The organism is Bradyrhizobium sp. SZCCHNR1051 (assembly GCF_032489615.1).
In the GTDB taxonomy this organism is placed as follows: Bacteria; Pseudomonadota; Alphaproteobacteria; order Rhizobiales; family Xanthobacteraceae; genus Bradyrhizobium.
Genome location: NZ_JAUEYJ010000012.1, coordinates 168,240 through 222,835, shown reverse-complemented (window position 1 = coordinate 222,835; position 54,596 = coordinate 168,240). Strand labels below are relative to the sequence as shown.

Below are 54,596 nucleotides of genomic sequence, written 5' to 3'. Positions count from 1 at the left end.
AGCGCCTTGACTGTCCTCGGGACATTGATCGCTGCCTCTGCGCTCGCAGCAACCGACCGAACGCAAGCACAACAGTGGTTACAGTGACGCTGCACTAAATGCGCAAGGCCGGCCATCCTGAGATGGCGGCATCGGCAGCGCTGGCCGCCATGAGCCGATCCGCCCATGATCATGCCGGCCATTGCCCCTCGCCTACAGCTTCACAACGATCTTGCCGAAATGCGAGCCGGACCGGAGATGGGCAAACGCCTCGGGGGCCTCGTCGAAGCCAAACACCCGATCGACGATCGGGTGGATCGCATGGTCAATCAGGAAACGATTCATCGCCGTGAAATGGTCGACCGATCCGACGGTGACGCCGATGATGTCGGCATTTTCCCACTGCAGGCGCGCGAGGTCGGGCTTCGGGCCGAATCCCGTCAAGACGCCGATCTGAACGATCTTGCCACCCGAGGCGACCGATCGCATCGACCGGTCATAGGTGCCGGGGCCGCCGAGCTCGAGGATATGACTGGCGCCTTGGCCGTCGGTCGCCGTCATCAGTGCCGCATCCCAGTCAGGCGTGTCGCGGTAGTTGATCAGGATCGCAGCCCCGAGCGCCTTGGCCTGGGCGAGTTTCTCATCCGAGGACGAGATCACGATCGCACGCGCGCCCAGCGCGGTGGCGAACTGGAGGCCGAACAGCGCGACGCCGCCGGTGCCCTGCACCAGCAGCGTGTCACCTTGGCCCATTCCGCCGCGCGTGACGAGGCCATGCCAGGCCGTGACGGCAGCGCAGGGCAGGGTCGCGGCCTCGATCGACGTGAGGTGCTCCGGCACGGCGACCACCGCCGTGGCCGGCAGCACGACATGCTCCGCCAGCATGCCATCCATCGTGCTGCCGCCCAGCGCTGACGCGACGTAGTCGGTCTTGAACGGACCCGAGACCCAGTCGCGAAAGAACGACGCGGCGACCCGGTCACCGACCTGCCATTGGACGACATCGGGGCCCACGGCATCGACGACGCCTGCGCCGTCGGAAAGCGGAATGCGGCCATCCAGCCCGTCTTGGCCCGCGCGGTCGAGGATGATGAGGTCACGGTAGTTGAGGCTCGCCGCCTCGACGCGGATGCGGACCTCGCCATTGCTGGGTTCGGGCTTGCGGACGTCTACCCGCACGAGGCGACCGGCGCCGGCATGGCCATTCACATGATAGGCTTTCATGGTTGCTCCTTTCCAAGGGCATTCACCTGGATGAGCAGACTCTGTAAGGTCTGACAGCGCTGTCAGGGTCAAGAGGTTTTCAGGTGAAGATTGGCGAGCTCTCCCGGAGGACGCGGGTCAGCGTCCGGATGCTGCGTTACTACGAAGACCAGGGATTGCTGGCGCCGCGACGGACCGATGCCGGCTATCGCGACTATGGCCCGGCGGAAGAGGAAACCGTGCGGCGGATCAAATTGCTGGGCGCGGCCGGGATGACGCTGGAGACGATCCAGCAGTTGCTGCCATGCGTGAAGAGCGACCAGCCGGCCTTTACGCCATGCGACAATCTGCGACGCATCTTGGCCGAGCAGGTTGGCCTGATCGATCAACGGATCGAGACGCTGAGCCAGAGCCGGACAATCCTGGCCGGCTTCCTGTCGAGCGTGAACTGAGCTCTCTGTCGACGGCCGGACGGCATCGAAGCGTCATCACCAGGCCGCGGCGGTCGGCGTCCGGGTGTTGCCGCCATGGCCCGCAAGGCACCGCGGCGACGCGCTCCGCAAGCGGCGCATCGCATTGACCGCTCACCGACGCAGGGATGATCGAGCAACTTGGAAAAAAGAAATCAGATTGTTTCGATCAATCAAGAATTGCAGGGAGACCTGGAGGAGCTCTCGCGGTTTTGCTCAGGCTCGATCAACTCTGTCTCATCGCGCCTTGGCGCGGATCGGCAGGGTGATCCGCCGCTTCCATTCGCGGAGGTTGCAGGCGATTCCAGTTGGACCTGGAGGGGGCGCGGGCCGATGGTGCCCACCGCATCAGGCAATGTGGCCGGATCATGCGCGTCGCGCTGCGTGACGCTTCAAGTTTTTCTGATCGCTGCGATCAGCGATTGCGATTGGCGATGCGGGATGTTGCTCTTTAGAAGGCTTCTAAATTTCTTTCAGGAGAGCCGAAGATGCATCGACCGAAGCTCCGCCATGGTCTGCGGCTGATAGTGACGGCCGCTGGCCTTGCCGGGCTTGCATCGCTGATCGCGATCGCCGCGCCAAGGGCGGAGACGCCGACGCCCGCACCAGCACCGGCCTATCTGCCGACCGTCAGCGACCTGATGATCGCGACCATCCAGCCTCGCCATCTCAGGCTCTGGATCGCCGGCCATAGCGGCAATTGGGCGTTCAGCGCCTATGAGCTCGGCAATCTCAAGGGCGCGTTCAACCGTGTCAGCCGGGCGCAGCCGCTGGTCGAGGGCAATTCGTTCGCCGACATGACGACGGCCGTGACGCAGCAGCCGTTCGACGAGCTGGCGCAGGCCATCAAGCAGAAGGACATCGGCCGCTTCGAGCGCTCCTATGCCGACCTCACGGCCGCCTGCAATTCCTGCCACCAGGCGCTCAATCGCGCCGCCGTGGTCATCAAGGTGCCGCAGACCGCCGGTGTTGCCGACCAGGACTTCACGCCGGGCGCGGAGTGACGGGACGAGCCTCGGGCAAGACGATTCGGAAGCGGCGGGCGCCTTCATCGAAACGATATTGGTTGCTGAAATGCGATATTGAGGTGAAGGGGGACCCGCATGAAGCTCTATTCGTTCTGGCAGTCGCTTGCGAGCTTTCGCGTGCGCATCGCGCTCAACCTCAAGGGCATCGCCTATGAGCAGGTTGCGGTCGATGTCGACCGGCAGCAGCAGCGGGACGAGGCCTATGCCGCGCTCAATCCGCAGATGGCGCTGCCGGCGCTGGTGCTCGACGACGGCACCGTGCTGACGCAGTCGCTGGCGATCCTCGAATATCTCGACGAAGCCTGTCCGGGCGCGGCGCTGCTGCCTGCCGATGCCAAGGGGCGCGCGCGGGTGAGGGCACTGGCGGCGATGATCGCCTGCGATGCGCATCCGCTGACGACGCCGCGGGTGCAGCGCTATCTCACCGAGGTGCTGCACGTGGACGACGCGGCACGCGCGGCCTGGCTCAGGCACTGGACGGCGGAGATGCTGGTCGCGATCGAGGCCCAGCTTGCAGGCCATGTCGCGACCGGCCGGTTCTGCCATGGCGATGCGCCGACGATGGCCGACATCTGCCTCGCCGGCCACGCCGTCTACGCGCGCAATAAAGGCCTCGACCTCGCCGCGACGCCGACGGTGCAGCGCGTCGTCGAGGCCGCGATGGCGCTGCCGGCCTTCGCGTCCGCCCATCCGCTGGCGCAGCCGGACACGCCGCCGGCGCTGCGCGCCAAGCCGGCTGCGCCGTAGCCTCATCTCTTTGTTGAGCATGATCTCCGCGCAAACGCCTTCGGCGTTTGTCGCGAGGGAATACCGGTTTCCACTTTTCCGGATCATGCTCTACGCCAGAACCATCGGCGCTACCGCGCCGGCTGGCCGCCGTCGCGCTTCATCCAGTCGCGGAACTGCTCGAACAGCACCCTTGTTTCGTCCTCGCTCATTCGCCGGCCGCCGGTCGGCGCCCTTGCGCTCATCCACTCGTCGAACTGCTGCTTGATGGCGGCGCCGTCGGCCTGCGGCGCGCGCGTGCTGGCCAAAAGCTCCTCCGCGGCGCGGAAGCGGGTCCAGCCGGGCAGCGAGGAGGAGAGGCTGATCTCGTTCCATTTGGGGTGGAACGGCGGCCGCTTGAACTGGTCGAACCGCTTGAACAGATAGTCGACGAAGCGCGCGACGCGGCGGTAGCGCTCGGTCTCCGGCGGCCAGTTGTAGACCGCCAGCACCTGCGGCACGCCGATGGTCTCGACGCTCTCGCCGGGCTTGAGCAGATTGGGGTAGTCCTGCGAGGTCAGCTTGGTCGGCACGTAGTAGTCCTGCAGGCTGCGCGCGAACGGAATCGGCAGGAAGTGGAAGCCCGGCTCCGGCTTGAACTTGGCGAACAGATCGGTCGGCTTGCCGGTGACGTGGACGACGCCGGCGATCTCGCCGCTGCGCATCTTCTCCAGCGCCACCGAATTGTTGATGAACACCTTCTCCGCGCCGATCTTGAGCCGGTCGAACACGATGCCGCCGGTGAGGTTGGCGGCGCTGCCCACGGTGTTGAAGGAGACCTTCTTGCCGGCGAGATCCTCGAGCGTCCTGATCTCCGGGCGGACGTAGACGTGCATCTCGTTGATGTAGAACGAGCAGATGTAGCGGATCCGGTTCTTGATGTTGGCGAGCGTGCCGTTGCGGACGAACTCATCGAGCACGTCGGCCGAGGTGATGGTGACGTCGACGCCGCGCAGATACAGCAGGTCCTCGATGTTGCCGAGCGCGCCGTAGGTCACCATCGGCAGCACGCGCAGGTTCGGGCGGTCGTCGAGCACCTTGGCCATCTCGGCCGCAAAACGGATGTTGGTGCCTTCGAGCAGGCCGCCGGCGACGCCGACCGTCCATTCGTTGGACTCCTGCAGCTTGCCGCCTTCGCCGGCCGCGGCGGCCGTTGCCGCCGCCGGCCTTCCGGTCCGCGCCGTCTGTGCCATGGCCGGCAGCAACGGTGCCACCAGACTCAATCCCGCCGCAACGACGCAACTCAACAACGCGACCCGCATGCCCCAAATTCCTCCGTTGCCGGCCGCACGGCGATCGTGAGGCGCGGCCGATTTTCGCGCATTATCTCCTTGGTTGAGGAATGAGGTCTACTACTCGCCGGTTGGGCGCAGCCGGGGCTGCTGCGAGGCGCATCCTTGCCACCAAAAAGCCATAGGCTTGATTGCGCCTCGGTCTGGACGGAGAAACGCCGCGATATCAGTCCGAGAGTCGTCGCCTCATCGCACGCGGCCACAATGGCTCGCTGGAAACCGGTGCAGCTTGCGGTTGCAGGGAGCGGTCGAAGCCGGACCGTCGTGAGCGCGGCTCGTGCGCGCGCGGGACGTTCTTGCGATCGGGCCTCTAGGCCTGCTGCGAGATGCTGACCTCGGCGATGCCGGCGCGATCAGGCGCCGGCCTTGCTTGCCTTGGCGCAATGGTCGCGCCAGAACTGCCGATAGCCGGCCTCGACGCAGCGCGTGTAGTTGGCGACGTCGCCGGCCGGCGAGCGTGCGACCAGGCCGGGCAGCTCCGCCCGCAGCTTCGCCAGCAGCTCGGGCTGCGTGGCAAAGCTCTTGGCGATCCGGATGTAGCCGTCATCATCGTCGGCGACCCAGTCAGCGAGGCCGGCCGCGGTCAGGATGCCGCCGGCGGCGCGCGAGGCCGCGCCGGCGCCGAGCTTGGCGACGACCGGCACGCCCATGTAGAGCGATTCGAACGTCGAGATGCCGCCGTTCTGCGGGAACGGGTCGAGCGAGATGTCGATGCGCTCGTAGGACTTGAGATGCTCGACGCGCTCGCTGGCGCCGAGGCAGAGGATGCGCGCCTCGGGCACGCCGTGTGCGACGAAGCGGGCGAGCAGCCCGTCGCGCACCGCGGGATCGTTGAGCGCGAGATGCTTGACGACGAGCTTCGCGTCGGGGATCTCGGCGAGCAGCCGCGCCCACAGCGCGATCGCCGCGTCGGAGATCTTGTCGATGCGGTTGTAGACGCCGAAGGTGACGTGGCCGTTGGTGAGCATCGGCAGCGGTGCCGGCGGAACGTCGAGCACCGGATCGATCGTGATCACCGACGGCAGGTCGTGGACGTGCTCGGCGAACAGCGGCCGGACGCTCTTGGGCACCGTGACCGGATCGGCGAAGAAGTAGTCCATGGTGGCAAGGCCCGTGCCGGTGCCGCTGCCCCAGGCCGTGACCTGGATCGGCGCCGGCTTGCGCGCGAATACCGGCATGCGCGTGCCCGTGGTGTAGCCGGAGAGATCGACCAGGATGTCGACGCCGTCGGCCTGGATGCGGTCGGCGAGCTCGTCGTCGGACAGGCTCGAGGCCTCGACCCAGAGGTCGGCAATCGACTGGAACGTCGCGGTGTAGGAATCGTGCCGCGGCGAGGTCGAGTAGCAGTTGACCTGGACCTGCGTCTTGTCGTGGCCGCGCAGCACGGGCAGGAAGGCGAAGGCCGCCGAATGCATGCGGAAGTCGGCCGAGACGTAGCCGACGACGATGCGTCTGTCGGGATCGAGCGAGCGCGGCGCAAGCTTGCGGCGCGGGAATCTCGAGCCGACCGCCATCCACCAATACTGCCGCGCCGCCTGCTGGACCGCGAAGTCGGCGCCGGGCAGGAAGTCGAGATAGAAGATCTTCTTGGTGATCGCCTCGTCGTAGTCCGGCTGCACCGCGAGCGCCTGGTCGAACTGCGCGATGGCGCCTGCGACGTCGCCGAGCCGGCCGCGGCAGGCGCCGAGCAAGGTGAGCGCGACCTGCGCCTTCGGATTGGTGTCGAGCACGCGCTTGCAGGCGGCCATCGCCTGCGCAACGTTGCCGTTGAGGATGCAGATCTGCGCCTTGCCCTGCCATCCCAGTTGCAGATGGGGATCGAGCGTCACGGCGGCGTCGAAATCGGCTTCGGCTTCCGCCGTGCGTCCGGAGATCATGTAGAGCCGGCCGCGATGCGCCCGCAGCTCGGCATGGGACGGGCGTGCGGCCAGCGCCGCATTGAAGGTCGCTTCCGCCAGCTCGAAATGGTGCAGCTCGAGATGCGCGAGACCCTTGTTGACCGTGGCCTCGAAATGGTTCGGGTTGAAGGCCAGCGCGCGCTCGGCGCTGGCGGCAGCGGCGTCCCAGCGCCGCAGCATCAGCTCGGCGACGCTGCGATTGCACCAGGCATCGACGTCGTCGGGCTTGAGCTCGAGGGCCCGCGTCGCGGCCGCGAGCGAGGCCTCGCCCTGTCCGAGCCGCAGCAGCGCGATCGCGAGGTTGCGCAAGGTGATCGGCGCATTCGGGCGCAGCGCCAGCGATCGCTCCAGCGCGGCGCGCGCCTCCTCGTAGCGCTCGCAATTGACCAGCGCCCAGCCGAGATTGGACTGCGCGTCGGCGGAATTCGGCTCCATCGCCACGGCCTGCGCCAGGAAGGCGGTGGCCTCGGCGAAGCGTGCCGACGACACCAGGGACACGCCGAGCAGATGCATGGCATCGAAGCAGCCGGGGACCTCCTGCAGCAGCTTCGCGCACAGCGCCTGCGTCTCCGCCTGGCGTCCGGCCTGGAAGGCCTTGAACGCCACCGCCAACTGCCCCTCGACGAGCTTCTTCTGCTTCTTTTCCTGTCGTGCCTTCTGGAAGGCGCGCGAACCGACGGTGCTCAAGGACATGGGTCTCCGGACAGACAGGACGGCATGGCGTCGGACGCCGCAGCGATGCGCTGCGGCCGGCAACCGGGGCGCCGCCATGCCCGGCGGCAGCAAAGCCCAGGATGTCCTGTGGTCGTCCGGTCACCGGCCACGCGCAGCGCGACGCGGCAAAGCTTGCCCGCGCCGTGGTTAGTAAATGGTTAACGGGATGACGGAAGGAGCTTGTCGCGCCCCGCGAATGCCCCGGGGAATGACGGGGCAGCTCGCGCAGGGTGGATCAGCGCCGCGCGATCCACCAACTGCGGATGTCACACCGACGATAGGGATCTTCCTTAGAAGGGCACCGTCGTCCGGCACGACATTGCAACGCGCGCTCACGCCGTGCAGCCGTCGACCAGCACCAGCCGGCTCGTCGTGGTCCGGTGACGGATCGCGAAGAGGTGCTGGATCTCGGGATCACCGAGGAAGTCGGTGGCGGTCTGGCGCGACGGGAATTCCAGGATCACCATCCGCTCGGGCGTCCAGCTGCCTTCGACCGGCGTGGGCACCGCGCCTTGGACGATGTAGCGGCCGCCATGCCTCGCGATGAAGGCGGGGATCGCATCGATATAGGCCTTGAACGAGGCGTGGTCGTGAATGGCGAGATCGAGGACGAGATAGGCCTTCATGGCGGGCTCCGCGCGACGCGGTGGATCATACGATCGGAACATCGGCGCAGCCATAAGCTGCCGACAGATCGGTGCGCGTTCCGTCGACGTGCGCTTCCGATGCATTCGCGGGGGAGGGCGGATGATACTGCTGCTCATCCGCCCATGCCTGCCCGTTTGGCGACCGTTGCGCGAGCGGTCGCGGCCCGCGGCTCACGTCGTCGCGCGATAGGCTTGCGGGATCACGAACACCTCGTCGGCGCGGCCGTAGCCGCCGTCGGGCACCTCTTCGATCAGCACCATCGTGTGCGGTCGCGCGGCCTCGCTGAAATAGTCGACGAACATCGCGGTCACGCGATGCACGATCTCCTCCTTCTGCGCCTTGGTCAGCGCGGCCTGCGGCACTTTGATGTTGGCGAACGGCATGAGAACTCCTTTGGCGTTGGGCCGGCATCGGCCGGAGGGTGACAGCAGCGCGGCGTCAGATCACGCCGCCATTGACGCGCACAACCTGGCCGTTGACCCAGGCGGCCTCCGGGCTCGTCAGGAAGGCCACGACATCGGCAATCTCGCGCGGCTGTCCGAACCGGCCGAACGGGTTCGCTGCGGCCATCGCGCGCAGCTGCTCGTCGGTCTTGCCGTTGAGGAACATCTCGGTCTCGGTGGGGCCGGGCGCCACCGCGTTGACCGTGATGCTCCGCCGCGCCAGCTCCTTGGCGAGCACATGCGTCATGGCTTCCACCGCGGCCTTGGTGGCGGCGTAGGCGCCGTAGCGCGGCTGATACAGCCCGACCACGCTGGACGAGAAATTGACGATGCGGCCGCCGTCGCGGAGCCGCCGCGCCGCTTCGCGCAGGGTTCGGAACACGCCCGCGACATTCACCTCGAATTGGCGCGCGACATCTGCGTCGCTCAGCTCCGCGAAGGCGCCGAGCGCCATCGTGCCGGCATTATTGACCAGGATGTCGACGCCGCCGAAGGCCTGCTCGGCGGCATCAAACAGCGCCGCCGCGCTGGCGGGATCGGCAACGTCGGCCTGCACGGCGCGCGCGCGGCCGCCGGTCGCCTCGATCTGTTGCACCATGTGCGCCGCGGCCTGCTCGGCCCGGGCGTAGTTGATGACGACCGCGACGCCATCAGCGGCGAGGCGTTCGGCGATGGCCGCGCCGATCCCGCGCGAGCCGCCGGTGATGATCGCGACCTGGGATGAAGAATTGGGCATGGTCAGTCTCCCTCTTTTCAATGCGAGCGGACATAGCTGATCGCCTCGTCCGTATAATCGGCCTTGGCTTGACATCAGATGTCGGTCTGGGCGAACAATCGCTATGGATCGCCTGGATGCCATGCGTCTGTTCATTCGCGTCGTCGAGCGCCGCAGCTTCACCGCCGCGGCCGCCGATCTCGGCCTGCCGCGCTCGACGGCGAGCGAGGTGCTGAAGGAGCTCGAGGCGCGGCTCGGCATCCGGCTGATCGAGCGCACCACGCGCCACGTCACCCCGACATTGGATGGCGAGGAGTACTACCGGCGCTGCGTCGGCATCCTCGCCGACATCGAGGAGGCCGAGACTGCACTGCGCGACTCGCGCCCGCGTGGCCTGCTGCGCATCGACGCGCACCCGCTGCTGACGCGGACGTTCGTGCTGCCGCATCTGCCCGCGTTTCTTGCCGCGCATCCGCAGCTCGATCTGCGCATCGGCCAGGGCGACCGCCTGGTCGATCTCGTGCGTGAGGGTGTCGATTGCGTGATCCGCTCCGGCGAGCCGGAGGCGAGCGGCATGATCCAGAGCCGACTCGGCACGATCGAGGAGATCACCGTCGCCAGCCCGGCCTATCTGCGCGAGCACGGAACGCCGGCTGGACCTGATGATCTCGACGGCCACCGCATGGTCGGCTTCATCTCGTCGCGTACCGGCGAGGTGCTGCCGCTCGAATTCACCTGCGGCGGCACGCTGCGCCATCTGGTTCTGCCGAGCCGGGTCACGGTCAACAATTCCGACACGATGATGGACCTCGCCCGGCTCGGCCTCGGCCTGGTGCAGGCGCCGCGCTATCGCTTCGCGCCGGATCTGGCGGATGGCAGCCTGGTCGAGATCCTCGCCGACACGCCGCCATCACCGACGCCGCTGCACGCGCTGTATCCGCAGAACCGGCAGATGACGCTGCGGCTGCGCGTGTTCCTCGACTGGATCACGGGGATATTCGCCCGGGCGAGGCTGTAGCGGTTGGGCAAAGCAGCCGGATGCCTGTTGCTACTTGCCCTTCTCGATCTTCGTCACCGTGTAGCCGGAGGCGTCCTCGACCGCCTCGAACTTCACCTTGTCGCCGGCCTTGAGGCCTTTCAGCAGCGCGGCGTCCTTGACGCGGTAGACCATGGTCATGGCCTCGTCCATGCCGAGACTCTTGGCCGGGCCGTGGTGGAGGGTGATCTTGGCGTTGGCCTCATCGACCTTCTTGACGTCGCCGCTGATCGCCTCGGCGGCGAGGGCAGGGGTCGCGAGAGCGAGAACCAACGCGGCGGCGGTCGTGAGCTGAGAGAACGTCTTCATGATGTGTTTCCTTCTACTGGTGAACTCATGGCGAGGCGTAGGGCGGATGACGCGGCGCTGACCCGCCCTACGCGTTGTCAAGACGGCTTCATCCGTCACTTCACGGCGACGTGGCCGGTCATGCCGAACTCGCGATGATCTGGGATCAGGCAGGAATATTCGAACGTGCCGGGCTTGGTGAACCGCCACAGCAGCTCGGCGGTCTTGTTCGGCGCGAGCCGGGCGCCGTTCGGCTCGTCGTGCTCCATATGCGGGTGCTTCTTCATGACCGCGGCGTGCTTCAGGTTCTCGGCCTTGGTGGCGAGCAGGAACTCGTGATCCTCCTTGCCGGCGTTGCGCAGCACGAAGCGGATCTGCTCGCCGCGCTTGACCTCGATGCGCACCGGCGTGAACTCCATCTCGCTCAGGAGCACCTCGATGGTGCGTGACGGCTGTTTGGGATCGCCCGGCTCGCCGGCGGAATAGCCGCGCGATCCGTGCTGCTCATGGCCACGGGCCGGTGCGACGATCAGAGCGGCCGCCGCCAGTGCGCTGATCGCGAATGCAGTCTTCATGGAGATCTCCTGATGGTGGTCGTCGGTTGATGCGGTGCTTGGTGAATTCAGCGCTGGGTGCGGACCTGCGTCGGTGGGCCGTCGCTTCGCCGCACCGGCTCCGGTGCGCTTGCGACCTCATAGGCCACGCTGCCCTGCGGGAACTGATAAGGGCCGGGATCGCGGTAGTCGTCGCGGGCGAGGCCCTCGCGCACCTTCACGGTCGTGAACATGCCGCCCATCTCGATCGGGCCGAACTGGCCGCTGCCGGTCATCATCGGCAGCGTGTTGTCGGGCGCCGGCATCTCCATGCTGCCCATCGCCATGCCGGTGTTGCCCATCACCATGCCGTCGGGCGCGAGCTTGCCGACGGCGGCGGCCAGCTCCTTGCGCGGCACGCCGACCAGGTTGCGCATGTCGTGGCCCATCGCATTCATCGTGTGATGCGACTTGTGGCAGTGGAACGCCCAGTCGCCGGGATTGTCGGCGGTGAAGTCGAGCACGCGCACCGCGCCGACCGGCACGTCGGTCGTGGTCTCCGGCAATTGCGCCGTTTCGGGAAGCCAGCCGCCATCGGTGCCGATCACCTTGAACTTGTGGCCGTGGAGGTGGATCGGATGGTTGGTCATGGTGAGATTGCCGATGCGGATGCGGACGCGATCGCCGAGCCGCACCGGCAGGGGATCGATGCCGGGAAACACCCGCGCGTTCCAGGTCCACATGTTGAAGTCGGTCATCTCGGTGACCTTCGGCAGGTAGCTGCCGGGCTCGATGCGATAGGTCGACATCACGAACACGAAGTCGCGGTCGACCGGCGGCGGCGGCGGCTGCGGCCCGCGCGGATGCACGACGATCATGCCCATCATGCCCATCGCCATCTGCACCATCTCGTCGGCATGCGGGTGATACATGAAGGTGCCGGCGTGCCTCATCTCGAACTCGTAGACGAAGGTCTTGCCCGGCTTGATGTGCGGCTGCGTCAGGCCGCCGACGCCGTCCATGCCGCAGGGCAGGATGACGCCGTGCCAGTGCACGGTGGTGTATTCCGGCAGCCTGTTGGTGACGAAGATCCTGACCTTGTCGCCCTCGACCGCCTCGATGGTCGGGCCCGGCGACTGACCGTTATAGCCCCACAGATGCGTGGTCATGCCGGGCGCGAACTCGCGGGTGACCGGCTCGGCGACGAGATGGAATTCCTTCCAGTCGCCGTTCATGCGGAACGGCAGCGACCAGCCGTTGAGCGTGACCACGGGCTGATAGTCCGGGCCGGCGCTGGGATGCAGCGGGGGCTGCATCACCGCCTTGTCCATCACAGGCGCTTCGGGAATGGCGGCGGCCTGGACCCGGCCGGAGACGGCGGAGGCGCCGGCCAGCGCCGCGGAGCCGAGCAGTGTGCGGCGTGAAAACATGCGTGCTCTCCTGTCAGTCGTTGCCGGGCGCGACTGCGCTCGCGGTCTGCTGTGCGCTGTCCTCGCTGCTAGCGACTCCGCCATTGACCGCAGCCGACAGCTCGGCCTCGGCGAGGAAGAAGTCTCTGACGGCGTCGATCGCGGCGCGGCGTGACGCCAGGCGCTGCCGCGCCTCGAGCAGCAGCGCGAAGATGTCGACCTGCATGCTGGAATAGCGCAGCTGCATCTCCTCGCTGATGATCCGGCGCAGCGGCAGCACCTCGCGGGCGTAGTGGCCGGCGATGTCGAAGGCCGCGCGGTAGCTGCGATAGGCGTCGCGCGCCTCGGAGCGGACGGTGACGGCGCGCTCGGTGAGGCGGTTGAAGGCGATGTTGTAGGTCTCGGCGGCCTGCCGCACGCGGACCTCGCCGCCGTCGAAGATCGGGATCTGGAACTGCACGTCGTAACCGCGTTCGCGGATGACGCGGCCGTCGGGCTCGACGGTCTTGCGATCGAGGCCGGCGAGATCGAGCAGGGTGACGAAGCGCGTCGCCTCGCTGAGCTGCAGCGATGTGGCGAGCCCCGTGAGCTCGAGGCGGGCGATCTGCAGATCGATGCGATGGCCGACGGCATCGGCCTCGACGAAGGGCTGGCTCAGCGGCCGGCACGGCAGTGCCGGCAGCCGGTCGGGCAGGCGGAAATTCAGATCGTCGCCCCACAGGCCCATCAGCCGGATCAGCCGCTCGCGGGCGCTTCCTGCGGCACGGCGGGCGGTGGCGAGCTCGGCCGTGGTCTCGGCATAGAACACCTGCTCGCGGGCCTGGTCGAGCCGGTTGAGCGCGCCGGTCTCGCCGAGCTTCGAGGCGAGCTTCGCGGTCGCCTCCGCGGCCGATTGCGCCTCGACCAGCAGGGCCACCAGCTCGTTGGCGGCGACGACGCGCACATGCGCGCGGCGCACCTCCGCGGCGAGCCGCAACGTCGCCAGCGCGGCCTTCAACTGGGCCTGGCGAAACCGCTCGCGCGCGATCTCCGAGCGCAGCGGCAAGGTGGCGAGCGCCAGGATGTCGCCGGCGACCTGGCGCTCGGCCTCCAGCGCGCCGTCGCCGCTGATGCGCATCAGGGAGAAGGTCGGGTTCGGCGGCAGGCTGGCCTCGACCATGTCCGCCTCGCTGAGCGCGAGCGCGTTGTAGGCCGCCTGCAGGCCCTTGTTGTTGAACAGCGCGACCTGCACGGCGGCATCGGCCGACAAGGGCCGGGCGAGCAGGCGGCGCGTTGCAGCGCGGACGCGTTCGGCGTCGTCATTGCCTCTCACGGAGGCGACCTCCTTGCCGGTGGTGTGGCCGGTGATGTCCGCGACGGCGCTCATGCCGCCGTCTGACGAGAACGAGGCACAGCCTGCGAGCGCAAGTGCTGCGGCGAGCGCCGCGAGCCTGATGATCCCCTGCATGTGGCGCTCCTTAGCGGCTCGGCTCAGGGCGCGGTGCGCCGGGGTCGATGCGCTGGCTCCAGGCGGCCGGCGCGACCGGGCGCAGCGGCGTGTAGGGCCCGACGATCCCCGACATGCGCACGGGCGCAACGTTCGCCGCCGGATCGGCCGGATCAGCCCCGGCCAATGCGATCGTGCGCGGCTGGCAGGCGCCGAGGCTCGCCGCGGCAAGCAGCGTCAATGCGCAAGCGGCAACGGAGAATGGCAGGCTGCGCCGCGCCGGAGATGCGGCAGCGGGCGTCGCCATGTATTGCGACAACATGAGGTATCCTTGGTCTGTCGATGAATCGCGAGCAGCCGCGCGCGACACGCGCACGAAGCCGGCGTCGTTCGCTCAGACCAGGACGATGGGAGGCCGATACAGGCGCGGCGGCGTGCGACCGGGCAGGCCTTCGTCGCGCGGGGTCACGCTGGTGGCGGCGAACGAAGCGGGAAGGGTGACCGCCGGCAGCGCGGCAGCGAGGCCCACCGCGCACATCATGGCGCAACAGGGGCCCGGCATCTTGCTGTGATCGTGGTGCGACGGCGCGGGAGCTGGCGCGTGCATCCCCGCGTCTGCAACAGGGTGATCATGATGATGGGCGTGCGCGGTCTCTACCTGCGGCATCGCCGCCAAGATCATCTCGTGATGCGCCGCGTCATGATGAGTGGCCGCAACGGCAACGACGGTCTCGTCGAAGCAGGGCGCCGCCCCATCGCCCAGCGCGAGCGCCACGCCCGGGCTAAGCACGCAGACGAGGTAAGCGAGGACGAGCAGCCGTCCCGCCACCATCAGCATCTTCCGTGTCAGTCCCAACGACATGCGCGCCCAAATCACTCCGATCCGCCGCGCAACCTAATGATAAAGCGCGGCTCCGCCAAGAGGGCCGGACCGTGATCGTGCAGATCCCTCCTGTTGCGCTGCTTCTGCATGCCCAATGCCGCAGCAATGTGGCTTGACCTGATGCGGTGCGGCAACGAGGTTGCGCATATCGTGCACGCACCGAAGCCAAGATTCGAGGAAGCGCCTCACTTCATTCCGGACTCGCGCCAGGCCTGGGCGCGGCTGGCGCTTGCGCTCGTCATCGGTTCCATCGGCGGCGCCGGGATGTGGACCGTCGTCGTCGTTCTGCCGGTCGTGCAGGCCGAGTTCGCCGCCAGCCGCGGCGCGGTCTCGCTGGCCTATACGCTGACGATGTTCGGCTTCGGCCTCGGCGGCGTCGTCGTCGGCCGCATCACCGACCGCTTCGGCATCGTCACCGCGATGGCCCTCAGCATCACCTGCACCGCGGCCGCCTATCTGCTCGCCGGCGCGTCGGTGACGCTGTGGCAGTTTCAGGCGGTGTATTTCCTGATCGGGATCGGTTCGTCCGTCACCTTCGCGCCGCTGATGGCGGAGGCATCGCACTGGTTCGTGCGCTATCGCGGCCTCGCCGTCACCATCGTCGCCTCCGGCAACTACGTCGCCGGCACGGTGTGGCCGCCGCTGGTGAACTGGGGCGTGCAGCAGATCGGCTGGCGCGCCAGCCATGTCGCGCTCGGTGTCTTCTGCGCGGTGACGATGAGCGCGCTGCTCCTGGTGCTGCGCGCGCGCATGGACGGTGCCGGCGCGCAGGACCATGCCGGCGCGGCGCCGCCGCAACTGGAGCTGCCGATCTCCACCAACGCGCTGACCGTGCTGCTCAGCATCGCCGCGATCGCCTGCTGCGTGGCGATGGCGATGCCGCAGGTGCACATCGTCGCCTATTGCGGCGACCTCGGCTATGGCGTCGCTGTCGGCGCGCAGATGCTGTCCTTGATGATGGCGCTCGGCATCGTCAGCCGGATCGGCTCCGGCTTTCTCGCCGACCGTGTCGGCGGCGTCAGGACGTTGCTGATCGGCTCGCTGGCGCAGGGTTTTGCGCTTCTGTTCTATCTGTTCTTCGATGGCTTGACGTCGCTCTATTTGATCTCGGGCATGTTCGGCCTGTTCCAGGGCGGCATCGTGCCGAGCTATGCGATCATCGTGCGTGAGGCGATGCCGGCACGCGAGGCCGCCACCCGGGTCGGCATCATCATCTTCGCCTCGGTGTTCGGCATGTCGTTCGGCGGCTGGGTCTCGGGCGTCATCTTCGACGCCACGGGGTCCTATTCGGCGGCCTTCGCGAATGGCATCGCATGGAATGGCCTGAACCTCGGCATCGTCGTGACGCTGCTGATCCTGGCACGACGGCAACACCGGCTGGCGGCCTGAAACAAGAGGCGTTGCATCGGAGCCACAGCCGGAGTCCAATATCCGGTTTATATGCACGTCGTCATACAAAATCCCGGCGCCCGCCGCAAATTCATCGAATCACCTCACCCAACTGTGGAACTCGATCGGAGCCGATCGTGGCCATTTGGCCTCGTGCGTGCTCCGCATCGCGAGATTGGTTGTCGCGAGGTCTCAGCCGAGGCCGCGGTCGCCCGTCGCATGCCTGACGCAGGCAGGCCTCGAGGTGAATGCTCCGGACTGGTCGAGAACGCTGCGGCGGCATCGCGATGGTGCAGGAGGCCGTTGCGCTATGTCCATCGTCACGAAGGCAGCTTCGCAAGTCGTGCTTGCCGCGCTCGCAGCCGGACTCATGCTGAGTCAGGCATCGGCGCAGGCGTGGCCGCAGCTGCAACAACAACCGCCGCAGCCGCCGCGCCCGGCAGCGACCCGCTCCATCATCGTGCCTGTCGCCCCGGCCGCCCGGCCGAACGGCGCGCCCGTGATACCCGCGCCGCCACGTCCCGCCGGCCTGCCGGCGTCGCTGTCGCCCGCGCCCGGCAGCGGGCCGGACGTATGGCGGCTGCCCAACCCGACCGACGTCAACGACGGCACCGTCACCATCATCACCGCGCCGGCCGGCGGCGCCACCTCCGTGTTCGGCTCGGACATGGCGCGCGTGCTCGATGATCAGACCAACGTCCGCGTGCTGCCGGTGCTCGGCAAGGGACCGGTGCGCAACGTCTCCGACATTCTGTTTCTGAAGAGCATCGACATGGGCGCGGTCGCAGCCGACGTGCCCGAATTCTACCGCCTGCAATACGGCATCCCCGACATCACCTCGCAGCTCCGCTACATCGCGCGGCTCTATCACAACGAGATCCATGTCATCGCGCGCTCCTCGATCCGCTCGATCTTCGACCTCAACGGCAAGCGCATCATCGCGCCGACCGATGTCGGCTTCTATTCCGCGCGCGTGATCTTCAACCGGCTCGGGCTGACGGCGTCGTTCGACTATGCGACCGATGATGCCAGATCGATCCAGAAGCTGATCGATGGCGACGCCGACGCCTACATCGTCTCCACCGGAAAGGTGTTCCAGCTCGCCCGCAGCATCAGGAACGACAACCGCGCGCTGCACCTGGTGACGATCCCCTACGACCGCCGGCTGCAGGACCTCTATCTGCCCACGACGTTGTCCTCCGAGGAATATCCGAACCTGCTCAACCCCGGCGAGACGATCGAGACGGTGGCGATCGGCATGCTGCTCGTCAGCTACAATTGGCCGGAGAATACCGAGCGCTATCGCAAGGTGGCGCGCTTCGTCGAGGCGTTCTTCGCCAACTACGACGAGTTCATGAAGCCGCCCCGGCATCCCAAATGGCGGGAGTCGAGCATCGTCGCCGCCATTCCGAACTGGAAGCGCTTCAAGGCGGCGGACGAGTGGCTGCTGGCGCGCAACATGGTGCCGCGGCCGCAGGTCGCCGACGTGCGCCAGACCCAGTTCGAGAGCTTCGTGCGCCAGAGCGGGGGACAGCTGTCCAACGATCCGGCTGAGCGCAGCTCCCTGTTCCGCCAGTTCCTGCAATGGCGCCAGCAGCATGGCGGGCCGCCGACGCCGTCGCGCTGAGCTGTCAGCTCGCGGTTGTCTACTTCGCGAGCTCTTTCGAGCGCGCCGTGGCCGCGGCGACCGCCCTGGTCAGCAGCGGCTGGAAGCCGTCGGTTCCCATCAGCACCGACAGTGCGGCGGCGGTGGTGCCGCCCGGCGAGGTGACGTTCTGGCGCAGCGTGGCGGACGGCAGGTCCGATTGGCGCAGCAATTCGCCGGCGCCCGACACGGTGTGGCGCGCGAGCTTTGTCGCCAGGGACTCGGGCAGGCCGGCGGCGACGCCGGCGCGGGCGAGCTCCTCGGCGAGCAGGAACACATAGGCGGGACCCGAGCCGGACACCGCGGTCACCGCGTCCATCAGCGCCTCCTCGTCGACCCATTCCACCGCGCCGGTGGCGCGCAGCAGCGCGTCGGTCAGCGCCCGTTGCGCGGCGCTGACGTTGGCGGCGGGCACCGCCACGGTGATGCCGCGGCCGATCGCGGCGGGCGTGTTCGGCATCGCGCGCACGACCGCGCCGCCGATCGTTTGCTGCAGGCCGGCGATCGTCGTCCCCGCCATGATCGACAGCACCAGCGTCGCGTCGCCGACCCACGGCTTCAAGGCGGGGCCGGCGTCGGGGAACATCTGCGGCTTGACGGCAACGATGACGACCTCGGCCGGCGCAGGCGCCGTCGGATTGAGGCGGACGCCCCTGGCCACCAGCGCCGTGATCTCCGCCGATGGCATCGGCTCGATCACCACCAGGCGCGCAGGATCGAGCCCGCCGGCCAGCCACCCGGTCAGCATCGCGCCGCCCATCTTGCCGGCGCCGGCCAGCACGATGGTGCCGGTGAGCTGATGAAGCAGGTTGTTGTCCGCTGATGTCACGACGCACTCCGCTGTCGTCCCTGCGAAAGCAGGGACCCATAACCACCGGCGGTTCTAGTGGAGCAGGGGCAGAGCGACAAGCGTCGCGCGCCAGACGGACATCACGCGGTATGGGTCCCTGCGTGCGCAGGGACGACAGCGCGTGTGAGGAAGCGGCGGCGGCTTACGCCTCGCCGTCGGTATCGAACAGCGCGGCCGCCATGGCCTCCTGGGTCGACTTGCCGGCCCAGACCACGAACTGGAAGGCCGGGAAATAGCGCTCGCAGGCGTGGATGGCGCCGGCCAGCATGCTCTCGCATTGCAGTCCCGACGCGGTGATCCCGCCGGGCAGCACCAGGGCCTGGCGGTGCATCACCATGCCGGTGTGGGTCCAGATGTCGAAATGGCCGAGCCAGAGCTGCTCGTTGATCGCGGCGATCAGCCGCTGCACCTCGGCGCGGCGCGCCTCGGGGATCTTCATGTCGAAGGCGCAGGCCAGATGCAGCGCCTCGATCTCCGCCATCCAGGTGAAAGAGAGCTGATAGTCGGTCCACTGCCCCTTGGAGGCAATCGTGATCTCGTCCTCGCCGGAGCGCTCGAACATCCAATTGTTGTCGGCCGCAATGGTCTCGACCACGCTCAGCGGGTGGTCGGTGGAATCGATAGTGCTTTCGAGCAGGGACATGCCGTCTCGACCTCGTCTTCTTGATCTCGTTGGTACATACGCGGCGACCCGGCCCACGCCCTCTCGGCGCTTCGAGACCCGGCTTGCAGTCCCGGAGGTACCCCGGGCGTGCGAGGACAAACTGATGTGATTTGCGGAATCTGCGCAACGGGGGGGCGAGTCCGTCCACAGCCAAACACCGCTTCGTCCACAACTCCTGTCCGGCCTGTGGAATCATGGCCGAATGAGAACAAAACGGAATCGGATTCGCCGCAACCGCCCCGTCCGAGCCGATTTGGCCGCGGGAACGGCCGCGAGCGGTTGCATGGCCGCCCGTCGTGGACCGCGGGCGTGAGGCCTTGCCGCAGCCGCCGACCGCCTGCATAGTTCGTTCAGGCCGTCCATCCGGGCGGCCGATGTTCTCAGGGCGGGGCGAAATTCCCCACCGGCGGTAAGCGTTTCTCGGTCGAGCGCGCGAGCCCGCGAGCGCCTTCTCGGCAAGGCAGGGTCTGGAGAATTCTGTTCTCCGGAACGCGTCGCGCAGAGAAGGGTCAGCAGATTCGGTGCGACTCCGAAGCCGACGGTCACAGTCCGGATGAAAGAGAACGGGTCCCGGCACCCCGCGCAATCCAGCGTGGGGCGTCGTTGTTCCGTGTGCCCTGATTCTGGTCTCTGACGAGGACAACCATGAATCAGATGTTGCAAGACGCGCCTACTGATACGCCCACCGACACCATCACCGTAGGAACGTCGCCGCCGGCGGATACGCCGGTCGCGTCACCGCCCGACGAGTCGCCACCGGCGCCGTCGCATCCGCGCTTCAGCAAGCCGCAGCGCGTCGCCTTCGTGCAGTCAGCCTGGCATCGCGACGTCGTCGCCGAATGCCGTCTCGCCTTCCTCGACGAGATCGAGGCGCGCCACATCCCGCGCGATCGGGTCGACATCTTCGAGGTGCCAGGCTCGTTCGAGATCCCGCTGCATGCGCAGCTCCTGGCCAAGACGCGGCGCTACACCGCCATCGTCGCGGCCGGCCTCGTTGTCGACGGCGGCATCTACCGCCACGAGTTCGTCGCCGACACCGTCATCAAGGCGCTGATGGACGTGCAATTGCGCACCGAGGTGCCGGTGTTCTCCGCGGTGCTGACGCCGCAGCAATTCCACGAGACGCAGGCGCATTTCGAGTTCTTCCGCAAGCATTTTGCGACCAAGGGCATCGAGGTGGCGACCGCCTGCGCCGAGACGCTGCTGAGCCTGGAGCGGTTGCGGGGGCAGGTGGCCGCGGGGATCATCTGAGGCGGTGATGTCGTGTGGCTGGCTTCAGGCTAGCCACACGCCCGCTATCGAAACGCCGGGATCGAGATCTCACGGCAACGGCAGTGAACTCCCCTCCCCCTTGCGGGGAGGGGTTGGGGGTTGGGGGTCTCCGGGCGCCGAACTTCGTCATGTGCATCTTCGGTTTTGCCGAACAAGACGAATGCGATGGCGTGTGTCATCGCCGTCATCCTCTCGAATACGAGTGATCATCATCGAGAGCACGACTCGTGGACCACCCCCGACCCCTCCCCGCGAGGGGGAGGGGGCTCACCGTCTCGCGGCTCGAGCTCGAATTCAGCCTCTTGCTCCGCGCCGATCAGTCATCGTGTCGTCCGCCCCACCCTCAGCGACACCACGCCCCCTCACGCTCCCCGCCTTGTGTTGTCAATTTCCTCGCCACCCCTGTAAAATCTCTCCTGGGAGGAGGCTTGCCCGTGGCGACGGGCGGCCGACAAGGATGATCGAAGGATACGATCCTTATCTCGTCGCGCTCTCGGTCGTGATCGCGAGCCTGGGTGGCTATACCGGTTTCAGTCTCACCGCGCGCATCCGCAGCGGTCCGGGAGAGAATGCGCGCGTGCTGCTGTCCGGCGCCGCCGGCATCCTGGCGGTGGGCATCTGGACCATGCATTTCGTGGGCATGATGGCGGCGCCACTGCCGGCCGATGCCGTCTATCTGGTGCTGCCGACCATCATCTCGTTCCTGATCTGCGCGCTCGTGATCGGCATCTCGCTGTTCTTCGTCAGCATCGGCGATCCCTCGCCCCGGCGCGTCGTCCCTTCCGCGCTGCTGCTCGGCGCCGGCATCGCCAGCATGCATTATGTCGGCATGCACGGCCTGTCCGGCTCATTCGGGCTGACGCATGATCCGGCGCTGGTGGCGCTGTCGGTGGCGATTGCGATCGGCGCCGCCTATGGCGGCCTGCGCATCTTCCTGGCGCGGCAGGACGGGCTACGGCTCGCCATCAGCGCGGTTGCGTTCGGCATCGCCGTGTCCGGCATGCATTACACGGCGATGCTGGGAATGCATGTCGTGCCGATCGGTGAGGGACACCATCACGCCGCAACAGGACTTGCTGCGTCGCCGCAAGCGCTCGCGATCGTCGTCGCCGTGCTGTGCTTCGTCATCGTCGCCGGATTTTTGCTGTCGCTGGTGCCGGACCCGCGCCGTCAATCGCAGCCGATGCCGGCCGTTGCCGAGGCTGCGCCGCAATTGGCACCGGAGCCGGCCGCGACGGCGGCCGAGCCGGTGGTCGAGGTCGCCGTTCCGAGCCGGGCGACGGCGGCGCCGTTGGGGGGCATCGGCCAGCCGCCGCGCGCGACCGCGGCGCGGCTGCCGCTGGAGGGCGCCAACGGCACCCATTTCATCGATGCCGGGGACGTGCGCAGCGTGCGCGCCGATGCACACTACACACGGATTCACGACGGCACCCGGGAGCGGATGTGCCCATGGTCGATCTCCGAGGCTGAGGCGCAGCTCGATCCCGGCCGCTTCATCCGCGTGCACCGCAGCCACATCGTGGCGATCGAGCATGTGATCTACGTCGGTCGGGAAGGCGAGGGCGCGATCATCGAGCTCGATGGCCCCTCGAAGCCGCGCGTGCCGGTGAGCCGCGCCAAGGTCGCCGAGGTCAAGGCGCGGCTCGGGCTGCGGCGGCCGGCCTGAGTTCAGCGTTCGTTTCGCTGCTGCAACAGAGCGCCGCCATTCTCCGCAACGCATGCAACACCGCGCGCGCGTCTTGCGCGGCCGCTCACGCCGTCACTCGCGCGATTGGGTCGCCCTCGCTGACGCAATTCGTGCGCGACCAGCCGCATTTCGTGCGATTTCGCCGCTCTCCGTGCCGGCTTCGTTGCGCGGCCAGCGATCCCGATCGACGCTCCGCGCCAATCCGCGATGCGTCCGCGTTCGCACTTCGCTCTCGCAGCACGAACGCCCGCCGCAACAACGCGACGGCCTTTGCCGATAAGGCAGGCCAGCACAGGAGAGGAAACGTCATGATTCCTGGCCCGTTCGACTATCACCGGCCGGCGAGCGTCAGCGATGCGATCAAGCTGCTCGCCGACCTCGGCGATGACGCGCGACCGCTCGCCGGCGGCCACAGCCTGCTGCCGATGATGAAGCTGCGACTGGCGACCCCGGCGCATCTGATCGATCTGCACGGCATCGCCGGGCTCAAGGGCATCCGCCGCGATGGCGACCGCCTCGTCATCGGCGCGATGACCACGCAGGCCGAGCTGCTGGCGTCTGCCGACATCGGTGAGGCGCTGCCGATCCTGCACGAGACCGCGCTCTTGATCGCCGATCCGCAGGTGCGCTACCGCGGCACGCTCGGCGGCAATGTCGCCAATGGCGACCCCGGCAACGACATGCCGGCCTTGATGCTGGCGCTGGAGGCCTCCTATCGGCTCGAAGGGCCGAACGGCGTTCGCGAGATCGCGGCGCGCGAGTTCTACCAGGGCGCTTATTTCACAGCGCTCGAGCCCGGCGAGATCCTGACTGGCATCAGCATCCCGCTTCCGGCTGCGAGGCACGGCTACGCCTACGAGAAGCTGAAGCGCAAGGTCGGCGACTATGCGACGGCGGCAGCCGCCGTGGTGCTGACGATGGCGGGCGGCAAGGTGGCGACGTGCGTGATCGCACTGACCAATCTGCACGAGACGCCGTTGCTGGCGACCGACGCGGCGACTGCAGTGATCGGCACCACGCTCGACGATGCCGCGCTGAAGGCGGCGGCGAGCGCCGCGCGCGCGATCATGCAGCCGGCCTCCGACGCGCGGGGACCTGCCGAGTACCGCACGCATGTCGGCGGCATCATGGTGATGCGCGCGCTGCAGCGCGCTGCGAGGCGGGCAAAGTAACAGAGTTGGTCGACGCTATTGCCACGCAGGCGGTCATCGCCTCGCGGCACGATCTATCTTCTCCCTCCCCTCTTGTGGGGGAGGGGCGGGGAGGGGGGTAGCCCCAAGCGACACTGCCGATGTGGACCCCCACCCCCGACCCCTCCCCGCAAGGGGGAGGGGAGCGCACCCACAACGCGGCCCGAATCGGGCCCAGCCTCGCGATCTTTCAGGGAGCAACCAATGCCCAAAACCCATATCACGATGAAGGTGAACGGCAGCGAGGTCGAAGGCCTCGCCGAGCCGCGCACGCTGCTGGTTCATTTCCTGCGCGAGCAGGCGCAGCTCACCGGCACCCATATCGGCTGCGAGACCAGCCATTGCGGCGCCTGCACCATCGACATCGACGGCATGAGCGTGAAGAGCTGCACCATGCTCGCGGTGCAGGCCAACGGCTCCGAGATCACCACGATCGAAGGCATGGCCAACGCCGACGGATCGCTGTCGGCGCTGCAGGAAGGCTTTCGCATGATGCACGGCCTGCAATGCGGCTTCTGCACGTCCGGCATGATTCTTCGCGCGCACCGGCTGCTGCAGGAGAATCCGTCGCCGACGGAGGCGGAGATCCGCGCCGGCATCTCCGGCAACATCTGCCGCTGCACCGGCTATCAGAACATCGTCAAGGCGATCCAATACGCCGCCGCCAAGATCAACGGCGTTGAATTCCAGGAGGCCGCGGAATGAACGACATGACTCCCACGCGGGAACAACGCGAAGCCGCGCTCGAAGGCATGGGCTGCCGGCGCAAGCGCGTCGAGGACATCCGCTTTACCCAAGGCAAGGGCAACTACGTCGATGACGTCAAGCTGCCGGGCATGCTGCACGGCGACTTCGTCCGCTCGCCGCATGCGCATGCGCGGGTGAAGGCGATCCACACCGAGGAGGCGCTGAAAGTGCCCGGCGTGCTCGCGGTCATCACCGCCGAGACCTTGAAGACCGTCAACCTCGCCTGGATGCCGACCTTGGCCGGCGACGTGCAGATGGTGCTCGCCGACGGCAAGGTTCTGTTCCAGAACCAAGAGGTCGCCTTTGTCGTCGCCACCGACCGCTACGCCGCCGATGACGGCGTCAACAAGGTCGTGGTCGAGTACGAGGCGCTGCCGGTGCTGGTCGATCCGTTCAAGGCGATGGATTCGGATGCGCCCGTGCTGCGCGAGGACCTCGTCGGCAAGACCTCGGGCTCGCACGGCCCGCGCAAGCACCACAACCACATCTTCGAGTGGAGCGTCGGTGACAAGGAGCTCACCGACGCCGCGTTCAAGAAGGCCGACGTAACGATCAAGGAGATGATCTCCTATCACCGCACCCATCCATCGCCGCTGGAGACCTGCCAGTGCGTCTGCTCGTTCGACAAGATCAAGGGCGAGCTGACGATCTGGGGCACCTTCCAGGCGCCGCATGTCATCCGCACGGTGGTATCGCTGATCGCAAAACTGCCGGAACAGAAGATCCACGTCATCGCGCCGGATATCGGCGGCGGCTTCGGCAACAAGGTCGGCGCCTATCCTGGCTACATCTGCGCCGCGGTGGCCTCCATCGTCACCGGCAAGCCGGTCAAATGGGTCGAGGACCGCATCGAGAATCTGACCGCGACCGCGTTCGCGCGCGACTACCACATGACCACCGAGATCGCTGCGACCAAGGACGGCAAGGTCACCGGCCTGCGCGTGCACGTGCTGGCCGACCATGGCGGCTTCGATGCCTGCGCCGATCCGTCGAAATGGCCGGCCGGCTTCTTCAACATCGTCACCGGCTCCTATGATTTCCCGGTCGCGCATTGCGTCGTCGACGGCGTCTACACCAACAAGGCGCCGGGCGGCGTCGCCTATCGCTGCTCGTTCCGCGTCACCGAGGCGGCCTATTGCATCGAGCGCGGCATGGACATTCTGGCGCAGAAACTCGGCATGGATCCGGCCGAGCTACGCCTGAAGAACTTCATCAGGCCGGAGCAGTTTCCTTATCACTCGGCGCTCGGCTGGGAATATGACTCCGGCGACTACCACACCGCCATGCGCAAGATGATGGAGGCCGTGGACTACGCGGCCTTGCGCAAGGAGCAAGCCGAGAAGCGCGCGGCGTTCAAGCGCGGCGAGACCCGGGAGATCATGGGGCTCGGCGTCTCCTTCTTCACTGAGATCGTCGGCGCCGGGCCGTCGAAGAACTGCGACATCCTGGGCATCGCGATGTTCGATTCCTGCGAGATCCGGCTGCATCCGACCGGCGCCGGCATCGCGCGGATGGGCACCAAGAGCCAGGGCCAGGGGCACGAGACCACCTGGGCCCAGATCATCGCCAGCGAGATCGGCATTCCCGCCGACAACATCATGGTCGAGGAGGGCAACACCGACACGGCGCCCTATGGTCTCGGCACCTACGGCTCGCGCTCGACGCCCGTCGCAGGGGCAGCCATCGCCATGGCCGCGCGCAAGATCAAGGCCAAGGCGCAGATGATCGCGGCCTACAAGCTCGAGGTCCACGAGGACGATCTCGAATGGGACATCGACGGCTTCCGCGTCAAGGGCCTGCCGGAGAAGGTGATGTCGATGAAGGACATTTGCTGGGCGGCCTACAACTCCGTGCCGCCGGGCATGGAGCCGGGGTTGGAGGCCGTCAGCTATTATGATCCGCCCAACATGACCTATCCGTTCGGCGCCTATCTCTGCGTAATGGACATCGACGTCGACACCGGCGTGTACAAGGTCCGGCGCTTCTATGCGCTCGATGATTGCGGCACCCGCATCAATCCGATGATCATCGAGGGCCAGATTCATGGCGGCCTCACCGAAGCCTTCGCGATCGCGATGGGCCAGGAGATCCGCTACGATTCCGAGGGCAATGTCGTGACCGGCTCGTTCATGGACTTCTTCATGCCGACCGCGGTCGAGACGCCGCATTGGGAGACCGACTTCACGGTGACGCCCTCGCCGCATCACCCGATCGGCGCCAAGGGCGTCGGCGAAAGCCCCAATGTCGGCGGCGTGCCGGCGTTCTCCAACGCGGTCAATGACGCGTTCTCGTTCTTAGGCTCGACGCACATCCAGATGCCGCATGACTATTGGCGCAACTGGCAGGCGGCGAAGAACCTGGGCGTATTGGGGTCGTAATATTGAAGGCGTTGGCGTTCGCCGCGCGCGCGCGTTCCCTCCCCCTTGTGGGGGAGGGCTAGGGAGGGGGGTACCCCACGGGCAGTGTGCGTGGAGACCCCCACCCCCAACCCCTCCCCACAAGGGGGAGGGGAGTTCACCTCCGATGACGCAGCAGTCGAACTTGACATGAAGACCCGCGACCACATCGCCCAATCCCTCGCCGCCTGCGGCTACATCGCCGATGGCGAGTTGGCGACGGCGCTCTCACTGATGCATCTGCTCAAGCGGCCGCTGCTGCTGGAAGGCGAGGCCGGGGTCGGCAAGACCGAGGTCGCCAAGGCGCTCGCCTGCGTGCACGGCACCGAGCTGATCCGGCTGCAATGCTATGAGGGTCTTGACCAGAGCTCCGCGCTGTACGAGTGGAACTACCAGCGCCAGCTGCTCGCGATCGAGGCGCATCGCGGCCAGCCGGATACCATCGAGGACCAGATCTTCTCCGAGAAGTATCTGCTGGAGCGGCCACTGCTTGCGGCGATCCGCCGCGCCACGCCGCCGGTGCTGCTGATCGACGAGATCGACCGCGCCGACGACGAATTCGAGGCGTTCCTGCTGGAGCTCCTGTCGGACTTCCAGATATCGATTCCCGAGCTCGGCACCATCAAAGCCATCAGCATCCCGCACGTGGTGCTGACCTCGAACGGCACCCGCGAGCTGTCGGACGCGCTGCGCCGGCGCTGCCTCTATCACTATGTGGACTATCCCGATGTCGATCGCGAGGCCCGCATCATCCTGGCGCGGATCGATGGCGCGTCGGCGTCGCTTGCGCTGCAGATCGCGCGCCTGGTCGAGGGCCTGCGAAAAGAAGAGCTGCGCAAGGTGCCGGGTGTGGCCGAGACGCTGGACTGGGCAGCCGCGCTGGTCGGGCTCGATGTGCGCGACCTCGAGGACCAGCCGGAGGTGGTGCATGACACCTTGATGTGTCTGCTCAAGACGCATGAGGACCGCTGCCGCATCACCCGCGAGGTCGCCGCGCGATTGTTGGGGAAGGTCGCATGAGCTGCTGTGGCGCCACGCCTGATCATGAGGACATGGATGCGGTGGCGCGGCTGGTCGCGGGACGCCTCAGCGCATTTCTCAAGACGCTGCGCGACAACGGCTTTGCGGTCGGCCTGTCGGAGGGGCAGGATGCGGCAGCCGTGATGACCGCAGGCTATACCGACAGGCCCGGCCTGTTGCGCTCCGCCTTCAAGCACCTGTTTTCGGCGCGCAAGAGCGAGTGGGATCGCTTCGACGGCCTGTTCGACGCGTTCTGGCTCGGCAAGCGCGTGCGCTCGCGCGTTCTGACGGCAGGGTCGCCGCAATCGGCGAACAGCCCGTCCCTGAAGAGTCTGCAGGATGCGAATGCTGCTCGGCAGGGGCATCACGGCCCGACCGATCAGATTCCCTCTGACGAAACCCCACGCGAGGCGGCCGGCGAGGGCGTCCGCGAAGGTGCCTCGCGCGTGGAGTCCATCAGCGATACCGACTTCCGCAAGCTCGCAGATCCCGACCAGGTCGCGCTGGCGCATGAGGCGGCGGCGCGGCTCGCCAAGGCGATGCAGACGCGCCTGACCCGCCGCGATCAGCTCCGGCGCAAGGGCGAGCGGCTCGACCTGCGCCGCACCATCCACCGCAACATCAGCCATGGCGGCGTGCCGATCGCGCTGGTGCATCGCCGCCGCAAGCCCAAGCCGCTCCGGCTGGTGGTGCTGCTCGACGCCTCCGGCTCGATGAGCCCCTATACGTCGGTGTTTGTTCGCTTCATCCACGGCGTGCTCGACGCCTTCCGCGAGGCCGAAGCGTTCCTGTTTCACACCCGGCTGGCTCACGTCTCAGATGCGATGAAGGAGAGGGATGCCGCGCGGGCGCTGGATCGGCTGTCGATGATGGCGCAGGGCGCCGGCGGCGGCACCAGGATCGGCGAAAGCCTAGCGACCTTCAACCGCTGGCACGCGCCGCGCGTCATCCATTCGCGCACCTGCGTGATGATCGTCTCCGACGGCTACGACACCGGTGATCCAGCCTTGCTCGGCCGCGAGATGGCGCAACTGCGACGCCGTTGCCGCCGTATCGTCTGGCTCAATCCGATGCTCGGCTGGCACGGCTACGCGCCGGAAGCCCGCGGCATCAAGGCGGCGCTGCCGCATGTCGATCTCTACGCGCCCGCGCATACGCTGGGCTCGCTCGCGGCGCTCGAGCCGTATCTGGCGAGGTTGTGAGATGACGAGGGTGAGCCGCTCTGAAGTGTTGTTGACGCAGACTGTCTCGGCATCGGCGGTCGGCTCCCTTCCCCCTTGTGGGGGAGGGCTGGGGAGGGGGGTACCCCGAGTTCGGTGCAAGACGCCCCCCTCCCTAACCCTCCCCTACGAGGGGGGAGGGAACAGACCTTCAGTGCTGCTGCAGATTGCCTCGAACGTGCGTCAGAGGAGGCACCCATGACCACCTCCTCCGAACTGCTCGATCTCGCCGCCCAATTGAAAGCTGCCGACGAAAGCTTCGTGCTCGCCACCGTCGTGCGCACGGTGTCGGTGACCGCGGCAAAGGCCGGTGCCAAGGCGATCATCCGACCGGATGGCGCCATCGTCGCGGGCTGGATCGGCGGCGGCTGCGCCCGTGGCGCGGTGCTGAAAGCCGCGCGCGAGGCGCTCGCCGACGGTGTCCCGCGCATGGTCTCGGTGCAGCCGGACGACCTGCTCGCTGAGCTCGGCGTCAAGCCGGGCGAGATGAAAGAGGGCGTGCGCTTCGCCGCCAACATGTGTCCGAGCAAGGGCACGATGGACATCTTCGTCGAGCCGGTGCTGCCGTATCCCGCGCTGGTGATCTTAGGCGCGAGCCCAGTGGCGCTGTCGCTCGCCGCGCAGGCGCGGCCGCTCGGCTATCACGTGACACTGGCGGCGCCGGCGTCCGATCTCGTCACGACACCGGAGGCCGATGTGCTGATCGATGGCTTCGCGCTGGATCAACCGGCCGGGAGCAGCCGCTTCGTCGTGGTGTCGACGCAAGGCAAGGGCGACGAGGCGGCCTTGCGCGCCGCACTCGCCTGCGATGCGGCCTACCACGCCTTCGTCGGCAGCCGCCGCAAGATGGACAGCCTGCGCGACAAGCTGATCAAGGACGGCATCGACGCCGCGCTGCTCGACAAGGTCAAGGCACCGGCGGGCCTCGATCTCGGCGCCATCACGCCGGAGGAGATCGCGATGTCGATTCTGGCCGAGATCACGCTGGAGCGGCGTCGCGGCCAGCGCGGCTGAGATCGAATAGACGGGTCACCCGCCAGAACCCTGCATCCGTCGATGGAGATTGGATGCCGGCCAATCCTTTTCGGGTTTGCTTGCGAAGAAGAGCTTAATCACCTTCGCCTCGTCCGCGCTAATCTTTCCAGACGAAACGCTCTGCTCAAGATGCTCTTCGGCCCTGTCTTGTTTATCCCGATCGGTCATCTAGGGCCTCTCGCTCGTTTCTTGGAGAACAACAACCAGCTTGTCTTGTTCCTCACCAGCGGACAGGAACTCTTTGTCGATCACAAGGAACGTGCATCCGGTGGGAAGGAGAGCTTCCTCTTCGTGGAAGTTGGGCGAAAGCCACCAGATTGACCTCGCACTTAACGCCCGAATGATGAACAAAACGTTTCCACCGAAAGCGCCAGTCTCGGAAAAGGACGCGCTGGTGAATGCAGGAAAATGCACCGGCCGATCGAGCGGGTATTGTTCACTGAACGCATTCAGATCCGGGGCGCTATAACCACGGTACACGGTCCCAGGCTTGCCCCTGATTGGAATAATCTTGCTCAGGCCCCTGTTCAAAACAGCAGCAAACGCCAGTACGTCCGGGGCCGGATTGCCCGACCAAAGCTGCTCATTGATGTAGCTGTGCCAGCCGTTAGCTGTCGAATAGACATAAAATGCCAGGGCTTCGGTATTCGTGATTTTTTCGTGAAATAGGGAGTCAAGTTGCGCGGCTGTGCAGATTTTGCGCAAACATCTCGCCGCCTCGTCGTTCCCGATCAGCCGGCAAAGCAAATTGAAAAATTCATGTCCATCCATGTTGCTGGCGATTGGTTACGACAATGAACGCAAGTTAAGAAATCTCCTGTAGTAGAGTCGGATATGTAGCACATCCTTTGATGTATATGAAGCATTCAGGAGAAGTGTGTTCGCCGCCCGCTCAGTGTTTGAGCGGCAGATCAAACGTCACCTTCAATCCATCCGGCGCGAAGTCGCGCGTGACCTCGCCCTTCAGCGCGGCGCCGAGAATGCGCTCGAACAGCAGCGAACCGAAGCCGTTGCGTGCGGGCGGGGAGACATCCGGCCCGCCGTTCTCCTGCCAGAACAGCTTGAGCCGTCCGTCGGCATGGGTCCAGCCCAGCGTCACGCGACCCGCATCGTTCGACAGCGCGCCATACTTCACCGCATTGGTGACGAGCTCGTGCAGGCCCATCGACAGATACAGCGCGATGCCCGGCGCGAGCTGCAGGGCGGGGCCGTCGACGGCGATCCGGTCGGACTGCAACGGCGCCAGCTCGGCGCACACCAGCTCATTGAGCGCGATCGCTTCGCGGCCGCGATCCAGCGCCAGCGCGTGGCTGCGCGTCAGCGCCGCGATGCGGCCGCGCAGCACCTCGCCGAACTCGGCCAGCGCCGAATCGGCGCGGATGCTCAGCGCGATGACGCTGTCGACCAGCGCCAGCGTGTTCTTGACGCGGTGATTGAGCTCGTGGACCAGCACGCGATGGTGCTGCTCGACCGTGCGCCGCCGCGCATTCTCGGTGCGCAGTGCGATTTCGTCCATCACGATCTCGCTGAGCTCGGTGAGCTGGGCGATGTCGTCGTCGCTCCACGGCCGCGGCTCGTGATCGATGGCGCAGAGCGCGCCGATCACCTCGCCGCTCGGCAGCCGCAGGGGAACGCCGAGATAGGCGATCACGCCGAGAACCGGCACCGCGAGATTGTCCTTCACCAGCGGATGCTCGTTGGCGTCGCTGATCACCAGCGGCTGCGCCGAGGTCACGACGTGCTGGCAGAAGGAGTGGCTGAGCGGCGTCTCGCGCAGCGACGCCCATGGCTCGCACAGGCCGACCGAGCTCTTGAAGAACTGCCGGTCGCGATCGACCAACGCGATGATCGCCGCTGGGGCCTGCAACAGCCGCGTGGTCAGGCGCGTGACGCGGTCGAAGCCCGGCTCCGGCGGCGAGTCGAGCAGCTCGGTCTGCAACAGGGAAGTCAATCGGTCTGGCGCGGAGGCGTCGCGATCGGACGTCATGCAGCTTTCGTCGGTCGGGCGTTCAGCCGGTGACAGGTTGCAAGACGGACCGGACGGAGCGCAAATCCGGAGCCGGTCGATCGTGCGGCGCAGTGGTATTCGGCTGGAACGAAGCCGGCGCAGAGACGAGATGAAGCCATCAACGCGGCCATCGCCGCGCTTCAGGGGCGGGGCGAATCCCGGTTCCACGCAGGTAACCAAGTGGTAGACTATGGCCTGACCAAGGCAAGTTCGGCATTCCGCCGCAGGTTCTCTTTGGTATGCATTATACCCGTCAGCCCCCCTTGACCGCACCCGCCGTCAGGCCGGCCACGATCTGCCGCTGTGCGAACACTGTCAGCAGCAGCACCGGCAGGGTCACGATCAGCGCCGCCGCCGCGAGCGGCCCCCACGAGAGCTGATCGAACGAGATCATGTTGTAGACCGCGACCGGCAAGGTGCGGGTCTCGCGTCCGGCCAGCACGATGCCGAACACGAAATTGTTCCAGGAGAAGATCACCGCGAGGATGAAGGCCACCGCCAGGCCGGGCTTCGCCACCGGCAATGCCACGTGGCGGAAAACCTGCCAGCGCGTTGCGCCGTCGATGCGCGCGGCTTCCTCGAGCTCGATCGGCGTGGTCTCGAAATAGCCGATCATGATCCAGATCACGATCGGCACGGTGACGACGAGATGGATGATGATCTGCGGCCACAGCGTGCCGAGCAGGCCGAGCCACTGAAACAAGAGGAACAGCGGGATGAGGTACGACAGGCCGGGCGTGATGCGCGCGATCAGGATCACGATCGCCGATTTATGCGCGGCCATCCGTGCGATGCCGTAGCCGGCGGGCACGCCGACCAGCATGGCGAGAAAAGTCGCGCCGCCGGTCACCAGCAGGCTGTTCTTGAAATAGGTGAAGAAGCGGTTGGACGACAGCACGTCGGCATAGTTCTTCCAGGCGAAATGCTCCGGCCAGAACACCGGCGGATACGCGGCGTTGTCGACCTCGAACTTCACCGACAGCGAGATCATCCAGAGGAAGAACAGGATCGCCGGGGAGACGATGAGGAAGACGCCGAGCGCGAGGCCGAGCCGGCCGAGGATGGTCTGCGCGCTCATGCGTCGCTCCCCAGCGCATTCCACTGTGCTCGCCGGCGCAGCACCAGCAAGAGCGCAGTCAGCGCGATGATCAGCGCGAAGAACACCACCGCGATCGCCGAGGCATAGCCGAGGTCGTAATAGACGAAGGCGACGCTGTAGAGATAGAGGTTGATGGTCTCCGACGCCGAGCCCGGCCCGCCCTGGGTGATCGCGAAGATGATGTCGAAGCTCTTGATGGCGTCGATGGCGCGGATCATCGCGGCGATGAACAGGAACGGCATGATCAAGGGCAGCGTGATGTAGCGGAACATCTGCCAGGTGCTGGCGCCGTCGATCTGCGCGCTCTCATACGGTTCGGTCGGCAGCGAGGCGATGCCGCCGAGCACGATCAGCATGACCAGCGGCGTCCACTGCCAGGTCTCGACCAGCACCAGCGAGGGGATCACCGTGCCCGGATGAAACACCCAGAGCTGTGGCGGCAGGCCCACCAGCGACAGAAGATAGTTCAGGATGCCGAGCTGCGGGTGGAACATCATGGTCCACACCAGCGCGATCGCGACGGGCGTCGCCATCATCGGCATGATGAAGAGGGCGCGCAGCAGCCCGCGCCCGGGAAAGCGGGCGTGGAAGACGACCGCGGCGAAGGTGCCGAGCACCAGCGGCAGCAGCACCGACAGCGCGGTGTAGGACAGCGTGTGTCCGACCGACTCGACAAAGCGTGGATCTGCCGGCAGCCGCAGGTAGTTCGACAGCCCGACGAAGGTCGTGGGTGAGCCGACCTTCCACTCCTGGAAGCTCATCCAGATCGTGAACAGCCAGGGAAAGATGATCACCGCGAGCACGGTGACCAGCGCCGGCACCACGAACGGCCAGTACGACGGCGGCCGCAACGCGCGTTCCGGCGCAGCGGCGTCCGCTGCCGCGCCGGCCTGTTCGACGATCGTGCTCACGCTTTCTCGCTGCGCTCCAGGATCGGGCGGAACTGCTCGTGCGCCTTCTTCAGCTCGGTCGCGGGATCGGCGCCCGACAGCGTGGCGGTCAACGCAGCACCGACGAGATCGCGGAATTCGGCGACCGGGATGATCACGGGCAGGCCGAGCTTGCTGATCTTGCCGGAGTCGATCGCCGACTGCAGCCACTCCTTCGGCATCTTCACGCCGCCCTGGACTCCGGGATCGTTGAGCACCGAGTTGCGGAACGGCACGCCGCCGCCGGCTTGCACCAGGCGGGCGCCCTGCGGCTTCGACACCAGCCACTGGCAGAGCAGCCAGGCGGCTTCCTTGTTCTTGCTCGCAGCCGCAATGCCGATGCCGTCGCCATAGGTCGCCGAGTACTGTCCCTTCGGTCCGGCGGGCACCACGGTGTAGCCGACCTTGCCGACCACGCGCGAGGCATTGGCGTCCTCCAGCGGCGGCGCCCAGCCGACGCCGTCGATCCACATCGCCGAGCGCCCCTGCGTGAATGAGGCCATCGACTCCATCCAGTTGAAGCCGGCCACGCCGGGAGGCGCGCAGGTCGTCAGCAGCTTCTGATACAGCTTGGTCGCCTCGACGGCCTCCGGGCCGTCGGTCAGGATGTTGCCCTTGGCGTCCAGGAACTCGCCGCCATAGTTGAGGAAGAAGTTCGTCCACAGCGTCATGTTGGCGTTGCGCAGGCCGCGGCCGACGAAGCCGAACGTGCCGTCCTTGGCATCGGTCAGCTTCTGCGCCGCCGTGACCATCTCGTCGAGCGTCTTCGGCACTTCGACGCCCTTCTTCGCGAACAGCTCCTTGTTGTAGTAGAGGATGAAGTAGTCCACCGACCACGGCAGCGAGAACATCCGGCCCTTGTCGTTGCTGGCGTAAGTCAGGCCGGCGGCGGAGAAATCGCTCTGCACGAGGTCCGGCGCCGTGAGGTTCGGATCCTTCATGAAGTCGGTGATGTCGGCGAGCCAGCCGGCCTTCTCGAACTGCCGCTTCTGCACGTGATAGCTGAGATGGACGACGTCGAAGCTCGGCTTGCCCGACGACAGCTCGATCACGACCTTCTGCCGCTGCTGCTGCTCGGGGATCTGCTCGGATTCCACCTCGATGCCGGTCAGCGCGGTGAATTCCTTGATGTTCTTCTGCAGATTGTCGCCGCGCGGCCCCTTGGCCAGGATCACCTCGAGCTTGGTACCGGCATATTTCTTCCACTGCGGCTCCGACCAGGCGGGCTGGCCGGTGAGCGCAAGCGCGCCTGCTGCTGCCGTACCCGCAAGCATGTTGCGGCGCGTGATCGCGGTCATCATATCCTCCCAGAAGACTTCTTGTTTGGTCGTGAAGTGTAGCGCGATCCAGCGGCGCTGCAACAGCATGGTGCCCGTTCGACTGGGGATGCGACGACAGCGCGTGGTGCGATGCGGCAATCCGTTATGCGCCCGATGCGGCTGTGAAATCCGCCCGCTCCAGCAGCCACGACAGTGCAAAGCCAGCGACGAGCCCCCAGAACGCGGCGCCGATGTTGAGCAGGGGCATGTCGGCGACGGTGACGAGGAAGGCGATCAGGGCGCCGAGGGAGAAGTTCGTTCTGAACGCGGTCACGAACGCCGTTTGCAGCACGCGCAGCATGGCGAGGCCCGCCAGCGCGGTGATCAATGATTTCGGCGCGATCAGCAGCAGCGTGGTGAAGGTCGGCGCCAGCAGGCCGAAGCCGAGCGCAAGCACGCCCACGACCATCGCCGCGGTATAGTGGCGCTTGCGCTCGCCGCCGGAGACGACGATCGCGTTGGTCGGTCCGGTCAGGCAGGTCGACACGCCGCCCACGACAGCCGCGAGCGCCGAGCCGATGCCGCAGGCCACGGTCACCACATTGACCGGGGGCGTGTGGCCGGCGGCGGTCAGCACCGCAAAGCCCTGGCCGTTCTGCACCACCAGCACGGTGACCGCGAGCGGCACGATCAACTCGATCATCGCCGCCAGCGACCAGGACGGCGTCTGGATCACGGGCCGGATCAGCGCGATTTGCAGCGACGCGCTCTGGTCGTATTTGCCGAACAGGATGGCTGCGAGCGTGCCAATGACGAGCGCGCCGATGATCGGCGGGCAGCGCCGGCCGAGCGCTGGCAGCGCGGTCAGCAGCAGCCAGGCGACGACCATCGGCCCGGCGATGGCGAAGTCGGCGAACACGGCGCGGACGAGATCGAGGCCGAAGCGCAGGAATACGCCGGCGACCATGCCCATCACGATCGGCATCGGCACCAGTTGCATCGAGCGCTTGACCCAGCCGGTGAGCCCGAGCACCAGCATCAACAGCGCGGTGCCGTAGAATGCACCGACCACCTGCGGAAAGCTGAGATGCGTCAGCGACTGGCCGACCAGGACGGTGCCCGGAATGGTCCAGAACAGCACCAACGGCTCGCGATAGCGCCACGACAGCAACAGCGTGATCAGCCCGTTGATGAAGAACACGCCGAAGATCCACGACGCGATCTCCGCCTGCGACAGCCCGCCATTGGCGCCGACCGACAGGATGATGGCGACCGGTCCGGTGATCGCGAACAGCCAGCCGATGAAGCCGTGTGACACATAGAGTGGGCCCAAATCGCTGGTGATCTGGCCGAGGCTGGGCGGCGGTCCGGCGGGGCGTTCGATGGCGTTGAGCATGGAGGGCAGGGCTCGGGCGGGGCTCTTGTTGTTGTCCTTGGTGTCTTGGGGGATGTTGGCCGAAGCGGACGGGGCGTGCAAGGCGTAGGGCTGATTGGCGGATTACGCTGCGCTAGTCCGCTGTGCGGGTTTGAGCGTAGGGCGGAATAGGCGAAGCCGTAATCCGCCGCAGATCTTGAACTCATACATCCGCTGAGAGTAGGCTTACGTTGATCGTCTCGACTCGAGACTCAATCGATGCCCAACTATCGACGCGCATTCGTTCCGGGCGGGTGTTGGTTCTTCACGGTGAATTTGCTCGATCGGCGTCAGACTTTGCTGATCGATCACGTCGACCTACTGCGCTCCGCGGTCGCTGCCGCGAAACGACGATTTCCTTTCGAGATCGATGCCTTCGTCGTCATGCCGGATCATCTTCATGCGATCTGGACCTTGCCGCCCGATGACGCCGACTTCTCGATGCGCTGGCGTCTGATCAAGAGCCGCTTCGCGCGGGCGCTTCCAAGGACAGAGAATCTCAGCCCCACTCGTGTCGCGCGGCAGGAACGCGGGATCTGGCAGCGTCGGTTCTGGGAGCACCTGATCCGTGATGAAGACGACTATTCGCGTCACGTAGAGTATTTTTACATCAATCCGGTGAAGCATCGCCTCGTGAGTCGTGTGGCGGACTGGCAGCATTCTTCGTTTCATCGGGATGTGCAGGCAGGAGTGTTTCCCGCAGACTGGGCCGGTGATGTCGCTGTGAGCGGAACGTTCGGGGAGCGTTAAGCCGTTCAAGTTGTCTTCGTGCCGAGGGGGGGGCGGATTACACTTTGCTAATCCGCCCTACGGGTCCTCTCTCTATCGAGGGTGATGAGATCGCAAAGCTCGGACGCGAAACGCGCCGCGAGATTGCGGAGGTGTATCCGCAGATGCCGTTCGAAATCATCAGCTGAAGTATGCCACGAGCGTCGGCGCGAGGGCGCCTCGCGATCACGGAGTGTGGGGCACGACGCCCACCTTCCCCTGGAGGGGGGAGGGTCGCTCGCGCGCGAAGCGGGCGAGCGGGGTGGGGTGAAGCCACGGATACCAGTGCTCGTGGAGAGATCACCCCGCCCCGCCTCACGTTTCGCTTCGCTCCTCGTGAGGCGACCCTCCCCCTCCAGGGGAGGGTGGACGACAGCGAGACGCTTGCATGCGAGGAAGCAGGAAGGCGCGAAGAAGACGATGCGGGATGCTATTAGAACCAGCCTCAGTCGAACAGGCTCGACACCGATTCTTCCGCCGCCGTGCGGCCGATCGCCTCGGCGATCAGCGGCGCGATCGCCAGCGTGCGGATGTTGGGCGCGTTGCGGACCGCTTCGGTCGGCATGATGGAGTCGGTGATGACGAGCTCCTTCAGCCGCGACGAGGTGATGCGGGTCGCGGCACCGCCGGAGAGCACGCCATGCGTGATGTAGGCGTAGACGTCCTTGGCGCCGTATTTGAGCAGCGCATCCGCCGCGTTCACCAGGGTGCCGCCGGAATCGACGATGTCGTCGATCAGGATGCAGGTGTGCCCGGAGACGTCGCCGATCACGTTCATGACCTCGGACTCGCCGGGACGCTCGCGGCGCTTGTCGACGATGGCGAGCGGCGTGTTGATGCGCTTGGCCAAGCCGCGGGCGCGCGCCACGCCGCCGACGTCCGGCGAGACGACCATGAGGCTGGAGAGATCGAAGCGATCCTTGATGTCGCGCACCATCAGCGGCGAGGCAAAAAGGTTATCGGTGGGGATGTCGAAGAAACCCTGGATCTGGCCGGCGTGCAGATCGAGCGTCATGACGCGGTCGACGCCCGCATGGGTGATCAGATTGGCGACGAGCTTGGCCGAGATCGGCGTGCGCGAGTTCGATTTGCGATCCTGCCGCGCATAGCCGAAATAGGGCACCACGGCGGTGATGCGGCGCGCGGAGGCGCGGCGCAGCGCATCGGTGATGATCAGGAGCTCCATCAGCAGGTCGTTCGCCGGATAGGACGTCGATTGAATGATGAAGACGTCGGAGCCGCGGACGTTCTCCTGGATCTCGACGAAGATCTCCATGTCGGCGAAGCGCCGGACCACCGCTTTCGTCAGCGGCAGCCCAAGTTCAGCGGCGATGCCGGCGGCGAGGGCCGGATTGGAGTTGCCGGCGACGAGTTTGATGGAGCCGTTCTTGGCCGACATCGTGAATTCTCCTCGCGTCTCGCTGGAGACCTTGTTCAGCATATCGGGCTATCCATGGAACCGGCAGTTTTGCACGGGCGAGGTGATATCAAGGACACTGCGCGCATGGCAACCCGCCGCAGGCGTTTTTCCCGGTCAAACAGGTGTTTTTCCCGGTCAAGAACGGCGCAAATTGCGCCTCTTTGCCTAATGGTCGGTGTAGCCGAGGGCCGCGACGCTGGTGCCGTCGGATCTGGGCGATGCGGGCTCGGCCGCGGCGACCGCGGGGCCGCGGGCGGCCGGCGCCGCCGGTGGCGCGCTGTCGGCCGGCGCGGTGCCGTTCAGCATGTTCGAAAGTCCGCTGAAGCCAGCCTGCGCGATTTTCCGAAGCACCATGTCGTCGACATTGTTCCACGGATCGCGGCCGCCGCGTCCGACCGGCTCTTCGCCCGACAGCCGCAGCGCGCGCTGCTGATTGCGATCGTAGACGTCGAACACCCAGGCGATCACGCCCTTGCCGCTGACGACCTGGGCGGAGAGATAGGTGCGGACACGATACGCTGCAGGGGCCTCGCGCGACACGATGGCGAGGCTGCGCAGCTTGGACTCGCTGTCGAGCACGCTGACCATGCGATCGAAGATTTGCGGCGGCGGGCCGTCGATCTGCTCGAAGGCGATCGTGGCGCTATCGGATGCAGGCGCCATCGCATAGGCGTTGGACGGACCACCGCTGCTGGTCGCGCAGCCGCCGAGCGTTGCGGCGGACGTCATCAGCAAAACGGCAACGCAGGCGTGCTGCGCAGCGCGGCTGATCCGTCGAAGTGGTGTCGGCGCTCCCCTCATCGTCGGGAGCGATATCGTTAAAATCGATTAACGTCTAGGTCGCGGCTGCCACAGATCGGGACAGAGTGCACTCAGTTGTACAGAAAGGGTTAAGCAATCCACATGCGGCCACAATGGCGCCCAGCTTCAGCCTTCGAGCATGATGGCGTGGACGTGCCGGCCATAGTCCGGCTCGTTGCGATGGACCGAGCGGCGGTAACTGAAGAAGCGCTCGTCGACATAGGTGTCGAGGCCGAGATCGTCGATCAGCAGCACGCCGGCGTTTTCCAGCCGCATCCGGATGAAGCCGGCGAGGTCGAACATCGCGTGGCCGTCGCGAACCGACGGCAGGAAGAAGCGCGCGTGCTCGGCGTCGTCGTCGAGGAAGCGGGTGACGAACTCGGCGCCGACCTCGTAGCTCGGCTGGCGGATCAGGGGGCCGATCGCGGCAATGATCCGGCCGCGCTCTGCGCCGAGCTCCTCCATCGCCTGCAGCGTGCCTTCGAGCACGCCGGTGAGCGCACCTTTCCAGCCGGCATGCGCCGCGCCGATGACGCGCTCATGCGGGTCGACGAACAGGATCGGCCCGCAATCGGCCGTGGTAACGCCGATCGCGAGATTCGGCGTCGCGGTCACCAGCGCATCGGCCTTAGGCCTGACGGGGCCGTCCCAGGGCCCGGTCGCAACCACGACGTCGGGCGAATGAATCTGGTGCAGGCTGAGGAACTGGTCGGGCGCGACGCCGAGATGGACGGCCATGCGGCGGCGGTTTTCGCGGACGTTCTCCGGCACGTCATTCGATCCAAGCCCGCCATTGAGCCCGGCATAGATGCCGTCGGAGACGCCGCCCTCGCGGGTGAAGAACGCGTGGCGCAGGCCAGGAATCGCGGACATCACATCCGATGATACCAGCATCATGCGCCTCCCGTCGTCTCGTTGGTGTGTTCGTCGCTGATGCCCGCCAGCACCGGAATGGCCGGATCGGAGATGCCGACCACCTTGAACAGCGACCCCATTCCGCCGCGGCCGCCGCCGGTCAGGCGCTTCAGCCCGCTCGCGATGTCCTCCGAGACTTCCGGCGACGCCTTCTGCATGAGGGTCAGCGCGCGGGTTTCGATGCCGAGCCGCTGCAGGAACTCGCCCTGCGTGACCGGGCCGTGAACGCGCGCGCCGACGGCTTCCGCGGCCCGCGCCAGCGCGTCGAAATCGACATGGGCGGTGATGTCGGCAAGCCCCGGTGTCTTGAGGGGATCAGCGAAGCTATGACGGGCGATGGCCTGGAAGGTGTCGCCGACGTCGCTGCGCACATGGCCGTAATCAATGATGACGGCGGCGCCGCGCTGGTCGCGGATGCGCCTGGCGATGGCCATCATCTCGGTGTTCGGCCGCCATTCGAAGATCGCGCCGGCCGGGGCGGCGCGCACCAGAGGCGGCAGCAGCAGCTCGAAGCCGGGCGTCGGATCGGCGGCCGCGCCGTAGACGAAGTTCTCCTCCTCGTCGAGCTCGACCACGCGCTCGTGCCAGCCGGTTTCGCGCTTCACCATCTGGTGAATCGGCAGCACGTCGAAATACTCGTTGGCGAAGATGACGCTGGGGCCCTCCGGCACCTCGTCGAAGCTCTCGTGCCAGGTGACGTTGCGCAGGCCGGTCAGCGTCGCCTTCTGCTTTTCACGCAGCACCGGATTGACCTCGACCATGTGAACCGAGATCGTCTGGTACAGCGGCGGCAGCACGCGCAGCGCCCGCAGCGCATCCGACATCATGGTGCCGCGGCCGGGCCCGAGCTCGATCAGCCGGAACTGCTGCGGCGAGCCGGCCGCCTTCCAGATCGAGGCCGCCCACAGCCCGAGCAGCTCGCCGAACATCTGGCTCACTTCGGGGGCGGTGGTGAAGTCGCCCTCGCGTCCGAGCGGATCGCGCGAGATGTAGTAGCCGTGCTCCGGATGCATCAGGCACAGCTCCATGTAGCGCCAGACCGGCATCGGGCCGGACGCCTTGATCAGCCGCTTGATCTCGGTGTGGAGCGGAGACGTTTCGATCACGGATTGGCCTGCAGCGGGGGAGTGGCTTGACGACTCTCGGGCCTGCGCAGCGCCCGTGCCACGAGAACGGCGCCGACGATCAGCATCGGCACCGACAGCAGCATGCCCATGGTCAGGCCGCGCCAAAGGAAGCCGAGTTGCTCGTCCGGCTCGCGGAACAGCTCGCTGACGATGCGCGCCGTGCCATAGAGGCCGATGAAGCTGCCGAGGATCATGCCGGGCCGCCTCAACGCGCCGAGCCGGATCATGATCGCCAGGACGATGAACAGCAGGATGCCTTCGAGGCCGGCTTCGTAGAGTTGGCTCGGATGGCGCGGCAGGTGGGTCGGATCGCGCGGGAAGATCATCGCCCAGGGCAGGCTGGGATCGGCCGTGCGGCCCCACAACTCGCTGTTGATGAAATTGGCGATGCGGCCAAGCAGCAGCCCGATCGGAGCGACGGCGGTGGTGAGGTCGCCGAGCGACAGGATCGGCAGGCCGTTGCGGCGGCTGAACCAGATCACGGCGATGACGCAGCCCATGAAGCCGCCATGGAACGACATGCCGCCCTTCCACAGCTGGAAGATCTCGAGCGGATGGTCGATGAAGAACGGCAGATTGTAGAACAGCACGTAGCCGGTGCGGCCGCCGAGAATGATGCCGATCGTGACCCAGAGAATGAAATCGTCGAGCTGTGGCAGCGAGATCGGCGCCGGGCCTCCCCACAGCCGGTCCTTCTTCAGCAGCGAGCGAGCGTAGAGCCAGCCGAGCACGATGCCGCAGATATAGGCCAGCGCGTACCAGCGGATCGCGAACGGGCCGATGGCGATCGCAACCGGATCGAACACGGGGAAGTCGATGAGGAGAGGCGTCATTCACTGGCTTTCGTGGACACGGCGTCCCGCTTCTGGAAGCCCCCGGGCGCTGCGGGCTTCGAACGGGCCCCGCCACATGAACAGGCGCGGCGCGATGTGATCTCAGGGCTGCTCATACCAGCGCCGCGGGCCGGCGCAACAAGTACGATGACAAGGAAACCAAGGCATGACAAGACGGGCCCATCTTGCGGGCGGCGACAGGGATCGCCATTCTGTCTTCCACAATCGTGCTCGTCGCGGGACGCGGAGTTTCTCACATGACCCAGACCAACAACCGGTTTTTCGACGAACTCGGCCGCCTGATGAACGATGCCGCCGGTGCCGCCCAGGGCATGAAGCGGGAGGTCGATTCCGTCATCCGCAACCAGGCGGAAAAGATCCTGAACGACCTGGACATCGTGAAGCGCGAGGAGTTCGAGGCGGTCAAGGACATGGCCCGGCTCGCCCGCGAGGAGAACGAGGCGCTGAAGGCCCGAATCGCGGCGCTGGAAGCCAAGCTGGGCGGCGCGGCCGGCACGCCGCCGGGTGCCGGCAGCGCGGACGGCTGACGCCGCGGCCGGGTCGCCCTGGGACGGGAGGGCAGGCGGCCCCTTCATTTCCTTGTCATTTCCCAGGTTTGCCGCTAGAACGCCGCCACGTCCGCGGCCCCCGCACCCCTGGAGGCTTGCCGAAGGACGTCCAGCAACGGGCCGCATTGCGGCCTTTAACTTTTTAAAACAAGGACTTAACACGATGGCGACCGTCAGAGAACTGAAGGCGACCGCCCGTCCGTCAGTCGGCAAGGGGGCCGCACGGGCAGAGCGTCGCGCCGGGAGAGTGCCCGGAGTGATTTATGGAGACAACCAGCCCCCGCTGCCGATCTCGGTGGAAGACCGCGAGCTGCGCCAGCGCATCCTTGCGGGCCGGTTTCTGACCACGATCTTCGACGTCACCCTCGACGGCAAGAAGCACCGGGTGATCCCGCGTGACTTCCATCTCGATCCGGTCAAGGACTTCCCGATCCACGTCGACTTCATGCGGCTCGGCCAGGGCGCGACCATCCGCGTCAGCGTGCCCTTGCATGTGGTGGGTTCGGAAGCCGCGCCGGGCGTCAAGCGCGGCGGCACGGTCAACATCGTGACCCACACGCTCGACCTCGAGTGCCTGGCGGAGAACATCCCGCAGTTCATCGAGGCCGATGTCAGCGCGCTCGAGATCAACCACTCGCTGCACATCTCCGACGTCAAGCTGCCGACCGGCGTGAAGACGCTGTCGCGCGACGACGCCACCCTCGTCACCATCGTGCCGCCGTCCGGCTATGGTGAGGAGCAGAAGGCTGCTGCTGGCGCCGCCGCGGCACCCGCTGCCGCTGCTCCGGCTGCCGCCGCCAAGGCACCCGCTGCCGCGGCCAAGGCGCCGGCTGGCGGCGACAAGAAGAAGTAAGCCGTTCCGCTTGCGGGAAGCACGGGCGGGTCCCGTGCTTCCCGAAGCGACGGCGGGTGCGGATGCCGCGTCATGCTGCTGTTTGTCGGCCTCGGCAATCCCGGCGCGAAATATGCGCGCAACCGGCACAATATCGGCTTCATGGCCGTTGACGAGATCGCGCGGCGTCACCGCTTTTCGCCGTGGCGACGCAGGTTTCAGGGCGAGACCTCGGAAGGCACGCTGGACTCTGAGCGCGTCATCCTGTTGAAGCCCTCGACCTATATGAACGAATCCGGCCGCGCCGTGCAGGAGGCGACCAGCTTCTTCAAGCTCGGCGTCGGCGACGTCACGGTGTTTCAGGACGAGCTGGAATTGCCGCCGGGCAAGCTGCGCGTGAAGGTCGGCGGCGGCATTGCCGGCCATAACGGGCTGCGCTCGATCTCGGCGCATCTCGGCAACGACTATCGCCGCGTCCGGCTCGGCATCGGCCATCCCGGCGTCAAGGAATTGGTGCACGGCCACGTACTGTCGGACTTCGCCAAATCCGACATGCCCTGGGTCGAGGCGCTGTGCGAGGCGGTGGCCGACAATGCAGGTTTGTTGACGGGCCGGCGCGACTCCACCTTCGCCAACAAGGTGCATCTGGCGCTGCAGGCCAAAGGTTTTCTGGACAAGGGCGACGCTGGCGCCGTGTGAGGCGCCTCAGGCCGTCGTTTAAAAGGATGCGGGACGGGTCATGGGATTCAAATGCGGAATCGTTGGGTTGCCCAATGTCGGCAAGTCGACGCTGTTCAATGCGCTGACGGAGACGGCGGCGGCGCAGGCCGCGAACTATCCGTTCTGCACCATCGAGCCGAATGTCGGCGAGGTCGCCGTGCCCGATCCGCGGCTGGAGAAGCTCGCGGCCATCGCCAAGTCGGGACAGATCATCCCGACGCGGCTGACCTTCGTCGACATCGCCGGCCTGGTGCGCGGCGCCTCCAAGGGTGAAGGCCTCGGCAACCAGTTCCTCGCCAACATCCGCGAGGTCGACGCGATCGCGCATGTCGTGCGCTGCTTCGAGGATTCCGACATCACCCATGTCGAGGGCAAGATCGCGCCGCTCGCGGACATCGAGACCATCGAGACCGAGCTGATGCTGGCCGATCTCGACAGCCTCGAGAAGCGGGTCGACAACCTGTCCAAGAAGGCCAAGGGCGGCGACAAGGATGCCAAGGAGCAGTACGAGCTCGTCACCCGTGCTCTGGTGCTGCTGCGCGACGGCAAACCGGCGCGGCTGTTGGAGCGCAAGCCTGAGGAGGAGCGCGCCTTCGGCATGCTCGGCCTGCTGACATCCAAGCCCGTGCTCTATGTCTGCAATGTCGAGGAAAGCTCTGCCAAGGACGGCAATAGTTTCTCCCAGGCGGTGTTCGCGCGGGCCAAGGAGGAGGGCGCGGTCGCCGTCGTGATCTCAGCCAAGATCGAGTCTGAGATCGCGACGCTGTCGCGCGAGGAGCGCGTCGACTTCCTGGAGACCTTGGGGCTCGAAGAGGCTGGCCTCGATCGGCTCATCCGCGCCGGCTATCAGCTGCTCGACCTGATCACCTATTTTACCGTAGGTCCGAAAGAGGCGCGGGCCTGGACCATTCACCGCGGCACCAAGGCGCCGGCGGCTGCCGGCGTCATCCACACCGATTTCGAGAAGGGCTTCATCCGCGCCGAGACTATCGCCTTTGCCGACTACGTCGCGCTTGGCGGCGAGGCGGGCGCGCGCGAGGGCGGCAAGCTGCGGCTCGAAGGCAAGGAGTATGTCGTCGCCGACGGCGACGTGATGCACTTCCGCTTCAACAACTGAGAGCCTGTGGGGCGGCTACATCCGCCCCTGCTCGCGGATCGCGCCGAGGTGCTCGTTGATACGGAAGACGATCAGCACGAACTCGGCGATGATGCGCGAGAACACCATGCCGACGATGATTCCGGCGAGCGAGGACAACAGCATCAGGAAACCGCCGAATGGGCTGATCGCCATTTCGGAGAGGCCCGTGAAAATGCCGCGAATTCCCGACAGGATGATCAGCGCAATCACGAGCCAATAGAACGTCTTGATGATGGTGGGCGTGATGAAGCGGTCCCACTGGAACAAATCGCGAAATTCCAACATCCTGATCCCCCGGCCACGTCCGAATCGAAGTCGAATCCGTCTTTAAGTCCTGCTCGACTCTCGCGCCAGACGACATGCGCGGCGGCCGAGTTGGTCCCAGTGTGTGGCGCCTTCTGGCACTCTCGTGCGACTGGACCGGGCGTCAGCCATGCGAGCGGCCCGGTTGTGATTGCTGCAAAGTGCGGCCACAATCGGGCTTCTTTCAGCCATTCCCAGCCTCATGACCCTCACCTTCGAAGATTTTCCGCAAGGCCCGTTCGGCAGCTTTGGCCCGCGACACGTCACCCGCGACGAGATCATCGCCTTCGCCTCTGAGTTTGATCCGCAGCCGATGCATTTGGACGAAGAAGCCGCCTCGCAGTCGATGCTCAGGGGCCTGTCCGGCTCGGGCTGGCACCTCTGCTCGCTGATGATGCGCATGATGTTCGACGGCTTCATCGGCCGCACCGCCTCGCTCGGTTCACCGGGCGTCAACGAGGTCCGGTGGCTCTCGCCCCTGCGTCCTGACGATGAGCTGATGCTCGATGTGGAGGTTCTGGAAGCGCGGGTGTCGCGGAGCCGTCCGTCGACCGGGATCGTCACCTTCAAATGCAGCGTGCGCAACAAGGCGGGCATGAGGCTTTGCGAGATGGTTTCTCCCATCATCGTCGAGCGCCGTGAGAGCCGCGGGCAGGTGGGCTGATGCGCTTTTTCGAAGATCTTCAGGTCGGCCAGCGCCGCGAGCTCGGCTCCTACACGTTCACAGCCGAAGAGATTAAGCGCTTTGCCGTTCAATTCGATCCGCAACGCTTTCACCTCGACGAGGAAGAGGGCCGCCGATCGCTGTTCGGCGGGCTCGCGGCATCGGGATGGCACATCGGCTCCGTCTGCATGAAGCTGATCGTCGCGGATAATCAGCGCCTCCTGGAGATCGCGCGCTTGCGCGGCGAGCCGATCGTCCTCGGAGGTCCTTCTCCCGGTTTTCGGGATCTGCGCTGGCACAAGCCGGTGCTTGCGGGTGATACGATCAGCTTTTCCAGCGAAATCGATTCGCTTCGCGCGTCGGCGTCGCGCCCGGAGTGGGGCATCCTGCAGGCGCGCAATACCGGCATCAATGACCGCGGCGAGCTGGTGTTCTCGGTGCTTGCATCGGCCTTCGTCCCTCGACGGAACGAGGGTTGAGGCGAAAAGGTCACGCTTCGTAGGATTGTCGGCGCGGAACGAACTTCGCGCTAACGCATTCTGAACTCCGACTCTATAAGACAGCCAATCAGGGATCAGGATGTGGGGGATGAGTATGGCAGATCGCGGTGGTCTGAAACTCCTCGGCTTTATCTTTGCCAGCGTGACGCTCGCGGTGATGCTCGCGACGGGAATGGTCGTGAAGGGCTATGCCGACGGCTCGTATTCGCTGGAGACGTCAGCGACGATCAACGAGTGACGGATTAACTACTCGTTAACCAGAACGGACCACGCAGTTCTGTTGTTTGTAGAGGCGGTCTAGCGGCTCCAGATGAGCACCATGACCGCCATCGCCACCACCAGCAAACCGACGAAGCGGACCATGATGGTCCCGATCCGCTGAGGCTCAGGCCTCAGAGGAATCGGATCGGTGTTTTCCGGCCGGATCGTTTCCATGAAAGTGACACCCTCTTGACGCAACCTGCCCGCCACGAGATGGGCGGGAGTTGGTCGCGGGAGGGCCGGGTCACGTTCAAGGGCGAGGCGCTGCAAAGACGAAAACCGCCGCGCGATGGCTCGCACGGCGGCCCTCTTCAAGGTCCGGAAAGAATGCTCAGCTGCTGCGCAGGCCGTCGGCGGCGCGCTTCCACTGCGTCACGTTCTCGGCGATCGCCCGGGTCGACTTCATCGCCGCCTGGCTGAGCTGCGCATAGCTCGCGATCTCGCGCTGCACCCGCTGGCCCTCGGCGTGCAGCAGCTCGCGCAGGCTCTCGAGCTCCCCGATCAGGTTCTCGATCTCCGACAGGGAGGTGCCGGCGACGCGCTGGATCAGCGTGGTGACGCTGTTCACTGCTGCATCGGCATCGATCGAGGCCTCGGCCGTGGCGGCCGCATTGGGACGGCGCAGATAGGCGATATCATTACGGACGAAATCACGAATGCCGGCCTCGACTTCGGAGACCGCCGCCAGATCCGTATCCAGCTCGGCTTCAGTTCCATCGATCTTGTCCGGACGAATGACATTCATCGGCTATTTCCTCATTTCGCGTTCAAGCGAGCGCGGTGTCCCCGCACGACGAACTTCTCAAAGCCTATCAGTGCGGCCAAATTGGGCCGCACCGCGGCGAAGTCGCGGCGATGGTTCGACCATTCGTGGCGGCCTGCCGCAATGGTGAACGTCACCAGCTCCGCTTGAAGCCGGCTGAAATGCTCTTGCTGGTGCCGCCCTGCGCTGTCTCGCTGACCGAGCCCGATACGCTGAGACCATCCGACAGCTTCTGCTCGGCACCGAGCTTGCGCAGCCATTTGTCGTCGCTGGACGACAAGGTCTGGCCGGCGGTGACGCTGGTGCCGGTGTCGCCGATCGAGAGCCTGGCGGATTGCTCGGTGTCGAAGCTGCGGCTGGTCTTCGGCGCCGCGCCGGGAATCGGCACCATGCCCTGCTGGGTGACGTTGTAGCCGTTCTGCAGGGTCAGATTGTAGTGATCGATCGGCACCGCCTTGGTGATGGTGGTGCCCAGCCGGCTCTGATCCGAGCTGGGGTCGACGCGGGCCTCGATGGCGGTCTTGTCCCAGATCGAGCCGGCGCCCGGGGCGGTGACGGCCGCCCAGGCCGAGCCGCCGGATTGCGGAGCATTGCCGCCGTTCTCGGCCTTCTCCGCCAGCAATTCCGACATCGTGGTCGGCTGCCGCGCGACCGTCATGTCGGCGCCGACGCGGGCGTCCCAAAACGGCGACACCGACTGCTTGACCGACACGCCCGAGGCGAGGCTGCCCTTGTTCTGGTTCGACCAGTCGAGCGCGGCGGCTTTCTCTGCGGCGGCCTTGCGCCTCGCCGCGGCGGCGGCTTCGGGACGGTCGAGGAAGGTGGTGTCGTCGATCGCGAGCTGGCTCCAGTCGAGCTTTTCGACGTCGATGTCCTTCATCGGGTCGGCCGTTGCGGCCTGGTCCTCGGACTTGTCATCGTCCTCTGGCTCCGGCGCGATCTGCTGCCAGGGCACGATCTGCAGCGGTTGCGGGGCCTGCATCAGCGTCTGGGCCTGCGCGGCGGACGCAAGAAGGCCGAAGCCGGCCGTAAAAACCGCCAGCGCGCAACCATACGATGTCATGAGAGCAACCCCCGCCGCCCGAACCTGTGTGCCGGAATATGGTGGAATCTTGGCGCAAAATTATGGCTGCGCCAGTCACGATCTGTTGGGTTGTCGGTGAGTCTGACCACAATCCAACCCGCGGGGCGGCGGGCTCAGGCGAAGCTGCCGATGCGCGGCAGGTCGATGGAGCGGCCGAGCGTCTGCTCGACCAGATCGAACGTATCGATCAGGATCCGCAGCCGGGCGAGCTTTCCGGCGCGGAATTGCATGAATTGCGCGAGCCGCGCGGTGATCGGCTTGTCGGAATCCTGCGCCGTCATCGCACAGCGGACCATCGTCGCCGCGCTGGTCTCGTCCAGCATCAGGGTCTCGCGCTCCAGCCGCCGGATGCTCACATTGTCCGCGATCTGCCTGACGGCGTCGAGCACCGCCGCGCGGCCGTGCCGCGCGCCGAGGAAGGGAAACATGTCGATCGGGCCGTAGATGGCCCAGTCGATGTCGTCGTCGAGAAGCTCGGCGAAATCGTCGAAACGGCGGTCGTTGATCGCGCCATGCAATGCGCGCGACAGACGCCAGAGGCTGTGCTCCGTCATCGGCTCGGGATCCTGAACTGGCTTGCGAGGGGGCGCGCCGGCCCGAAGGCGACGCCGCAATGGACGTCACGCCGGGGCGCCGAATCTATCTCTCTTACGCCTCACATAAATCAACCACCTGCGCGCGCAACGGTTCTTTTTGCATCGCACAAATGCATGCCAGTGCCGGCAGCGGGGCGCCAGGACCCCCGTCAACGCCCTTCGTGCTGCATCCGCTGCTGCGCGATCGCGACCTCGTGGTCGCGGAAGGCGGCCATGCCGAACAGGGTGGCGCCGGCGAGACCGCCGATCAGGGCGCCGAGCGGCATGAACGTGAAGAACACCAGCATGCCTGCATAGCCTTCGAATTCGCTGGTGTTGAACAGCTCGATCCAGGCCAGTCCAAGCCCTACTCCGATCGTCGCGCCGCCGACGACGCCCATCACCAGTCCGGCCATCGCCAGGAATGCTATTCTCATGTCACCGATGCCTCGTATACCACCGCTGATGGGGTGCGGAGCCCGGGCCACAGGTTCAAGGCAACGGCGCCGCCGGTGGTGACGTTTGCGTGATCGGCTGGTCCAGGCCCTGGTCCGCTACGGCCGTGCCGGCCTCAGGGCCGGGCGGCGCCCGCGATCAGCAGCCGGCTGAGATCGCATTCCAGCACCTGCTGCACCAGGTCGTAGGTGTCCATGATCTCGCGGATGCGGGCGACGCGGCCGTCGCGCAGCGTGTAGAAGGCCGCGACGTCGTATTGCACGATGCGGTCGTTGTCGCGCTTGCGCAGGAAGATGCGCAGATCCACGGCGACCTGGTCGCCTTCGCAGATCATGGTCTTGATCTCGTGCCGGACCTCGGCATAGCGGCTGCGTGCCGTCTCCCACATCTGCCGCACCTCGGCCTTGCCCCGGCGGCCACCGAGATGGGGGAAGATGTCGATCGGCGCCGAGGCGAAGTGCTCGAGATCGTCGGTGCAATGCGCCAGCACGCTGTCGAAATCGCCGGCGGCATGGGCCTCGAGCAGCTTGCGCACGCGCTGCTTGTTGATGTGCTCGATCATCCTGTCTCCACTGACGGGAACGCCCGCGTCGGCGATGGCGTTCTGGAGATGCCGGCCCGCGGCCGTCAACCACTTGAGTGACCGTCTGCCGGCGCAATGCGCCGGTACGGTGAACGGAAGCTTGGCGCGGGATCGCGTCACGATCATGTCTCGGGCCATCTCTCATCCCATGGGTCATCCCCGCGCGCGAAAGGTTCGCGCAAGGCGTCATGTCGGTTGCGAGGCGGGAACCGCTCCGCCGCGTCGCCGTTACCCCGCACCATTCTTGCGGAGCTCGATCACGAAGATGTCGATCACGAAGACCATGCTTGCCGCCTCCGTCGCAGCGCTGGCGCTGCTGTCGACGCAGGCCGCCGAGGCCAAGGGCTGCATCAAGGGCGCCATCGTCGGCGGCGTTGCCGGCCACTATGCCGGTCATCACGGCGTGCTCGGCGCGGCCGCCGGCTGCCTCTATGGCCGTCACCGTGCCAAGGAGCAGGAGCGTCAGCAGCAGCAGCAGGGCCAGGTGAACGGGCAGGGTCGGACGTAGTTGATCCGCGCGTCCATCGTGCTTGGCATGCCTTCACCTCAAGCTGGCGGCGATGGTCCGGCGTGACCGGGCGTTCGGTCCGTGTCGGAGGTGCCGGCTACAAGGGAGCGCCGCTTGTTCGCGTCGTGGCTTTTTCCGTTACGCCAGCGAGGGTGATGCGCATCGGCCTCAACAAACCCTGTTGTCGTCCCGGCAAACGCCGGGACCCATACCCCCAGGGAGCGGTTTGAGGCACGCTTGCTATTGGCTTCTTGTCCCTCACGACCGCCGCTGCGTATGGATCCCAGGTCGCCGCGCCGCGCTGTCGCGTCGCAGCTTGCCCGCGACGGCAGTGGAGAGAACAACGGATTTACGATTCAAACAGCTAAGGATTGCTCCGAAACATGACGGCGCGGTCTCGCGGCATGTGATGCCCGAGTGATACGATCCGCGTGGCCCTCGTGAGTGCAGAGGGCGCAGGGAATGCCGGGTGAAGGCCTCACCCATGGCCCGCCTGCGAAAAAAATGCAGGCGGCAGGTACCACAGGCAAAGCCGATCAACCGGCATTCCCTGCGCGACGGTCTTCACGCTTATACGCAGTCTCCCTGGTGCGCCGGGCTTGTTGGCCACCATGTCGCACGACGCGCTTGCGCGCGTCATGCTGGATACCAGCATCGGGGTATCAGGACGCTGCGACTTCACGTCCGCGCATTGCCGTTCGTCCGCACGCCGATAAGCATGCTGCGGCAACAACGCGGCCATCGCATCCCCACCTCGCGTGTCGTGACGATCGCGCGCAACGCCCCTCTGCGGTGAGGCGGGATGCGGGGGAGATAATCATGAATTCCGATAAAGCGCAAGAAGTTTATTTTTTTCGGAAGATGCGCGCTTCATCTCTCGCGTTGTCTGGCGGGCCGTCTGATGGATTTCGTGAAGGGCACCCCTAATTTGGGGCCGACGCCGCGAGAAATTCTTCCGCTTTGGCTCGGCTCGAGAACCGCCCGAGCTCTTCATAGGACGGCTCGTCCTCGGCGTCATCAGCCGATCGCAGGACGACAAAGCAATCCTCATTGCTCAAAATCAGCTCTGTCAGGTCCTCGCTCCGGGACGGAGACATGTCGCGGGCGCCGCAATGAGGACACTCGTCGTCGCACATGCACGACCATTCATCGGTCCAGGCCTGCGCGCAACGTTCACAACGATAGAAGTTCAAGAACCAGGCCATTGCCGGACCTCACGTCTTCAAACGATAGCGGCCGCGCGATACGAACTCCAGGAATCCCTGATCGCGCAGGAACTGGAGCTGCTGGCGGATTTTCGGTCGGACGTTCTGGTTGCCGGGATAGAGCAGGCTGAGATGGCGGTCGAAAGCGTAGACATCGTCGAGCGTGAATTCCGCTTTGCCGAGCGACTCGACGCATTTCAAGACCTCGATCAGCCATCCGCGTGAATCCAAGGATTCCTTGCGGAGGAAGAGCGTCCGGCTCCACTCCTGCAGCACGACCTCCTTCGCGCGGACGACGCGATTCTGGACGATGTGAATCTTGCCCGACTCGGGAACGCGATCGAGAAGAATGTTCGAGCCGACCCACCCGGCGCGGCGCGCGGTCGCCGCGAGCGGCTTGCGCTGCTCGATGATGTCGCGGACAAAGAAATGCTTCGGCACGACGAAGAGGTTGATGACCGACCGGGTGTCACGGTCATAGTTCATCAGCAGGAGATTGGGATTGTTGCTGGCGGCCAGCCGCTCGCACTTCGTCCCATAGGCGCCGTCGGCGACCTTGGCGCCGAATACCTTCTTCTGGCTCTTCAGCTCGAACTCTTCGCTGCAGCTCGTACAGAAGAAGTCGGCCAGCGGGCTGTTGTTGGGAAACTGCGCCATGTTCGATCGGCCGCAGTTCGGACAATAGGCTTGCGCGCCGACCCAGGCTTCGGTCCAGGCCCGCGCCTTCTGCGTGCCGCTGGTGTAGGCAATCTGAGGTTCTTCAAAGCCGAGTTTCATGTGAGCAGAGTAGCTCAACATGATATGTTTTCCAGTCGAGATCGCGGGCCGGACGTCATTGCGAGCGAAGCGAAGCATCCAGATCAGGCCAAGTGCATAGACTCGATTGCTTCGTCGCTGTCGCTCCTCGCAATGAGGCGGCGAGAAGGTTTACACCTCACCGCTTCTTCCACCCGCCGCGCTTTCCCGGCGCGCCGCCGGTCGAGCGGGGGCAGGACCGAATTCGGGGCCTGAGTCGCGCGAGTTGGTCGGCTGGATGATACGGACCGGAAAGATTTTTCCGGCAGGGGGCGGTAGGGCAGCGACTCCTCGCCGTGCATTTGGTCCAGATGCAGCCTGTCGACTTGGCCGACGCTCGATCGAGCGCTTAGCCGGTGACGTGGAGCTGCAATCCCGCCTGCTTCTGCAGATAAGCGATCACGCTTAAGAGGTTCTTGGCCTGAGGATTGCCTTGCGGGCCGAACATGCGGATCAGGCTCTTGGGCGGTGTATCGATCGCCTCACCGAGCTTTTCGAATCCGACGGTCGCCTTGATGTAGTCGCGAAGAATGGTTTTCCCCGTTTCCATGTCGCCGCTGAGCATCGCGTCGACGCCTTCGCGAAGAAGCGCCGCCGCGAATCTCGTGTCCGCTGTCCGCCTTCGCCTGCCGATGAAGCAGCTTGTCGAAACGCTTCGTCTTCATGGTCATCGCTTTTCCCCACGGACGACGCTCACCGCTTCTTCCACCCACCCCGTTTGCCAGGCTGCCCGCCGGTAGAGCGCGGGGCGGGGCCGAATTCGGGGCCGGACTCGCGCGAGTTGGTCGGCTGGATGATGCGGCTGGTGCTACCGAACGGTTTTTCGGGCAGCTTGGGGTTGGGGCGGTAGGGCAGGGACTCCGGGCCGTGCATCTCGTCGAGATGCGGCTTGTGGACTTTGGAGGCGGTGCTTGCGCCATGGGCGCTGCGACTCGTGGACCCCCCACCCCGACCCTCCCCCGCAAGGGGGGAGGGGGAGGAGCGACCGTCCTCGCGGCGCGAGGAGCCGGTGAGTTCGTCGAGGAGTGGCGCGAGCGGATCGCTGTCGCGGGATTTTGCTCCGCGACGGCCGCCGCGACTCGTGGGCCCCCCTCCCTGGCCCTCCCCCACGAGGGGGGAGGGAACGGAGGGACCGCCCGCGCGGCTTGACGCACCGCCGCCGCGTGCTGCCGAGCCGCGGCCCTTCAGGGCCGTGGTCGGGAGGTTGGCAGCGTCGCCGTAT

The 54,596-nt window shown here is 66.1% G+C and carries 61 protein-coding genes, 1 pseudogene and 1 riboswitch (1 of these 63 only partly in view); of the genes and pseudogenes, 23 read left to right on the top strand and 39 right to left on the bottom strand.

Annotation, left to right across the window (positions count from 1 at the left end; all coding sequences use genetic code 11):
- Positions 1–192: 192 nt before the first annotated feature.
- Positions 193–1,203 carry an NAD(P)-dependent alcohol dehydrogenase gene (locus QW868_RS17100; protein WP_316231001.1) on the bottom strand — a complete coding sequence of 337 codons (1,011 nt, stop codon included), beginning with the start codon at positions 1,201–1,203 and terminating at the stop codon, positions 193–195.
- An 83-nt stretch (positions 1,204–1,286) separates the two neighbouring features.
- Between QW868_RS17100 and QW868_RS17095 the strand changes: the two genes are divergently transcribed.
- From QW868_RS17095 to maiA, 3 genes are all read left to right on the top strand, one after another.
- Positions 1,287–1,634 (top strand): MerR family transcriptional regulator, encoded by a 348-nt coding sequence (locus tag QW868_RS17095; RefSeq protein ID WP_315775336.1) that lies wholly within the window; start codon positions 1,287–1,289, stop codon positions 1,632–1,634.
- Positions 1,635–2,140: 506 nt separating this feature from the next.
- A complete protein-coding gene (locus QW868_RS17090; protein WP_315734052.1) occupies positions 2,141–2,656 on the top strand; it encodes a cytochrome family protein in 516 nt (171 codons plus the stop codon).
- A 99-nt stretch (positions 2,657–2,755) separates the two neighbouring features.
- On the top strand, positions 2,756–3,427 hold the full coding sequence (maiA, locus tag QW868_RS17085) for a maleylacetoacetate isomerase (protein WP_316231000.1): 672 nt from the start codon (positions 2,756–2,758) through the stop codon (positions 3,425–3,427).
- Between the two features lie 110 nt (positions 3,428–3,537).
- On the opposite strand, the gene QW868_RS17080 is transcribed toward maiA, so the two are convergent.
- The 5 genes from QW868_RS17080 to QW868_RS17060 form a co-directional block, all read right to left on the bottom strand.
- Positions 3,538–4,707, bottom strand: a complete 1,170-nt coding sequence (locus QW868_RS17080) for a TAXI family TRAP transporter solute-binding subunit (protein ID WP_315734048.1) — start codon at positions 4,705–4,707, stop codon at positions 3,538–3,540.
- A gap of 383 nt (positions 4,708–5,090) precedes the next feature.
- Positions 5,091–7,322 carry a tetratricopeptide repeat protein gene (locus QW868_RS17075; protein ID WP_316231007.1) on the bottom strand — a complete coding sequence of 744 codons (2,232 nt, stop codon included), beginning with the start codon at positions 7,320–7,322 and terminating at the stop codon, positions 5,091–5,093.
- A gap of 359 nt (positions 7,323–7,681) precedes the next feature.
- A complete protein-coding gene (locus tag QW868_RS17070) occupies positions 7,682–7,975 on the bottom strand; it encodes a DUF1330 domain-containing protein (RefSeq protein WP_316230999.1) in 294 nt (97 codons plus the stop codon).
- 192 nt (positions 7,976–8,167) lie between these two features.
- Entirely contained in the window at positions 8,168–8,380 is a 213-nt protein-coding gene (locus QW868_RS17065) for a 4-oxalocrotonate tautomerase family protein (RefSeq protein WP_315734040.1), read from the bottom strand.
- A gap of 55 nt (positions 8,381–8,435) precedes the next feature.
- Positions 8,436–9,176 carry a glucose 1-dehydrogenase gene (locus QW868_RS17060; protein ID WP_316230998.1) on the bottom strand — a complete coding sequence of 247 codons (741 nt, stop codon included), beginning with the start codon at positions 9,174–9,176 and terminating at the stop codon, positions 8,436–8,438.
- A gap of 103 nt (positions 9,177–9,279) precedes the next feature.
- On the opposite strand from QW868_RS17060, the gene QW868_RS17055 reads away from it, so the two are divergent.
- A complete protein-coding gene (locus tag QW868_RS17055) occupies positions 9,280–10,173 on the top strand; it encodes a LysR family transcriptional regulator (RefSeq protein ID WP_316163773.1) in 894 nt (297 codons plus the stop codon).
- 30 nt (positions 10,174–10,203) lie between these two features.
- Here QW868_RS17055 and QW868_RS17050 read toward each other — a convergent pair whose 3' ends face one another.
- The 6 genes from QW868_RS17050 to QW868_RS17025 all read right to left on the bottom strand — a co-directional run bounded on the left by QW868_RS17050 (position 10,204) and on the right by QW868_RS17025 (position 14,709).
- Positions 10,204–10,500, bottom strand: coding sequence for a copper-binding protein (locus tag QW868_RS17050; RefSeq protein ID WP_315734032.1), 297 nt, complete (start codon positions 10,498–10,500; stop codon positions 10,204–10,206).
- 95 nt (positions 10,501–10,595) lie between these two features.
- Positions 10,596–11,054 (bottom strand): cupredoxin family protein, encoded by a 459-nt coding sequence (locus QW868_RS17045; RefSeq protein ID WP_316230997.1) that lies wholly within the window; start codon positions 11,052–11,054, stop codon positions 10,596–10,598.
- 47 nt (positions 11,055–11,101) lie between these two features.
- Positions 11,102–12,442, bottom strand: a complete 1,341-nt coding sequence (locus QW868_RS17040; RefSeq protein ID WP_315796947.1) for a copper oxidase — start codon at positions 12,440–12,442, stop codon at positions 11,102–11,104.
- 13 nt (positions 12,443–12,455) lie between these two features.
- The gene (locus QW868_RS17035) at positions 12,456–13,868 is read right to left on the bottom strand and encodes a TolC family protein (protein WP_316230996.1); all 1,413 of its coding nucleotides are present in this window, start codon (positions 13,866–13,868) and stop codon (positions 12,456–12,458) included.
- A 10-nt stretch (positions 13,869–13,878) separates the two neighbouring features.
- Entirely contained in the window at positions 13,879–14,169 is a 291-nt protein-coding gene (locus QW868_RS17030; protein WP_316230995.1) for a hypothetical protein, read from the bottom strand.
- A 72-nt stretch (positions 14,170–14,241) separates the two neighbouring features.
- Positions 14,242–14,709, bottom strand: a complete 468-nt coding sequence (locus QW868_RS17025) for a hypothetical protein (RefSeq protein ID WP_315775322.1) — start codon at positions 14,707–14,709, stop codon at positions 14,242–14,244.
- A 171-nt stretch (positions 14,710–14,880) separates the two neighbouring features.
- On the opposite strand from QW868_RS17025, the gene QW868_RS17020 reads away from it, so the two are divergent.
- Positions 14,881–16,119 carry an MFS transporter gene (locus QW868_RS17020; RefSeq protein WP_316230994.1) on the top strand — a complete coding sequence of 413 codons (1,239 nt, stop codon included), beginning with the start codon at positions 14,881–14,883 and terminating at the stop codon, positions 16,117–16,119.
- Positions 16,120–16,429: 310 nt separating this feature from the next.
- Entirely contained in the window at positions 16,430–17,746 is a 1,317-nt protein-coding gene (locus tag QW868_RS17015) for a TAXI family TRAP transporter solute-binding subunit (protein WP_315771833.1), read from the top strand.
- Between the two features lie 19 nt (positions 17,747–17,765).
- On the opposite strand, the gene proC is transcribed toward QW868_RS17015, so the two are convergent.
- Entirely contained in the window at positions 17,766–18,593 is an 828-nt protein-coding gene (gene proC, locus QW868_RS17010) for a pyrroline-5-carboxylate reductase (RefSeq protein ID WP_316230993.1), read from the bottom strand.
- Positions 18,594–18,756: 163 nt separating this feature from the next.
- Positions 18,757–19,257, bottom strand: coding sequence for a YbjN domain-containing protein (locus tag QW868_RS17005; protein WP_315771836.1), 501 nt, complete (start codon positions 19,255–19,257; stop codon positions 18,757–18,759).
- Between the two features lie 393 nt (positions 19,258–19,650).
- A riboswitch (FMN riboswitch) is annotated at positions 19,651–19,847 on the top strand.
- A gap of 76 nt (positions 19,848–19,923) precedes the next feature.
- Between QW868_RS17005 and QW868_RS17000 the strand changes: the two genes are divergently transcribed.
- The 8 genes from QW868_RS17000 to QW868_RS16965 all read left to right on the top strand — a co-directional run bounded on the left by QW868_RS17000 (position 19,924) and on the right by QW868_RS16965 (position 29,824).
- Positions 19,924–20,529, top strand: coding sequence for a 6,7-dimethyl-8-ribityllumazine synthase (locus QW868_RS17000; protein ID WP_315784044.1), 606 nt, complete (start codon positions 19,924–19,926; stop codon positions 20,527–20,529).
- Positions 20,530–21,007: 478 nt separating this feature from the next.
- Positions 21,008–22,216, top strand: coding sequence for an MHYT domain-containing protein (locus QW868_RS16995; protein WP_315778010.1), 1,209 nt, complete (start codon positions 21,008–21,010; stop codon positions 22,214–22,216).
- A 329-nt stretch (positions 22,217–22,545) separates the two neighbouring features.
- On the top strand, positions 22,546–23,409 hold the full coding sequence (locus QW868_RS16990; RefSeq protein WP_316230992.1) for a xanthine dehydrogenase family protein subunit M: 864 nt from the start codon (positions 22,546–22,548) through the stop codon (positions 23,407–23,409).
- 222 nt (positions 23,410–23,631) lie between these two features.
- Entirely contained in the window at positions 23,632–24,132 is a 501-nt protein-coding gene (locus QW868_RS16985; RefSeq protein WP_316230991.1) for a (2Fe-2S)-binding protein, read from the top strand.
- A complete protein-coding gene (locus tag QW868_RS16980; RefSeq protein WP_316230990.1) occupies positions 24,129–26,552 on the top strand; it encodes an aerobic carbon-monoxide dehydrogenase large subunit in 2,424 nt (807 codons plus the stop codon). Before QW868_RS16985 ends, QW868_RS16980 begins: the two co-directional genes overlap by 4 nt.
- Positions 26,553–26,720: 168 nt before the next feature.
- Positions 26,721–27,590 (top strand): MoxR family ATPase, encoded by an 870-nt coding sequence (locus QW868_RS16975; RefSeq protein ID WP_316230989.1) that lies wholly within the window; start codon positions 26,721–26,723, stop codon positions 27,588–27,590.
- Entirely contained in the window at positions 27,587–28,792 is a 1,206-nt protein-coding gene (locus QW868_RS16970) for a VWA domain-containing protein (RefSeq protein WP_316230988.1), read from the top strand. Before QW868_RS16975 ends, QW868_RS16970 begins: the two co-directional genes overlap by 4 nt.
- Positions 28,793–29,008: 216 nt before the next feature.
- Positions 29,009–29,824, top strand: coding sequence for an XdhC/CoxI family protein (locus QW868_RS16965; protein WP_316230987.1), 816 nt, complete (start codon positions 29,009–29,011; stop codon positions 29,822–29,824).
- 15 nt (positions 29,825–29,839) lie between these two features.
- Here the strand turns inward: QW868_RS16965 and QW868_RS16960 are convergent, their stop codons facing one another.
- From QW868_RS16960 to QW868_RS16930, 7 genes are all read right to left on the bottom strand, one after another.
- Positions 29,840–30,013 (bottom strand): hypothetical protein, encoded by a 174-nt coding sequence (locus tag QW868_RS16960; protein WP_315796935.1) that lies wholly within the window; start codon positions 30,011–30,013, stop codon positions 29,840–29,842.
- Positions 30,014–30,616 (bottom strand): ADP-ribosyltransferase domain-containing protein, encoded by a 603-nt coding sequence (locus QW868_RS16955; RefSeq protein ID WP_316179958.1) that lies wholly within the window; start codon positions 30,614–30,616, stop codon positions 30,014–30,016.
- Between the two features lie 121 nt (positions 30,617–30,737).
- Entirely contained in the window at positions 30,738–31,832 is a 1,095-nt protein-coding gene (locus tag QW868_RS16950) for an HWE histidine kinase domain-containing protein (protein ID WP_316179956.1), read from the bottom strand.
- Between the two features lie 274 nt (positions 31,833–32,106).
- Complete coding sequence (locus QW868_RS16945) at positions 32,107–32,931, bottom strand: carbohydrate ABC transporter permease (RefSeq protein WP_315733991.1); 825 nt, start codon at positions 32,929–32,931, stop codon at positions 32,107–32,109.
- Complete coding sequence (locus QW868_RS16940; protein WP_315757369.1) at positions 32,928–33,863, bottom strand: sugar ABC transporter permease; 936 nt, start codon at positions 33,861–33,863, stop codon at positions 32,928–32,930. Before QW868_RS16940 ends, QW868_RS16945 begins: the two co-directional genes overlap by 4 nt.
- On the bottom strand, positions 33,860–35,179 hold the full coding sequence (locus QW868_RS16935; protein ID WP_315757368.1) for a sugar ABC transporter substrate-binding protein: 1,320 nt from the start codon (positions 35,177–35,179) through the stop codon (positions 33,860–33,862). Before QW868_RS16935 ends, QW868_RS16940 begins: the two co-directional genes overlap by 4 nt.
- A 124-nt stretch (positions 35,180–35,303) precedes the next feature.
- Complete coding sequence (locus QW868_RS16930; protein ID WP_316230986.1) at positions 35,304–36,536, bottom strand: benzoate/H(+) symporter BenE family transporter; 1,233 nt, start codon at positions 36,534–36,536, stop codon at positions 35,304–35,306.
- Positions 36,537–36,773: 237 nt separating this feature from the next.
- Between QW868_RS16930 and QW868_RS16925 the strand changes: the two genes are divergently transcribed.
- Complete coding sequence (locus QW868_RS16925) at positions 36,774–37,304, top strand: REP-associated tyrosine transposase (protein ID WP_316179950.1); 531 nt, start codon at positions 36,774–36,776, stop codon at positions 37,302–37,304.
- 463 nt (positions 37,305–37,767) lie between these two features.
- Here the strand turns inward: QW868_RS16925 and QW868_RS16920 are convergent, their stop codons facing one another.
- From QW868_RS16920 to lgt, 5 genes are all read right to left on the bottom strand, one after another.
- Positions 37,768–38,721: a ribose-phosphate pyrophosphokinase gene (locus tag QW868_RS16920; RefSeq protein WP_315735662.1), complete on the bottom strand. Its 954-nt coding sequence runs from the start codon at positions 38,719–38,721 to the stop codon at positions 37,768–37,770.
- 186 nt (positions 38,722–38,907) lie between these two features.
- Complete coding sequence (locus tag QW868_RS16915) at positions 38,908–39,471, bottom strand: hypothetical protein (protein ID WP_315733982.1); 564 nt, start codon at positions 39,469–39,471, stop codon at positions 38,908–38,910.
- Between the two features lie 198 nt (positions 39,472–39,669).
- A complete protein-coding gene (pgeF, locus tag QW868_RS16910) occupies positions 39,670–40,416 on the bottom strand; it encodes a peptidoglycan editing factor PgeF (RefSeq protein ID WP_409999119.1) in 747 nt (248 codons plus the stop codon).
- 20 nt (positions 40,417–40,436) lie between these two features.
- Positions 40,437–41,564: a class I SAM-dependent methyltransferase gene (locus QW868_RS16905; RefSeq protein ID WP_315733979.1), complete on the bottom strand. Its 1,128-nt coding sequence runs from the start codon at positions 41,562–41,564 to the stop codon at positions 40,437–40,439.
- The gene (gene lgt / locus QW868_RS16900) at positions 41,561–42,418 is read right to left on the bottom strand and encodes a prolipoprotein diacylglyceryl transferase (protein ID WP_316179948.1); all 858 of its coding nucleotides are present in this window, start codon (positions 42,416–42,418) and stop codon (positions 41,561–41,563) included. The genes QW868_RS16905 and lgt overlap by 4 nt, the downstream gene beginning before the upstream one ends.
- A gap of 257 nt (positions 42,419–42,675) precedes the next feature.
- On the opposite strand from lgt, the gene QW868_RS16895 reads away from it, so the two are divergent.
- The 4 genes from QW868_RS16895 to ychF all read left to right on the top strand — a co-directional run bounded on the left by QW868_RS16895 (position 42,676) and on the right by ychF (position 45,656).
- On the top strand, positions 42,676–42,966 hold the full coding sequence (locus tag QW868_RS16895; protein ID WP_315714079.1) for an accessory factor UbiK family protein: 291 nt from the start codon (positions 42,676–42,678) through the stop codon (positions 42,964–42,966).
- A 184-nt stretch (positions 42,967–43,150) separates the two neighbouring features.
- Entirely contained in the window at positions 43,151–43,840 is a 690-nt protein-coding gene (locus QW868_RS16890; RefSeq protein WP_315733977.1) for a 50S ribosomal protein L25/general stress protein Ctc, read from the top strand.
- 72 nt (positions 43,841–43,912) lie between these two features.
- Positions 43,913–44,518, top strand: coding sequence for an aminoacyl-tRNA hydrolase (gene pth / locus QW868_RS16885; RefSeq protein ID WP_315733976.1), 606 nt, complete (start codon positions 43,913–43,915; stop codon positions 44,516–44,518).
- A gap of 40 nt (positions 44,519–44,558) precedes the next feature.
- The gene (gene ychF / locus QW868_RS16880; RefSeq protein ID WP_315778028.1) at positions 44,559–45,656 is read left to right on the top strand and encodes a redox-regulated ATPase YchF; all 1,098 of its coding nucleotides are present in this window, start codon (positions 44,559–44,561) and stop codon (positions 45,654–45,656) included.
- Positions 45,657–45,671: 15 nt separating this feature from the next.
- Here the strand turns inward: ychF and QW868_RS16875 are convergent, their stop codons facing one another.
- Positions 45,672–45,962 carry a DUF4282 domain-containing protein gene (locus tag QW868_RS16875; RefSeq protein WP_315714083.1) on the bottom strand — a complete coding sequence of 97 codons (291 nt, stop codon included), beginning with the start codon at positions 45,960–45,962 and terminating at the stop codon, positions 45,672–45,674.
- A gap of 220 nt (positions 45,963–46,182) precedes the next feature.
- Between QW868_RS16875 and QW868_RS16870 the strand changes: the two genes are divergently transcribed.
- The 3 genes from QW868_RS16870 (at position 46,183) to QW868_RS16860 (ending at position 47,382) form a co-directional block, all read left to right on the top strand.
- Positions 46,183–46,644: a MaoC family dehydratase gene (locus tag QW868_RS16870; protein ID WP_315757358.1), complete on the top strand. Its 462-nt coding sequence runs from the start codon at positions 46,183–46,185 to the stop codon at positions 46,642–46,644.
- Positions 46,644–47,123, top strand: coding sequence for a MaoC family dehydratase (locus QW868_RS16865; protein WP_316179945.1), 480 nt, complete (start codon positions 46,644–46,646; stop codon positions 47,121–47,123). The genes QW868_RS16870 and QW868_RS16865 overlap by 1 nt, the downstream gene beginning before the upstream one ends.
- A gap of 109 nt (positions 47,124–47,232) precedes the next feature.
- A complete protein-coding gene (locus tag QW868_RS16860; protein ID WP_315714401.1) occupies positions 47,233–47,382 on the top strand; it encodes a hypothetical protein in 150 nt (49 codons plus the stop codon).
- Positions 47,383–47,441: 59 nt separating this feature from the next.
- On the opposite strand, the gene QW868_RS16855 is transcribed toward QW868_RS16860, so the two are convergent.
- From QW868_RS16855 to QW868_RS16830, 6 genes are all read right to left on the bottom strand, one after another.
- Positions 47,442–47,579 carry a hypothetical protein gene (locus tag QW868_RS16855; protein WP_315733970.1) on the bottom strand — a complete coding sequence of 46 codons (138 nt, stop codon included), beginning with the start codon at positions 47,577–47,579 and terminating at the stop codon, positions 47,442–47,444.
- A 157-nt stretch (positions 47,580–47,736) separates the two neighbouring features.
- Positions 47,737–48,150: a hypothetical protein gene (locus QW868_RS16850; protein ID WP_315714086.1), complete on the bottom strand. Its 414-nt coding sequence runs from the start codon at positions 48,148–48,150 to the stop codon at positions 47,737–47,739.
- A 151-nt stretch (positions 48,151–48,301) separates the two neighbouring features.
- Complete coding sequence (locus QW868_RS16845; RefSeq protein WP_316179944.1) at positions 48,302–49,231, bottom strand: hypothetical protein; 930 nt, start codon at positions 49,229–49,231, stop codon at positions 48,302–48,304.
- A gap of 134 nt (positions 49,232–49,365) precedes the next feature.
- Positions 49,366–49,806 carry a nuclear transport factor 2 family protein gene (locus tag QW868_RS16840; RefSeq protein ID WP_315733968.1) on the bottom strand — a complete coding sequence of 147 codons (441 nt, stop codon included), beginning with the start codon at positions 49,804–49,806 and terminating at the stop codon, positions 49,366–49,368.
- Positions 49,807–49,997: 191 nt separating this feature from the next.
- Positions 49,998–50,264, bottom strand: coding sequence for a hypothetical protein (locus QW868_RS16835; RefSeq protein ID WP_315714089.1), 267 nt, complete (start codon positions 50,262–50,264; stop codon positions 49,998–50,000).
- A 134-nt stretch (positions 50,265–50,398) separates the two neighbouring features.
- Positions 50,399–50,845, bottom strand: coding sequence for a nuclear transport factor 2 family protein (locus QW868_RS16830; protein WP_316179942.1), 447 nt, complete (start codon positions 50,843–50,845; stop codon positions 50,399–50,401).
- A gap of 304 nt (positions 50,846–51,149) precedes the next feature.
- Between QW868_RS16830 and QW868_RS16825 the strand changes: the two genes are divergently transcribed.
- Positions 51,150–51,374, top strand: coding sequence for a hypothetical protein (locus QW868_RS16825; protein ID WP_315735660.1), 225 nt, complete (start codon positions 51,150–51,152; stop codon positions 51,372–51,374).
- A 478-nt stretch (positions 51,375–51,852) separates the two neighbouring features.
- Here the strand turns inward: QW868_RS16825 and QW868_RS16820 are convergent, their stop codons facing one another.
- The 6 genes and pseudogenes from QW868_RS16820 to uvrB all read right to left on the bottom strand — a co-directional run.
- Entirely contained in the window at positions 51,853–52,116 is a 264-nt protein-coding gene (locus QW868_RS16820) for a hypothetical protein (RefSeq protein ID WP_316230985.1), read from the bottom strand.
- A 181-nt stretch (positions 52,117–52,297) separates the two neighbouring features.
- Positions 52,298–52,579, bottom strand: coding sequence for a hypothetical protein (locus QW868_RS16815; RefSeq protein ID WP_316179940.1), 282 nt, complete (start codon positions 52,577–52,579; stop codon positions 52,298–52,300).
- A 9-nt stretch (positions 52,580–52,588) separates the two neighbouring features.
- The gene (locus QW868_RS16810; protein WP_316179938.1) at positions 52,589–53,377 is read right to left on the bottom strand and encodes a DpnI domain-containing protein; all 789 of its coding nucleotides are present in this window, start codon (positions 53,375–53,377) and stop codon (positions 52,589–52,591) included.
- Between the two features lie 136 nt (positions 53,378–53,513).
- A pseudogene (locus QW868_RS33590) lies at positions 53,514–53,694 on the bottom strand (hypothetical protein); the annotation flags it as partial.
- Between the two features lie 29 nt (positions 53,695–53,723).
- Complete coding sequence (locus QW868_RS16805) at positions 53,724–53,939, bottom strand: hypothetical protein (protein ID WP_316179936.1); 216 nt, start codon at positions 53,937–53,939, stop codon at positions 53,724–53,726.
- A gap of 128 nt (positions 53,940–54,067) precedes the next feature.
- Positions 54,068–54,596, bottom strand: partial view of an excinuclease ABC subunit UvrB gene (uvrB, locus tag QW868_RS16800; RefSeq protein ID WP_316230984.1) — the final stretch only. The gene runs 2,963 nt beyond the window's last position; the window shows 529 of its 3,492 coding nt (coding positions 2,964–3,492); the start codon falls outside the window, past its right edge; it ends in the stop codon at positions 54,068–54,070.

Coding starts and splice junctions, on each gene's coding strand:
- QW868_RS17100 (WP_316231001.1), bottom strand. CDS start 1,203: ATGAAAGCCTATCATGTGAATGGCCATGCCGGCGCCGGTCGCCTCGTG.
- QW868_RS17090 (WP_315734052.1), top strand. CDS start 2,141: ATGCATCGACCGAAGCTCCGCCATGGTCTGCGGCTGATAGTGACGGCC.
- maiA (WP_316231000.1), top strand. CDS start 2,756: ATGAAGCTCTATTCGTTCTGGCAGTCGCTTGCGAGCTTTCGCGTGCGC.
- QW868_RS17080 (WP_315734048.1), bottom strand. CDS start 4,707: ATGCGGGTCGCGTTGTTGAGTTGCGTCGTTGCGGCGGGATTGAGTCTG.
- QW868_RS17070 (WP_316230999.1), bottom strand. CDS start 7,975: ATGAAGGCCTATCTCGTCCTCGATCTCGCCATTCACGACCACGCCTCG.
- QW868_RS17065 (WP_315734040.1), bottom strand. CDS start 8,380: ATGCCGTTCGCCAACATCAAAGTGCCGCAGGCCGCGCTGACCAAGGCG.
- QW868_RS17060 (WP_316230998.1), bottom strand. CDS start 9,176: ATGCCCAATTCTTCATCCCAGGTCGCGATCATCACCGGCGGCTCGCGC.
- QW868_RS17055 (WP_316163773.1), top strand. CDS start 9,280: ATGGATCGCCTGGATGCCATGCGTCTGTTCATTCGCGTCGTCGAGCGC.
- QW868_RS17050 (WP_315734032.1), bottom strand. CDS start 10,500: ATGAAGACGTTCTCTCAGCTCACGACCGCCGCCGCGTTGGTTCTCGCT.
- QW868_RS17045 (WP_316230997.1), bottom strand. CDS start 11,054: ATGAAGACTGCATTCGCGATCAGCGCACTGGCGGCGGCCGCTCTGATC.
- QW868_RS17040 (WP_315796947.1), bottom strand. CDS start 12,442: ATGTTTTCACGCCGCACACTGCTCGGCTCCGCGGCGCTGGCCGGCGCC.
- QW868_RS17035 (WP_316230996.1), bottom strand. CDS start 13,868: ATGCAGGGGATCATCAGGCTCGCGGCGCTCGCCGCAGCACTTGCGCTC.
- QW868_RS17030 (WP_316230995.1), bottom strand. CDS start 14,169: ATGTTGTCGCAATACATGGCGACGCCCGCTGCCGCATCTCCGGCGCGG.
- QW868_RS17025 (WP_315775322.1), bottom strand. CDS start 14,709: ATGTCGTTGGGACTGACACGGAAGATGCTGATGGTGGCGGGACGGCTG.
- QW868_RS17015 (WP_315771833.1), top strand. CDS start 16,430: ATGTCCATCGTCACGAAGGCAGCTTCGCAAGTCGTGCTTGCCGCGCTC.
- QW868_RS17005 (WP_315771836.1), bottom strand. CDS start 19,257: ATGTCCCTGCTCGAAAGCACTATCGATTCCACCGACCACCCGCTGAGC.
- QW868_RS17000 (WP_315784044.1), top strand. CDS start 19,924: ATGAATCAGATGTTGCAAGACGCGCCTACTGATACGCCCACCGACACC.
- QW868_RS16995 (WP_315778010.1), top strand. CDS start 21,008: ATGATCGAAGGATACGATCCTTATCTCGTCGCGCTCTCGGTCGTGATC.
- QW868_RS16990 (WP_316230992.1), top strand. CDS start 22,546: ATGATTCCTGGCCCGTTCGACTATCACCGGCCGGCGAGCGTCAGCGAT.
- QW868_RS16985 (WP_316230991.1), top strand. CDS start 23,632: ATGCCCAAAACCCATATCACGATGAAGGTGAACGGCAGCGAGGTCGAA.
- QW868_RS16980 (WP_316230990.1), top strand. CDS start 24,129: ATGAACGACATGACTCCCACGCGGGAACAACGCGAAGCCGCGCTCGAA.
- QW868_RS16975 (WP_316230989.1), top strand. CDS start 26,721: ATGAAGACCCGCGACCACATCGCCCAATCCCTCGCCGCCTGCGGCTAC.
- QW868_RS16970 (WP_316230988.1), top strand. CDS start 27,587: ATGAGCTGCTGTGGCGCCACGCCTGATCATGAGGACATGGATGCGGTG.
- QW868_RS16965 (WP_316230987.1), top strand. CDS start 29,009: ATGACCACCTCCTCCGAACTGCTCGATCTCGCCGCCCAATTGAAAGCT.
- QW868_RS16960 (WP_315796935.1), bottom strand. CDS start 30,013: ATGACCGATCGGGATAAACAAGACAGGGCCGAAGAGCATCTTGAGCAG.
- QW868_RS16955 (WP_316179958.1), bottom strand. CDS start 30,616: ATGGATGGACATGAATTTTTCAATTTGCTTTGCCGGCTGATCGGGAAC.
- QW868_RS16950 (WP_316179956.1), bottom strand. CDS start 31,832: ATGACGTCCGATCGCGACGCCTCCGCGCCAGACCGATTGACTTCCCTG.
- QW868_RS16945 (WP_315733991.1), bottom strand. CDS start 32,931: ATGAGCGCGCAGACCATCCTCGGCCGGCTCGGCCTCGCGCTCGGCGTC.
- QW868_RS16935 (WP_315757368.1), bottom strand. CDS start 35,179: ATGACCGCGATCACGCGCCGCAACATGCTTGCGGGTACGGCAGCAGCA.
- QW868_RS16930 (WP_316230986.1), bottom strand. CDS start 36,536: ATGCTCAACGCCATCGAACGCCCCGCCGGACCGCCGCCCAGCCTCGGC.
- QW868_RS16925 (WP_316179950.1), top strand. CDS start 36,774: ATGCCCAACTATCGACGCGCATTCGTTCCGGGCGGGTGTTGGTTCTTC.
- QW868_RS16920 (WP_315735662.1), bottom strand. CDS start 38,721: ATGTCGGCCAAGAACGGCTCCATCAAACTCGTCGCCGGCAACTCCAAT.
- QW868_RS16915 (WP_315733982.1), bottom strand. CDS start 39,471: ATGACGTCCGCCGCAACGCTCGGCGGCTGCGCGACCAGCAGCGGTGGT.
- pgeF (WP_409999119.1), bottom strand. CDS start 40,416: ATGTCCGCGATTCCTGGCCTGCGCCACGCGTTCTTCACCCGCGAGGGC.
- lgt (WP_316179948.1), bottom strand. CDS start 42,418: ATGACGCCTCTCCTCATCGACTTCCCCGTGTTCGATCCGGTTGCGATC.
- QW868_RS16895 (WP_315714079.1), top strand. CDS start 42,676: ATGACCCAGACCAACAACCGGTTTTTCGACGAACTCGGCCGCCTGATG.
- QW868_RS16890 (WP_315733977.1), top strand. CDS start 43,151: ATGGCGACCGTCAGAGAACTGAAGGCGACCGCCCGTCCGTCAGTCGGC.
- pth (WP_315733976.1), top strand. CDS start 43,913: ATGCTGCTGTTTGTCGGCCTCGGCAATCCCGGCGCGAAATATGCGCGC.
- ychF (WP_315778028.1), top strand. CDS start 44,559: ATGGGATTCAAATGCGGAATCGTTGGGTTGCCCAATGTCGGCAAGTCG.
- QW868_RS16875 (WP_315714083.1), bottom strand. CDS start 45,962: ATGTTGGAATTTCGCGATTTGTTCCAGTGGGACCGCTTCATCACGCCC.
- QW868_RS16870 (WP_315757358.1), top strand. CDS start 46,183: ATGACCCTCACCTTCGAAGATTTTCCGCAAGGCCCGTTCGGCAGCTTT.
- QW868_RS16865 (WP_316179945.1), top strand. CDS start 46,644: ATGCGCTTTTTCGAAGATCTTCAGGTCGGCCAGCGCCGCGAGCTCGGC.
- QW868_RS16860 (WP_315714401.1), top strand. CDS start 47,233: ATGAGTATGGCAGATCGCGGTGGTCTGAAACTCCTCGGCTTTATCTTT.
- QW868_RS16855 (WP_315733970.1), bottom strand. CDS start 47,579: ATGGAAACGATCCGGCCGGAAAACACCGATCCGATTCCTCTGAGGCCT.
- QW868_RS16850 (WP_315714086.1), bottom strand. CDS start 48,150: ATGAATGTCATTCGTCCGGACAAGATCGATGGAACTGAAGCCGAGCTG.
- QW868_RS16845 (WP_316179944.1), bottom strand. CDS start 49,231: ATGACATCGTATGGTTGCGCGCTGGCGGTTTTTACGGCCGGCTTCGGC.
- QW868_RS16840 (WP_315733968.1), bottom strand. CDS start 49,806: ATGACGGAGCACAGCCTCTGGCGTCTGTCGCGCGCATTGCATGGCGCG.
- QW868_RS16835 (WP_315714089.1), bottom strand. CDS start 50,264: ATGAGAATAGCATTCCTGGCGATGGCCGGACTGGTGATGGGCGTCGTC.
- QW868_RS16830 (WP_316179942.1), bottom strand. CDS start 50,845: ATGATCGAGCACATCAACAAGCAGCGCGTGCGCAAGCTGCTCGAGGCC.
- QW868_RS16825 (WP_315735660.1), top strand. CDS start 51,150: ATGCTTGCCGCCTCCGTCGCAGCGCTGGCGCTGCTGTCGACGCAGGCC.
- QW868_RS16820 (WP_316230985.1), bottom strand. CDS start 52,116: ATGGCCGCGTTGTTGCCGCAGCATGCTTATCGGCGTGCGGACGAACGG.
- QW868_RS16815 (WP_316179940.1), bottom strand. CDS start 52,579: ATGGCCTGGTTCTTGAACTTCTATCGTTGTGAACGTTGCGCGCAGGCC.
- QW868_RS16810 (WP_316179938.1), bottom strand. CDS start 53,377: ATGTTGAGCTACTCTGCTCACATGAAACTCGGCTTTGAAGAACCTCAG.
- QW868_RS16805 (WP_316179936.1), bottom strand. CDS start 53,939: ATGCTCAGCGGCGACATGGAAACGGGGAAAACCATTCTTCGCGACTAC.